The sequence below is a fragment of the Corynebacterium uropygiale genome, assembly GCF_021568315.1.
GTDB lineage: Bacteria > Actinomycetota > Actinomycetes > Mycobacteriales > Mycobacteriaceae > Corynebacterium > Corynebacterium uropygiale.
The window spans coordinates 57,088-112,789 of record NZ_JAKGSI010000006.1; the positions used below are offsets into that span (position 1 = coordinate 57,088).

The 55,702-nt window shown below is 68.3% G+C and carries 53 protein-coding genes (2 of these 53 running past the window's edge); 17 read left to right on the forward strand and 36 right to left on the reverse strand.

All coding sequences use genetic code 11. The features are described 5' to 3' along the window. The 4 genes from L1O03_RS10725 to L1O03_RS10740 form a co-directional block, all read right to left on the reverse strand. A protein-coding gene (locus tag L1O03_RS10725; RefSeq protein ID WP_268914286.1) for a sigma-70 family RNA polymerase sigma factor crosses the window boundary here: on the reverse strand, nt 1–212 show its 5' end (the start). It extends 367 nt beyond the left edge of the window; 212 of the gene's 579 nt are visible here — the first part of the coding sequence; the start codon lies at nt 210–212; its stop codon lies beyond the left edge, outside the window. Nucleotides 213–335: 123 nt separating this feature from the next. After that, nucleotides 336–3,923, reverse strand: a complete 3,588-nt coding sequence (locus tag L1O03_RS10730; protein ID WP_268914287.1) for a murein biosynthesis integral membrane protein MurJ — start codon at nt 3,921–3,923, stop codon at nt 336–338. Beyond that, a complete protein-coding gene (locus L1O03_RS10735) occupies nt 3,901–6,621 on the reverse strand; it encodes a hypothetical protein (RefSeq protein WP_236119928.1) in 2,721 nt (906 codons plus the stop codon). Before L1O03_RS10735 ends, L1O03_RS10730 begins: the two co-directional genes overlap by 23 nt. Then, nucleotides 6,618–7,496 carry an NUDIX hydrolase gene (locus tag L1O03_RS10740; protein ID WP_236119930.1) on the reverse strand — a complete coding sequence of 293 codons (879 nt, stop codon included), beginning with the start codon at nt 7,494–7,496 and terminating at the stop codon, nt 6,618–6,620. The genes L1O03_RS10735 and L1O03_RS10740 overlap by 4 nt, the downstream gene beginning before the upstream one ends. A gap of 131 nt (nt 7,497–7,627) precedes the next feature. Here L1O03_RS10740 and L1O03_RS10745 point away from each other — a divergent pair, with 131 nt between their 5' ends. The 5 genes from L1O03_RS10745 to L1O03_RS10765 all read left to right on the forward strand — a co-directional run bounded on the left by L1O03_RS10745 (nt 7,628) and on the right by L1O03_RS10765 (nt 11,085). Continuing rightward, nucleotides 7,628–9,073, forward strand: a complete 1,446-nt coding sequence (locus L1O03_RS10745; protein WP_236120024.1) for a CCA tRNA nucleotidyltransferase — start codon at nt 7,628–7,630, stop codon at nt 9,071–9,073. Next, nucleotides 9,066–9,671 (forward strand): YqgE/AlgH family protein, encoded by a 606-nt coding sequence (locus L1O03_RS10750; protein ID WP_236119932.1) that lies wholly within the window; start codon nt 9,066–9,068, stop codon nt 9,669–9,671. Before L1O03_RS10745 ends, L1O03_RS10750 begins: the two co-directional genes overlap by 8 nt. Before the next feature lie 9 nt (nt 9,672–9,680). Continuing rightward, nucleotides 9,681–10,394 carry an AzlC family ABC transporter permease gene (locus L1O03_RS10755; protein ID WP_236119934.1) on the forward strand — a complete coding sequence of 238 codons (714 nt, stop codon included), beginning with the start codon at nt 9,681–9,683 and terminating at the stop codon, nt 10,392–10,394. Continuing rightward, on the forward strand, nt 10,391–10,738 hold the full coding sequence (locus L1O03_RS10760; protein ID WP_236119936.1) for a branched-chain amino acid transporter permease: 348 nt from the start codon (nt 10,391–10,393) through the stop codon (nt 10,736–10,738). The genes L1O03_RS10755 and L1O03_RS10760 overlap by 4 nt, the downstream gene beginning before the upstream one ends. A 62-nt stretch (nt 10,739–10,800) precedes the next feature. Beyond that, nucleotides 10,801–11,085 carry a mycoredoxin gene (locus tag L1O03_RS10765; RefSeq protein ID WP_236119937.1) on the forward strand — a complete coding sequence of 95 codons (285 nt, stop codon included), beginning with the start codon at nt 10,801–10,803 and terminating at the stop codon, nt 11,083–11,085. On the opposite strand, the gene L1O03_RS10770 is transcribed toward L1O03_RS10765, so the two are convergent. From L1O03_RS10770 to L1O03_RS10815, 10 genes are all read right to left on the reverse strand, one after another. Continuing rightward, nucleotides 11,082–11,393, reverse strand: coding sequence for a hypothetical protein (locus tag L1O03_RS10770; protein ID WP_236119938.1), 312 nt, complete (start codon nt 11,391–11,393; stop codon nt 11,082–11,084). The genes L1O03_RS10765 and L1O03_RS10770 overlap by 4 nt on opposite strands. Nucleotides 11,394–11,451: 58 nt before the next feature. Beyond that, entirely contained in the window at nt 11,452–12,420 is a 969-nt protein-coding gene (locus L1O03_RS10775; RefSeq protein WP_236119939.1) for a bile acid:sodium symporter family protein, read from the reverse strand. 10 nt (nt 12,421–12,430) lie between these two features. Then, nucleotides 12,431–12,811: a Rieske (2Fe-2S) protein gene (locus tag L1O03_RS10780; RefSeq protein ID WP_236119946.1), complete on the reverse strand. Its 381-nt coding sequence runs from the start codon at nt 12,809–12,811 to the stop codon at nt 12,431–12,433. 55 nt (nt 12,812–12,866) lie between these two features. Continuing rightward, entirely contained in the window at nt 12,867–13,709 is an 843-nt protein-coding gene (trpA, locus tag L1O03_RS10785) for a tryptophan synthase subunit alpha (protein WP_236119947.1), read from the reverse strand. After that, nucleotides 13,709–15,031, reverse strand: a complete 1,323-nt coding sequence (gene trpB, locus L1O03_RS10790; protein ID WP_236119948.1) for a tryptophan synthase subunit beta — start codon at nt 15,029–15,031, stop codon at nt 13,709–13,711. Before trpB ends, trpA begins: the two co-directional genes overlap by 1 nt. Beyond that, a complete protein-coding gene (trpCF, locus tag L1O03_RS10795; RefSeq protein WP_236119951.1) occupies nt 15,028–16,491 on the reverse strand; it encodes a bifunctional indole-3-glycerol-phosphate synthase TrpC/phosphoribosylanthranilate isomerase TrpF in 1,464 nt (487 codons plus the stop codon). Before trpCF ends, trpB begins: the two co-directional genes overlap by 4 nt. Further along, complete coding sequence (gene trpD, locus L1O03_RS10800; RefSeq protein WP_236119953.1) at nt 16,481–17,509, reverse strand: anthranilate phosphoribosyltransferase; 1,029 nt, start codon at nt 17,507–17,509, stop codon at nt 16,481–16,483. Before trpD ends, trpCF begins: the two co-directional genes overlap by 11 nt. Before the next feature lie 9 nt (nt 17,510–17,518). Then, complete coding sequence (locus L1O03_RS10805; RefSeq protein WP_236119962.1) at nt 17,519–18,196, reverse strand: glutamine amidotransferase-related protein; 678 nt, start codon at nt 18,194–18,196, stop codon at nt 17,519–17,521. Continuing rightward, entirely contained in the window at nt 18,193–19,839 is a 1,647-nt protein-coding gene (locus L1O03_RS10810; protein WP_236119964.1) for an anthranilate synthase component 1, read from the reverse strand. The genes L1O03_RS10805 and L1O03_RS10810 overlap by 4 nt, the downstream gene beginning before the upstream one ends. Nucleotides 19,840–20,161: 322 nt before the next feature. Continuing rightward, nucleotides 20,162–20,641 carry an SdpI family protein gene (locus L1O03_RS10815; protein ID WP_236119968.1) on the reverse strand — a complete coding sequence of 160 codons (480 nt, stop codon included), beginning with the start codon at nt 20,639–20,641 and terminating at the stop codon, nt 20,162–20,164. Nucleotides 20,642–20,750: 109 nt separating this feature from the next. On the opposite strand from L1O03_RS10815, the gene L1O03_RS10820 reads away from it, so the two are divergent. Continuing rightward, nucleotides 20,751–21,962, forward strand: coding sequence for a dicarboxylate/amino acid:cation symporter (locus L1O03_RS10820; RefSeq protein ID WP_236119969.1), 1,212 nt, complete (start codon nt 20,751–20,753; stop codon nt 21,960–21,962). Nucleotides 21,963–22,069: 107 nt separating this feature from the next. Beyond that, a complete protein-coding gene (gene leuS, locus L1O03_RS10825; RefSeq protein ID WP_236119975.1) occupies nt 22,070–24,949 on the forward strand; it encodes a leucine--tRNA ligase in 2,880 nt (959 codons plus the stop codon). 63 nt (nt 24,950–25,012) lie between these two features. On the opposite strand, the gene L1O03_RS10830 is transcribed toward leuS, so the two are convergent. The 5 genes from L1O03_RS10830 to L1O03_RS10850 all read right to left on the reverse strand — a co-directional run bounded on the left by L1O03_RS10830 (nt 25,013) and on the right by L1O03_RS10850 (nt 29,620). Further along, the gene (locus tag L1O03_RS10830; RefSeq protein WP_236119976.1) at nt 25,013–26,017 is read right to left on the reverse strand and encodes a thioredoxin domain-containing protein; all 1,005 of its coding nucleotides are present in this window, start codon (nt 26,015–26,017) and stop codon (nt 25,013–25,015) included. Between the two features lie 18 nt (nt 26,018–26,035). Further along, entirely contained in the window at nt 26,036–26,260 is a 225-nt protein-coding gene (locus tag L1O03_RS10835; RefSeq protein ID WP_236119977.1) for a hypothetical protein, read from the reverse strand. A 50-nt stretch (nt 26,261–26,310) separates the two neighbouring features. After that, nucleotides 26,311–27,003, reverse strand: a complete 693-nt coding sequence (bioD, locus tag L1O03_RS10840) for a dethiobiotin synthase (RefSeq protein WP_236119982.1) — start codon at nt 27,001–27,003, stop codon at nt 26,311–26,313. Continuing rightward, nucleotides 27,000–28,289 (reverse strand): adenosylmethionine--8-amino-7-oxononanoate transaminase, encoded by a 1,290-nt coding sequence (locus L1O03_RS10845; protein ID WP_236120025.1) that lies wholly within the window; start codon nt 28,287–28,289, stop codon nt 27,000–27,002. Before L1O03_RS10845 ends, bioD begins: the two co-directional genes overlap by 4 nt. Nucleotides 28,290–28,372: 83 nt before the next feature. Next, nucleotides 28,373–29,620, reverse strand: coding sequence for an alpha-hydroxy acid oxidase (locus L1O03_RS10850; protein WP_338026156.1), 1,248 nt, complete (start codon nt 29,618–29,620; stop codon nt 28,373–28,375). A gap of 173 nt (nt 29,621–29,793) precedes the next feature. Here L1O03_RS10850 and L1O03_RS10855 point away from each other — a divergent pair, with 173 nt between their 5' ends. After that, a complete protein-coding gene (locus L1O03_RS10855; RefSeq protein WP_236119983.1) occupies nt 29,794–31,350 on the forward strand; it encodes a gluconokinase in 1,557 nt (518 codons plus the stop codon). On the opposite strand, the gene L1O03_RS10860 is transcribed toward L1O03_RS10855, so the two are convergent. Then, nucleotides 31,251–33,119: a bifunctional ADP-dependent NAD(P)H-hydrate dehydratase/NAD(P)H-hydrate epimerase gene (locus tag L1O03_RS10860; protein WP_236119984.1), complete on the reverse strand. Its 1,869-nt coding sequence runs from the start codon at nt 33,117–33,119 to the stop codon at nt 31,251–31,253. The genes L1O03_RS10855 and L1O03_RS10860 overlap by 100 nt on opposite strands. Nucleotides 33,120–33,180: 61 nt before the next feature. Between L1O03_RS10860 and L1O03_RS10865 the strand changes: the two genes are divergently transcribed. Together L1O03_RS10865 and L1O03_RS10870 are read left to right on the forward strand one after the other, a co-directional pair. Then, nucleotides 33,181–33,705, forward strand: a complete 525-nt coding sequence (locus tag L1O03_RS10865) for a VanZ family protein (protein WP_236119985.1) — start codon at nt 33,181–33,183, stop codon at nt 33,703–33,705. 130 nt (nt 33,706–33,835) lie between these two features. After that, nucleotides 33,836–34,378: a VanZ family protein gene (locus L1O03_RS10870; RefSeq protein WP_236119986.1), complete on the forward strand. Its 543-nt coding sequence runs from the start codon at nt 33,836–33,838 to the stop codon at nt 34,376–34,378. A 33-nt stretch (nt 34,379–34,411) separates the two neighbouring features. Here the strand turns inward: L1O03_RS10870 and paaZ are convergent, their stop codons facing one another. After that, nucleotides 34,412–36,490 (reverse strand): phenylacetic acid degradation bifunctional protein PaaZ, encoded by a 2,079-nt coding sequence (gene paaZ / locus L1O03_RS10875; protein WP_236119987.1) that lies wholly within the window; start codon nt 36,488–36,490, stop codon nt 34,412–34,414. A gap of 121 nt (nt 36,491–36,611) precedes the next feature. Between paaZ and L1O03_RS10880 the strand changes: the two genes are divergently transcribed. Continuing rightward, entirely contained in the window at nt 36,612–37,016 is a 405-nt protein-coding gene (locus L1O03_RS10880; protein ID WP_236119988.1) for a PaaI family thioesterase, read from the forward strand. A 71-nt stretch (nt 37,017–37,087) separates the two neighbouring features. Here the strand turns inward: L1O03_RS10880 and L1O03_RS10885 are convergent, their stop codons facing one another. Genes L1O03_RS10885 through paaA form a run of 9 tightly spaced genes read right to left on the reverse strand, consistent with a single transcriptional unit; the run spans nt 37,088 to nt 44,676 of the window. Further along, on the reverse strand, nt 37,088–37,975 hold the full coding sequence (locus L1O03_RS10885) for a 3-hydroxyacyl-CoA dehydrogenase family protein (protein WP_236119989.1): 888 nt from the start codon (nt 37,973–37,975) through the stop codon (nt 37,088–37,090). Further along, entirely contained in the window at nt 37,972–38,739 is a 768-nt protein-coding gene (locus L1O03_RS10890; protein ID WP_236119990.1) for an enoyl-CoA hydratase/isomerase family protein, read from the reverse strand. The genes L1O03_RS10885 and L1O03_RS10890 overlap by 4 nt, the downstream gene beginning before the upstream one ends. A 60-nt stretch (nt 38,740–38,799) precedes the next feature. After that, nucleotides 38,800–39,996, reverse strand: coding sequence for a thiolase family protein (locus tag L1O03_RS10895; protein ID WP_236119991.1), 1,197 nt, complete (start codon nt 39,994–39,996; stop codon nt 38,800–38,802). A gap of 3 nt (nt 39,997–39,999) precedes the next feature. Beyond that, a complete protein-coding gene (locus tag L1O03_RS10900; protein WP_236119992.1) occupies nt 40,000–40,794 on the reverse strand; it encodes an enoyl-CoA hydratase/isomerase family protein in 795 nt (264 codons plus the stop codon). A gap of 49 nt (nt 40,795–40,843) precedes the next feature. Then, nucleotides 40,844–42,004 carry a 1,2-phenylacetyl-CoA epoxidase subunit PaaE gene (paaE, locus tag L1O03_RS10905; RefSeq protein ID WP_236119993.1) on the reverse strand — a complete coding sequence of 387 codons (1,161 nt, stop codon included), beginning with the start codon at nt 42,002–42,004 and terminating at the stop codon, nt 40,844–40,846. A 9-nt stretch (nt 42,005–42,013) separates the two neighbouring features. Continuing rightward, nucleotides 42,014–42,526: a 1,2-phenylacetyl-CoA epoxidase subunit PaaD gene (gene paaD / locus L1O03_RS10910; RefSeq protein WP_236119994.1), complete on the reverse strand. Its 513-nt coding sequence runs from the start codon at nt 42,524–42,526 to the stop codon at nt 42,014–42,016. Between the two features lie 5 nt (nt 42,527–42,531). After that, nucleotides 42,532–43,365 carry a 1,2-phenylacetyl-CoA epoxidase subunit PaaC gene (paaC, locus tag L1O03_RS10915; RefSeq protein WP_236119995.1) on the reverse strand — a complete coding sequence of 278 codons (834 nt, stop codon included), beginning with the start codon at nt 43,363–43,365 and terminating at the stop codon, nt 42,532–42,534. Next, nucleotides 43,362–43,661 (reverse strand): 1,2-phenylacetyl-CoA epoxidase subunit PaaB, encoded by a 300-nt coding sequence (gene paaB, locus L1O03_RS10920; protein ID WP_236119996.1) that lies wholly within the window; start codon nt 43,659–43,661, stop codon nt 43,362–43,364. The genes paaC and paaB overlap by 4 nt, the downstream gene beginning before the upstream one ends. Further along, entirely contained in the window at nt 43,654–44,676 is a 1,023-nt protein-coding gene (paaA, locus tag L1O03_RS10925) for a 1,2-phenylacetyl-CoA epoxidase subunit PaaA (RefSeq protein ID WP_236119997.1), read from the reverse strand. The genes paaB and paaA overlap by 8 nt, the downstream gene beginning before the upstream one ends. 98 nt (nt 44,677–44,774) lie before the next feature. Between paaA and L1O03_RS10930 the strand changes: the two genes are divergently transcribed. The 3 genes from L1O03_RS10930 (at nt 44,775) to L1O03_RS10940 (ending at nt 48,132) form a co-directional block, all read left to right on the forward strand. Further along, nucleotides 44,775–45,401 (forward strand): TetR/AcrR family transcriptional regulator, encoded by a 627-nt coding sequence (locus L1O03_RS10930; protein ID WP_236119998.1) that lies wholly within the window; start codon nt 44,775–44,777, stop codon nt 45,399–45,401. 92 nt (nt 45,402–45,493) lie between these two features. Then, the gene (locus L1O03_RS10935; protein WP_236119999.1) at nt 45,494–46,807 is read left to right on the forward strand and encodes an AMP-binding protein; all 1,314 of its coding nucleotides are present in this window, start codon (nt 45,494–45,496) and stop codon (nt 46,805–46,807) included. A 38-nt stretch (nt 46,808–46,845) separates the two neighbouring features. Then, the gene (locus L1O03_RS10940; protein WP_236120000.1) at nt 46,846–48,132 is read left to right on the forward strand and encodes an MFS transporter; all 1,287 of its coding nucleotides are present in this window, start codon (nt 46,846–46,848) and stop codon (nt 48,130–48,132) included. Here the strand turns inward: L1O03_RS10940 and L1O03_RS10945 are convergent. Further along, on the reverse strand, nt 48,129–48,944 hold the full coding sequence (locus L1O03_RS10945) for an Fpg/Nei family DNA glycosylase (protein ID WP_236120001.1): 816 nt from the start codon (nt 48,942–48,944) through the stop codon (nt 48,129–48,131). The two genes, L1O03_RS10940 and L1O03_RS10945, sit on opposite strands and share 4 nt — an antisense overlap. Nucleotides 48,945–49,015: 71 nt before the next feature. On the opposite strand from L1O03_RS10945, the gene L1O03_RS10950 reads away from it, so the two are divergent. Further along, the gene (locus L1O03_RS10950) at nt 49,016–49,339 is read left to right on the forward strand and encodes an antibiotic biosynthesis monooxygenase family protein (RefSeq protein ID WP_236120002.1); all 324 of its coding nucleotides are present in this window, start codon (nt 49,016–49,018) and stop codon (nt 49,337–49,339) included. An 81-nt stretch (nt 49,340–49,420) separates the two neighbouring features. Next, nucleotides 49,421–50,914 (forward strand): DUF1846 domain-containing protein, encoded by a 1,494-nt coding sequence (locus L1O03_RS10955; RefSeq protein ID WP_236120003.1) that lies wholly within the window; start codon nt 49,421–49,423, stop codon nt 50,912–50,914. 38 nt (nt 50,915–50,952) lie between these two features. Here L1O03_RS10955 and L1O03_RS10960 read toward each other — a convergent pair whose 3' ends face one another. From L1O03_RS10960 to L1O03_RS10980, 5 genes are all read right to left on the reverse strand, one after another. Beyond that, nucleotides 50,953–51,423, reverse strand: coding sequence for a hypothetical protein (locus L1O03_RS10960; RefSeq protein WP_236120004.1), 471 nt, complete (start codon nt 51,421–51,423; stop codon nt 50,953–50,955). A gap of 48 nt (nt 51,424–51,471) precedes the next feature. Beyond that, complete coding sequence (locus L1O03_RS10965; RefSeq protein WP_236120005.1) at nt 51,472–52,143, reverse strand: SDR family oxidoreductase; 672 nt, start codon at nt 52,141–52,143, stop codon at nt 51,472–51,474. Between the two features lie 132 nt (nt 52,144–52,275). Further along, nucleotides 52,276–53,226, reverse strand: a complete 951-nt coding sequence (locus L1O03_RS10970; RefSeq protein ID WP_420830335.1) for a universal stress protein — start codon at nt 53,224–53,226, stop codon at nt 52,276–52,278. 136 nt (nt 53,227–53,362) lie between these two features. Then, complete coding sequence (locus tag L1O03_RS10975) at nt 53,363–53,830, reverse strand: MarR family winged helix-turn-helix transcriptional regulator (RefSeq protein ID WP_236120007.1); 468 nt, start codon at nt 53,828–53,830, stop codon at nt 53,363–53,365. A gap of 352 nt (nt 53,831–54,182) precedes the next feature. Next, nucleotides 54,183–55,277, reverse strand: a complete 1,095-nt coding sequence (locus L1O03_RS10980) for an inositol-3-phosphate synthase (RefSeq protein WP_236120008.1) — start codon at nt 55,275–55,277, stop codon at nt 54,183–54,185. Between the two features lie 254 nt (nt 55,278–55,531). Here L1O03_RS10980 and L1O03_RS10985 point away from each other — a divergent pair, with 254 nt between their 5' ends. After that, a protein-coding gene (locus L1O03_RS10985; RefSeq protein ID WP_236120009.1) for a DUF5318 family protein crosses the window boundary here: on the forward strand, nt 55,532–55,702 show its 5' portion. The gene runs 192 nt beyond the window's last position; 171 of the gene's 363 nt are visible here — the first part of the coding sequence; it begins with the start codon at nt 55,532–55,534; its stop codon lies off the right edge, out of view.

The window sequence follows — 55,702 nt, forward strand, 5'->3', positions numbered from 1 at the left end:
TCAAAGCGGAAGGTGTGGAGGTGGCGGCTCGCCTTGAAGAGGGCGTCCTGGAGGATGTCGTGGGCGTCGTGCTCGTTGCGGGCGTAGCGCCGGGCCACGACGAGAAGCTTGGCACTGTGTCGCGACACAATGGTATTGAATGCGGACTTGTCCCCCTTAAGATATGCGCGGACGAGAGCGAAATCTTCATGGTGCGCGTGTGAATTGCTCATGTGTACCCCCGATGGAAGTGCGTGTATTTATTTAAGCGCGAACATTAAACGCACTTTCCGGGGGTGTATGCCCAATGTGTTGGGCATATCGGGGGTCCGGGACCATGAGCTTTGCTTATAGCTTTAAAGCGGATTATCTGTCGAGGTGGCTGCCAAATCGGGGACCGTGGCGCCCGTAATGGTTACATCTTTGACATGGATGTGATTCGGGGGCACCTGCTCCCCCTGGGCGGCCGCCGTGCCGGTTGTCGGGCTGAACCACAGCAGGATCGCCTGGCTCGACGTCTTCTGCGGCACCGAAATGCTGAGCGGAGCATCTTTGAGCGTCGCGCGCTTGAGGGGTCGTGCGGCCGAACGATCGTGGAGCTGATCGAGCGCCACGTCGCGCGGCACGGAGTAGACGGTCACCCGCGTCTGCTCCCCCACCGCGTCGAGGTAAATGCTGCTGAGATTCACCGTGTGCGGGAGCGTGAGGAGGATGCCAAAGCCCTGCTCCTCGCCCTCGCCGCGCATGTCGGGGGATTCCCACTCGGTAGCGGAATTGCCGTCGATAATTGCGGGGATGGGGGCGCCCTCCGGGGCGTCGGCCGGGGCACTGCCTGCGTCGGGGGCGTCGGGGGCCGTGGGGGTGGCGCTGCCCTGCTCGCCGTCGTGTGTGCGCGGCCACCACAGCCGGGCGGAGGTCGGGTATTGCGTGCTCACCGCCCCTTCCTGCTGGGTGGAGTGGAAGCTATCCACGCTGATGGGAGACTCGTCGCGGTTGCCGACGAGGAGGCTGGCGAACCATGCGGACATCGCCGCCACGATGATGACGAGCAAGAGCACGAGCATGCCCATGAGCGTGAGCGTGTGCCCGCGGTAGGACTTGGAGCCGAATCCGGGCTGCGCTGTGGGCTGCGGGATCTTCTCCTCGCCCTCAAGCACGATGCCCGGGGTGGCCTCGACGTCCGGCTCGTCCTCGGCGTCCTGGCCCGTGAGGCCCACCTGGCGGAGGTGCTCGGCGAGCTGCGCCATGGACACCTGCTCGCCCTCGGAGGAGTCGACCTCACCCTTGAGCTGGGCGGTCGCGGCACGCGCCTCGTCGCGGACCGCGAGGACGTCCGTGGCCTCGGACTCGTCGGAGACGAGGGCGCTGAGCGTCGAGGCGATGGCGGAGAAGTCGTCCTCATAGGTGGCCCCACCGAGGACCGCCGGGAAAGCGAGGACGGCCACGCCCTCCGTGCTGATACGGATGCGCGAGCGGTTATCGAGGCCGAGCGGGGTCTTGACCTGGTGGGCGGCCGCGGCGGCGTCGGCGACCTCGGCGGTCGCGAAGGCTGCCGCGTGGGGGTCCGCTCCCCCGCTGTCCGCGACGTCGCGCAGCGGGCGCCCCGGCACCCAGTCCGCGACGACAAGGCAACCGGAGCGATAGGCCCGGACCTCGATGTTCGGGGCGATCCCCGGGTGCTCGAGGGCGGCGAGCTTCCTGGTGCGGCGCACGACCTCGCTCGCCGCGCCCGCGGCCGCCGCCGGGGAGGCGGGAGCAAGCGGGGCGGATCCGGAGGTGTCGACGAAGACCAGGGCCACAGTCCGGCCCGTTGCCAGCTCCTTCGCCTGCCAGAAGCGCGCCCCGGGGACGGAGCCGTGATCGGCGAGGAGGCGGAAGCGGCCGTCGGCCACCGGCGCACCCGGGACGAGGCGCGGGCCGCGGACCACGCCCGCCGACATGGGCGGGGGCACCGGGGAGGCGTTGAAGGCATCGATGCCCTGCATCTGGGCGGAGAGCTCCTGCTGGGTGGGCTCGGCGATGGCGATCTGCTCGTCGGTGTTCGGGCGGACGAAGCGGCGCAGGCCCGGGATCCGGCCCATCGCGAGGCCCACATTCTGGACCTCGGGGAGGCCGGAGAAGGACAGCGCGACGCCCGTCACGACGAGGAAGAGGATCCCCATGATGCCGAGGTGGAGGAAGGCGCCCACCTTGCCCATCGCGTCGAGGACGCCGCCCAGCAGGTGGGAGACGATGACGTTGAAAATCCACGAGGCGAGGATGCCAGCCAGCGAGGCGCCGACCGCCCACGCCGTCGTGTGGAGGATCGTGCGGGACTGCAGGTGCCCGAGCTTGCGACGGAGCAAGAACACGCCGATGAGCGCGCCAGCCACGAAGCCAAAACCATTGGCCGCGCCGAGGAGGACGACGACCCGTTCCTGGGAGGAGGCCACGAGCGGCGCCAGATAGCTGAGCACCACTTTGGCGACCGTGATGCCGGCGATGATGAACGTCGGCGTCCAGGCCTCCTCGCGGGCGTAGAAGACGCGGAGGTGCAGGAGCACGAGCGAATACGGGATGAGCGTGAACGCGGAGAAGCTGAGGGTCCAGCCGAGGAGGTCCGCATCATGGGTGGTGAAATCCCGGAAGGCAAAGAGCGTCTGCGCGATATCCAGACCGAAGAACGTGAAGAAAATGACGACCGGGATGAGCGCGATAAACGTGAGCTTTGTCGCCAGCGTGAGATCCCGGACCACCGCCTGATCATCGCCCTCCGCGGCATAACGAGAAAGCCGCGGCATAATCGCGGTGAGAAGGGTGACGCCAATAATGCCATAGGGCACCTGGAGGAGCAGCCAATGCTGGGAATAAATGAAGGGCGCAGAGGCGTCCGAACCGGAGGCGACTCGGGTGCTAATGGCGTAGCCGAATTGGGAAATGCCAACATAAACAATAATGGCCAGTCCCATACCGGCGAATTGTTTGAGCCTGGCGTCAATACCCCACAGGGGGCGCAGATTCACCCGAGCGCGCCGCAGCGGCGGGAGCATGATGAGGAACTGCACGACGACGCCGAGCGTCGTGCCCAAACCCAAGAGCAGGACGTGCGGGTCAAAGAGGCCGCTCGGGGCGGAGGGGTCCAACTCCCCGGGGAGGAATTGGTACACGAGGAGCACCGCAATGCTCACGATATTGTTAGCCACCGGGGCCCAGGCCCCCGGCCGGAAATAGCCCTTCGTGTTAAGAACCGCCATGAAGAGCGAGAACATTCCGTAGAAGAGTACCTGCGGCAGCAGCCAGATGGCGAAGGACGTGGATTGGATAACGTTGACTTCGCCGTCGGCACGCAAATACATGCGCACGAGAATGGGGGCCGCTATCACGACGCACAATGTGACGACCACAAGGATGGTCATGGAGAGCGTAAAGAGGCGGCGAATAAATTCTGCGCCGCGGTCCTCGTCTTCTTTTTCTGCGCGGACCAGAACGGGCACAACGAGGGAGGTCAGAACGGCGCCCAGAACAATCTCGGTAATGAGATTAGGGAGAGTATTTGCCGTGTTAAAAGCGGAGGCGACGGCGGAGCCTAAGCTCGTGCCGATAAGAACATTCCGCAAAAAGCCCGTGATACGGGAGAGGAGGGTGGGAATCGCCATGGATCCCGTCGAGCGGACGACGTCGGTGTCGCTGGGTTTATCGTCGACGGCGGTGTCCGTCGCGGTGGCGGCGGGCTGGGCCTTGAGCTCCTTCACCGGGATGGCCTCGGCGGTACGGGTGGCGCCGGGCGCCCGGTCGAGACGAGACTTGTCCTCCTGCGGGGGGAACTCCGGGGAGGCCGAGCGGGAGGCGGGACGCGGTTCGGGAACCGGCGCCGGCGGCGAGGGCGGAACGATACGCGACCTCAGACCAGCCCGCGGGGCCGAAGAACTGCGATGAGCCGGATCAGTGGGATTCACGGGAACCATTCTGTCTGCTTCGAGGAGGACGAGGACGAGGCTGCGCCGCCCGCGAGGAAGGATGATGCTCCCGCGCCCGCTGGCGGTGACGACCCACCCTAAACACCAGAATCAGCGAGAGGCCAATCACGGCGATGAGAGTGAGCCCAGACGTGCTGAACATGCCCGCGCGGTCTTGGACCGTGAGGTCCACCGGCGTGGAGATGGCCGCGCCATCCAGGGTGGATAGCCACAGCTGCACGTGCGTCTGATCGTGCTCCCGGGGGATCTCCGGGGTTAACTGCACGGTAATGGACCCCGATGCCGGAATGCGGACCTTCTCCGGCGTGTGGATTGTGATGTCTTCCGCTGCGGTGTACTGGACCACGGCGTCCACGGGGAGAGGCAGGCGATTCTCGGCCACCACCATGAGCGGCGAGGAGTCCGAGGTGCGAGTGTAGACCCCACCCGGCGGGATAAGGCTGACGGCACGCCCTAAGGCGAGGAGCCGCTCCCGATTCTGGCGGAGGTGATCCGTGGTGAGATCGACGGAGGCCTGGTACGTGCTGAGCGATTGGCGTCCCGAGGCGCCCAGGCTGCGAAGAAGCTCCTGGCGCAGGGGGTTGCTGAAGGTGTAGCGCGTCAGGGCGATGGTGGGGTCATTGGTGAGAAGCCGGGTGAGGTCATCGGTGAAGGCGGCTTCGCGTCGGGCCTGGAGGACCTCGGTGTCACTCATGATAGCCGGGTCCTCGTAGGGAGAGCCCGTCTCCGCGATGCCGGGGAAGCCCTCCGCGGAGGCCGGGGCTGCGGCGAGGGCGTGGGCCTGCTCCTCGTTGGGGTGGAGGTAGAGGCGAAGGCCCATCGGCCGGGCGTTCTCGCGCTCGAAGAGGGAGCTCGCCGAGGTGAGGAGCTGCTCCGCCGTGTTGGCGCCCAGCTCCGAGGGCGGCATGACGAGGAGCGGCTGCGTGGGTCCCGGTTGGGCCGCGAGCTCCTGGGCGGAGAGCTGAAGGGCGCTCGCGGCGGTCGCGTCACGGGCAGCGGCGGAATCGAGGGAGGCGTCAAAGCGCGCATCCGGGTTGGCATAGCCGAGGGTGCGCGGGTGCGGTCCCGTGGATGCGAGCGTCGCGGCGAGGGAGGCCTGGTAGGACACGGCGCGAATCCCCGGCGCGAGCTGCGTAAATCGCTCCTGGCTCTCGGGGCTCCACACGGTGTTGTTGGCGACGAGGACCGAGACGGGATTCTCCGCCGGGGGCACGGGCGGCTGGGCGGTGGAGTTGGGCGGAGTCTGATCCTCGTTGAGGGTGGTCTCCGCGTCCGGAGACGTGCCCGCGGGGGTGGACTGGGACGTCTGCTCGAAGTCCTCCTCGATGCCGGTGGTGCTCGACGCCCAGCCCAGCGCCCGCACCGTGGGCGGGGAAACATAGCCCGACTCGGGGATGACGACATTCTCCACCGGCGTGACGCCGAGCGTGCGCTCCAGGACCTGGGGGCCTCGCTCGAGTGCCTCCCGGGCGAGCCACGAATTGTTCGTGGCGGCGACGGCGTCGAGGTCCGTCGTGGACCACGGGAGGCTCACGACGCACGTCTCGGCGGCGAGTTCCTTGAGGTCCTCCAACCAGGCGCGGGCGGATTCGGCGCCGCGGCCGGGTGTGGCGGAGGTATCCGAGGAGGTGGAGCCCCAACTATCGCGAAGGCGCTGGCCCGAGGCCTGGACCTGGGGGCGGTTCTCCCCCACCTCATAGCCTTCGCTCATGCGGCTGACGGCGTCGATGAGGGCCGGATCAAGCGCCAGGCAGGCGGAGGTGCGGAGCGAGGAGGCCGCGGGGTGGGCGTCGTCGCCACCGGAGTCGGCGAGGAGGTGCTGCCGGTAGGTCTGGAGGAGATCGTGGAGGCGGCCGCCCTGGGAGAGCTCCTCGGCGAGGCGCTCGGAGGAGAGGAGCAGCGGGGCGCGGCCGGGGGCTTCGCCGGTTTCGCCGGGGACGATGTCGACGGGGCTACTCAGGGGGAGGATGAGGCTGAGGTCGGGGGCGTGGTGCTCGGCGGTGTTCTCGGGGTCGTCTGGATCGGTGGGTTCGTATGCGGAGGAGGTCTCCCCGTGGACGGTGAGGAGGAAGCGCTGGCTCGTGAGCTGGGTGGCGCCGCTGCCGGGGGTGGAGCCCTCGACGCCGAGGAAGATGGGATAGATGCCGGGCTCGCCGATGGGGAGGGCCTGGGGATCTTCGGGATCGGTGGGGATATCCACCCAGGCCTCGTGGGTGCCGCCGGGTGCGAGCTCGGCGTCGAGGGACAGGCGCGTGCTGCCCTCGGCATAGGCGGCCCCGTTGAGAGAGAGGATTTGGCGCGTGTGGGCGAGGGCATCCTGCTCCTCGGCTCGGCGCGCGAGGAGGGTGAGGTGATCGACCGGCTGGTCGCCGTCGTTGCGAAGTTTCACGTGAAACCTCATCGGCGCGCCGGGGGCGTCGAGGCTGCTGGGCAGCTCGAGAATGTCCATGTGAACGGCCGATTGGCGGTCATCGGAGCGGAGCGCCGGGTTGTCCCACTGCGCGCGCACCGCCGGGTCCTCGGGGTTTGTGGGAACGGGGATCCCCTGGGCCGCGGCGGCGGGAAGAGCAAAGGGCGAGAGGCTGCCGGCGAGCGGCCCCAGCGGCACGAGGGCAGCGCACGTCCCCAGCACACTCGCCCCCACGAGGGCGCAACTCCTCCGGACGCGGATGCTCATCGAGCTCATCGAGGCGTCACCCTTCCCGCGGCCTTCTCTGCGCGGGCGAGCTCGGGCAGGCGGTTGAGCGCCGTGCGGGCGAGCTTCCGCTCATCCGCGTACGCGAGGTGCTCGATGAGCTGGCTCACCGGGATCCACGCGACCTCCGTGACCTCCGGGTCCTCGTCGTTGAGGACGCCGTCGACGAAGCGCAGGAGGTGGTGGTGCACCGTCTTGTGGATTCGCACCCCCTCGGACACGAACCAATAATCAATGACGCCCAGCTCAGCGATCACTTCCCCGCTGATGCCGGTCTCCTCCCAGACCTCGCGCTCCGCGGTGGTCCACGTGGATTCGTCTGCCTCGACGTGGCCCTTAGGCATGGACCACAAGAGACGCCGACGACGGTCCAAGCGTCCGATCAGCGCGACGTAGAGCCTCGACATGTCCACGTTCCCGCGCTCGGAGACGGCCTCAGCGAGCCCCGAAATCACGAGGCCTCCCGCGGAGGTCTCGTGGCGCGTCGGCATGGAGCTGCTCACCGGGGCCCGGCGCGCCGGGGACGTGCGCCGTTGCGCGGCTGTGCCTGTGTTCCGCGGGCGGCCGCCGCGGGAGCGCTGACGCGAGGAGGAGCGCTTGGATCCGTTCCTCGAGTTCTTCCCGGTCTTGCCGCTGTTGCCGTTCTTGGTGTTTTTGCTGTTCTTGCCGCTCGCATGGGGCTTGTTCTGGCCGCCGCGGCCGCCCTGAGAATCGCCGCCGGTGCTCGTGTTCTTCGCGGTGTTGTGCGCGGTGTTCTTCGCAGCGTGGCTGGAGCGCCGCCGCCGCGAGCGCCGTCGACGACGACGCGCCGGGCGCGCATCAGCGCCCGACGCATCGCTGGCGTTCGCGCGGGGGTTCTCGGTCATTCCTTATATGGTAACCGCTTGGGTCGGGTGAACCACGATCGACGCGGCCAAGGTCGAGCCGAAAGCGCCAAGGTAAACTCAGCCGCGTGACATCCGAGGACGAGAACACCGAGAACACTGAGACGAACACCATGGAGAGCATTGCCCTGCTCGCACGGGGTCAGAGAGCTGTCGAGGAACTCGTACCAGTGATCGGTCCCCTCGTGGCGGACTTCGCCGAGGCAGGCGAGCGCCTCTATCTGGTGGGCGGATCGGTGCGCGATGCGCTGCTGGGCCGCCTCGGGAATGACCTCGACTTCACCACCTCTGCGCGACCGGAGACGATCCAGCGCATCCTGGAGAAGCACAGCCCCGCGGTGTGGGACACGGGCATCGAGTTCGGTACCGTGTCCGCGGAGTACCGCGGGCAGCAGATCGAGATCACGACATTTCGCTCCGACAGCTATGACGGGCAGTCCCGCAACCCAGAGGTGCGCTTCGGCGACACCCTGGAGGGCGACCTCATTCGTCGCGACTTCCGCGTCAATGCCATGGCCGTCGAGCTTCTCTGGGAAAACGACGAGGTCATGTTCATCTTCCACGACCCGCTCCAGGGCTTAGCGGATGCCGAGGAGCGAGTCCTCGACACCCCGGACAGCCCGGAGATTTCTTTCCACGACGACCCCCTGCGGATGCTCCGCGCCGCGCGCTTCGTGAGCCAGCTGGGCTTCCGCCTCGCCCCGCGCGTCATGGCAGCGATGAAGGACATGGCCGCCGAGATCGACCGCATCTCCGCGGAGCGTATCCGCGCTGAGCTCGACAAGCTCATGCTCGGGGCCGCCCCGTGGACGGGCATCAACGTGCTCGTCGCGACTGGCTTGGCGCAGCGCATCTACCCGGAGATCTCCGCGATGAAGCTCGCGCAGGACGAGCACCGCCAGCACAAGGACGTCTATGCCCACTCCCTCCAGGTGCTGCGCCAGGCCATGGATCAGGAGGAGGAACCGGACCTCGTGCTCCGCTGGGCGGCGCTCCTCCACGATTGCGGGAAGCCGGATACCCGCGCCTTCGGCGAGAACGGGCAGGTCACCTTCCACCACCACGAGGTGGTGGGCGCCAAGCTCGTGCGTCGGCGCATGCGGAAGCTCAAGTACTCCAAGCAGATGATCGCGGACGTCAGCCAGCTCATCTACCTGCACATGCGCTTCCACGGCTTCGGCGACGGCCAGTGGACCGACTCGGCGGTGCGGCGCTATGTTGCCGACGCCGGGGAGCTCCTCCCCCGGCTGCACAAGCTCGTCCGGGCGGACTGTACGACCCGGAACAAGCGCAAGGCCCAGCGGCTGCAGCGCACCTATGATCGCTTGGAAGAGCGCATCGCGGAGATTGCCGCCAAGGAGGATCTCGCGCGGGTGCGCCCCGATCTTGACGGCAATGAGATTATGGAGATCCTCGGGTTGCCGCCTGGGCCGGCCGTCGGCCAGGCGTGGGCCTACCTCAAGGAGCTTCGCCTTGAGCGGGGGCCGCTCGACCGGGAGGACGCCATCGCCGAGCTCCGGCGCTGGTGGGAGGAGAAAGAAGGAGACGCGCGTGTTTGAGGTTTTTGGTGATCGGCTCTTTAACGGCCTGGAGCGGATGAGCCCGGCGGCGGGAATGCTGCTGGTGGCCGCTCCGGGGATGCCCTCGCCGGACTTCGCGCGCAGCGTGATCCTCATCGTTGAACACGACTTCCAGGGCACCTTTGGCGTGGCCCTCACCGAGCGCAGCGATACCGCCGTCCACTCCGTCATGCCCGAGTGGGTGGACCTCATCGCGAAGCCGCAGGCGGTGTACGTCGGCGGGCCGGTGGACCCCCAGGCGGTGGTGGGCCTCGCGGTGACGCGCCCGGAGGTGGACATTGCCGAGCACCCGGAGCTCAACCGGCTGGCCAACCGCCTCGTTCACGTTGACCTCAACTCCACCCCGGCGAGCATGGCCGAGCTCCTCCAGGGGATGCGCCTCTTCGCGGGCTATTGCTCGTGGGCGCCGGGGCAGCTCAACGCGGAGATTGAGCGCGGCGATTGGTTTGTCACGCCCGCCCTGCCCTCCGACGTGACGGCGGCAGGCTCCGTGGATCTCTGGGGGGATGTCATGCGTCGGCAATCCCAACCTCTCCCGCTCTTTGCGACGTTCCCGGCCAGTATCGTCGAGAGCTGAGGAGAGCGTGTGTCACGTGAAACATATGACGATATTCGCCGGGCGATCCGGGAGACGTGGTCGGTAGGCCTCGGGCTCATCCCCCTGGGGCTCGCTTTTGGGCTGGTCATGACGCAGGCGGGCTTCGCCTGGTGGTGGACGCCCATCTTCTCCACGGTGATCTATGCAGGCAGCATGGAGTTCCTGGCGGTGAACCTCGTCGGCAGCGGGGTGGGGCCAATCTCCGCGGCGATCACGGGATTCCTCGTGAACTTCCGGCACATCTTCTACGGGCTGAGCTTCCCGCGCGAGCGCATCGGCTCCCGCGTGGGGCGGGTGTACTCCACGTACGCCCTCACCGATGAGTCCTATGCCATCGCCAGCGTCCGCGCGCACGCCGGCACGAGCGGGGCCTGGGTCCTCACCGTGCAGATCCTGTGTCAGCTCCTGTGGCTCGGCTCCGGGATCGTGGGGGCGCTCGCCGGCGTCGCCCTCCCCGACAGCCTCCAGGGCATGGACTTCGCGCTCACCGCGCTGTTCGTCGTGCTCGCATGGGAGGCGTTGGAGAAGAATAAGGACCTCTCCCTCCCCCTCATCGCGGCGGGGCTGGGGATCCTTGGGGCGATCCTCGTGCCGCAGCAGATGCTCATCGCGGCGCTGGGGGTGTATGCCCTGCACATCGTGGCGCGCTCGGCGAACCCCCGCCTTGACGCCGCGCTCGAGATCCGAAGGGGGCGCCCATGAGCCACTATGGTCTCCCCGAGAGCGTCAGCCTCAGCGACGTCTGGCTCGTGCTCATCCCCGTGGGCATCGTCACCGTCCTCATCCGCCAGGCCCCCTTCTCCTTCCTCTCCCTGCTCAAGGGCAGCCCCCTCGTCGAGTTCTTCGGCGCCATGATGCCCGTGGGCGTCATGGTCATCCTCGTGATGTACACCCTCCACGGGCAGCTCGACGCCCCCGGCGGCCTCCTCGCCTCCGGCATCGCGGTGGCCATCACCCTGCTCCTTCACTGGTGGCGACGGGATTCTGGGCTGAGCATCGTCGGCGGCACAGCGAGTTACATGCTGCTGGTGAACTGGGTGTTCTAAGACCCGTGCGCGCGGGGATGGGCGTCGGGAATAAACCCGCTGCGCGCGGCGTTGAGGGCAACATGACTAGCACGCCTCAGACGACCGAACCCGTGACGATTTACGCCACCACCTGGTGCCCCTACTGCGCCAAGCTCATCCAGTCGCTCAAGGAGATGAACATTCCCTTCGACGGCTGGGATGTGGAAAAGCACGAGGACCTCTCCGCGTTCGTGGAGTCCGTGAACGACGGCAACCGCATCGTTCCCACTGTCCTCTACTCCGACGGCACCACCGCCACCAACCCGGACCCCAAGGATGTCGCCGCGAAGTACCGCGAGCTCACCGGCGTGAGCGAGGGGAACTAGAACTCGCCCAGGCGGGCACGGGCCTCCAGCCACAGCGCCTCGAAGTCCGCGGCGCTGAGGGGCGAGGCCTCAATATCGGGGAAATCCGCATACGTGTCCGGGTGCGGCACGACCGCCTGCGGGGCCTGGCCGAGCCCCCGCGAGCCCTTCTCATGACCGGCCCCCCGGATGACGCCCTCGGCATCCGTCTCGATGATCCGCTTCATGCGGCAAGTGTGGGCGTCGAGCGGCTCCAGCTCGGCGATATGCGTGACGCTCCCCGCGCCGGGGATGCTGAGATCAATGCGAATATAAAGAGGTTCAGCCACGGGGCACAGTCTAGTGACTCCCCCGCGGCTCCCCCACCCCCGATGGCACGACGAACCCCTACTCCCCCGCCGCGTCCGCCGCGCGGCTATAGCGGGCCGCCAACCACGAACACATCATGAGCTGCACCTGGTGGAAGATCATGAGGGGCAGGATGAGCAGCCCGAGCGTCGAGCCCCCAAAGATAACCGAGGCCATCGGCAGGCCCGTGGCCAGGGATTTCTTGGTGCCACAGAACTCAATGGCGATGACATCCGCGCGGGGGAAGCCGAGGCGCTCCGGGACGGCCTTCGTGAGGTAGAGCATGAACGCGACGATAAGGACGGACAGGAGCACCAGGAAGCACACCTGCCAGACGGAAATATCCGACCAGATGCCCGCCACAATGCCCGAGGAAAAGGCCGAGTAGACAACCATGGCGATCGAGCCGCGGTCCACGGTCTTCGTCGCCTTATTGGCCGCGACATCCTTCACCCAGCGGCGCAGCAGCTGCCCCAGCACGAAGGGCAAAAGCAGCTGCAGCGCAATGTCCAGGAAGACGGAACCGTCAATCTGCACGCCGCTTCCCGTCGACATGAGCAGCATGACCAGCAGCGGGGTGAGAAAGACACCCGCGAGATTCGACGCCGAGGCCGAGACAATCGCGCCGGCGACGTTCCCCCGCGCGATCGACGTGAACGCCACGGAGGACTGGACCGTCGAGGGCACAAGCGTGAGGAAGAGGATCCCCATCGAGAGGTCGTGGCCCACCACGTGCTCGAGTGGGCGCAGGAGGATGCCCAGCAAGGGGAAGAACGCGAAGGTGAAGAGCAGGATCGTGAGATGGAGCTTCCAATTCTTCAGACCCGCCAGTGCCTCCTGCGTGGACAGGCGCGCCCCATAGAGGAAGAAGAGGAGCGCGATGGCGAGCGTCGTCGCCACCCCGAACACGTCCGCAAACGTGCCCCGAGCAGGCGCAATGATGGCGATCACCACAGCCGCCACGATGAGAACAATGAGCGGGTCCAGAGATCGGAGACGTGACACCATACCGCGCAGTCTACTGGCCGACGCTCAGCGTCCCCGCATTCTCCTCCAGGTGCGCGGCCGTGAGCGGCTGGCCCGAGGGGCCCGTGAGCACCGAGCCATCTGCGATGCTGAACACCGATCCGTGCGCCGGGCACACCACCGTGTCCCCGTCGACGGCGTTGATCGTGCTGCCCTGGTGCGGGCAGACGGTGGAATATGCGCGATACTCGCCCGCGGTGGGCTGAGCCACGATGAACTTCCCGACGATCACCGCGCTGCCCACCGGCACATCGGTGGCCGCAACCTCGGCCGTGGAGTCACCGCAGGCGGCGAGGAGCGCACCGGCGAACGTCGTTCCCACGCCGGCGAGGAAGAGCCGGCGCGAACACTGAAAGGGGGCGTGATGAGTCATGCCCCCAGGCTAGGCGCCCGCGGTGGCTGGCGCCGAGCCGGCCCCGGGCCGGCACCTAGCCGGCCAGCGTGGCGGCCTTCATCGCGGAGACGTAGTCGGTGATTTCCGCCTGGAGTGCCGCCATGTCGGTGACGTGGGAGGGCTCGGGGTGCTGGCCCTCGACGTGCTTCTCGATGATCCGGGTGATCGCAGAGCCGGTGATCGCCCCGGCCGCGCCGGCCTCGAGGGCATCGCGTACGTGCTGCGGCTCGGAGATGCCGAAGCCCAAGAGGATCGGCGCGCCGTGGAAGCGCTGGACGTTGGCCACGACGTCGGCGAGCCCGGTGGTGGAGGACTCGCGCTCCGTGCCCGTGACGCCATCCCGGGAGATCGCATAAATGTATCCGCGGGAGAGGGCGGCCACGCCGCTCAGCGTCTCCTCGCTGGCCTGCGCCGGTGCGATGAAGATCGGCTCGATGCCGGCGCGCTCGGCGGCCTCGGCGAAGGGGCGGGCTTCCCGGACGGGGATGTCCGGCAGAAGGATGGAATCAGCACCGGCCTCCGCGAACTCTCGGTAGAAGGCGTCGATCCCCCGGGTGAAGGCCACATTGCCATAAATGAGCATGCCGATGGGCAGCTCGGGGAACTCCGCGCGCAGGGTGCGGATCTGCTCGAGCGAGTCCGCCACCTGGGCGCCGTGATCGAGGGCGCGCAGGTGAGAGCGCTGGATGGTGGGGCCGTCGGCCACGGGATCGGAGAAGGGGACGCCGAGCTCGAGGGCGTCGGCGCCAGCGCGGACGGCGGCGCGGATGATGTCGAGGGCCTCGGCCGGTGAGGGGTCGCCCAACATGAAGAAGGGGACGAAGGCCCCCTCCTTGGCCTCGCGGAGTCGGGCGAAGAGAGTGGCATAGCGGGACATTAGTTCTCCTCCTTGAGACGCAGCTCGGGGTGGGCCTCCAGGGTGCGGCGCACGTGATCGATGTCCTTATCCCCGCGACCCGACAGGGAGACGAGGATGGTGAGGGGTGTGCGCTCCTCCTCGGCCGTGCGGGCGCGCTGGAGCGCATAGGCCAGCGCGTGGCTGGATTCCAGCGCCGGGATGATGCCCTCCTTGAGGGAGAGCAGCTGGAAGGCACGGAGTGCCTCGGCGTCGGGGATCGCGACGTACGTCGCCCGGCCGCTCTTGTGCAGCTGCGCGTGCTGCGGGCCGACGCCGGGGTAGTCGAGCCCGGCGGAGATGGAGTACGACTCCTCCACCTGGCCGTCGGCGGTGCGCATGAGGTAGCTGCGGGCGCCGTGGAGGATGCCGACGGAGCCGTTGGTGATCGTGGCACCGTGCTTCCCCGTCTCGAAGCTCTCTCCCCCGGGCTCCGCGCCGACGAGCTCAACGGACTCATCGTCGATGAAGTCCGCGAACATGCCGATCGCATTGGATCCGCCACCCACGCAGGCGACGACGACATCCGGCAGGGCGCCAATGCGCTCGAGCATCTGGCGTCGGGCCTCTCGGGAGATGACCCGGTGGAATTCGCGGACGATCGTCGGGAAAGGATGCGGGCCGGCGGCGGTGCCGAGGAGGTAGTGGGACTCGTGGAAGGTGGCTGTCCAGTCGCGGAGGGCCTCATTGACGGCGTCCTTGAGAGTGCCGGCCCCGGACTTCACGGAGACGACCTTGGCTCCCATGAGTTCCATGCGGTAGACGTTGGGCTGCTGGCGGGCCACGTCCTCGGCGCCCATGTAGATGACGCACTCGAGGCCGAGGAGGGCACACGCGAGGGCGGTGGCCGTGCCGTGCTGCCCGGCGCCGGTTTCCGCGATGATGCGCGTCTTGCCCATGCGCTTCGCGAGGAGCGCCTGCCCGATCACCTGATTCGTCTTGTGCGCCCCGCCGTGGACGAGGTCCTCGCGCTTGAGGAAGATCCGGGCGTATCCGTGGCCCTCGCCGTCGAGCGGGAGGTTCTGGCACTCCGTGATGGGGGTCGGGCGGCCGAGGTAATCCCGCAGGTAGCGGGCAAATTCCGCGCGGAACTCGGGATCATGGGTGGCGTCGACGAAAGCCTTCTCCAGCTGGTCGAGCGCGGGGATGAGGGACTCGGGCACGTACTGCCCGCCGAACTCGCCGAAGTAGGCCGGCAGGAGGGTCGGGCCCTCGTCGAGGAGGGGGCCAGCCGGGAGGACCGACTGCTCATCGATTTCGGCCTGCGCGGCGTGCTGATCGTGGATGGTGTTCTCTTCGCTCATGGTGTGTCCTCGTGCGTGTCGCGGGAGAAATCGCGGATGGTGCGGAAGATTGACGTTAACAAAGCGGCATCCTTGTGCCGAGCCCATCGCCCGGCCCCGGCGGGGTATTCCACGCCAGAGTTGAGGTCGACGCCCAGCAGGCCGGCGTCGAGCGCCTCCCGGATATTGTCCGGGCCGATGCCCCCGGCGAGGAGGGCAGTGGACGTGACGGACTCCGGGATGCGGGACCACGGGAAGGCCTGGCCGGTTCCGCCCTCGCCGGAGTCGAGGACGAGGCGGCTGATCTCGGGGTGGCGTGCGAGGGCCTCGGCGGTGGCGGGGCCTTGCTCGGAGCTCATGGAGATGGCGCGCCAGATCTCGATATCCGGGCCGACCTCCGCGCGGACGCGGCGGATGAAGGCCTCTTCCTCTTCCAGGCTTCCCTGCAGCGGGGCGTGCAGCTGCACGGCGCTGATCCCGGGGAGGAGGAGCTCCGACCAGTTCTCGGTGCGCCGGGAGACGGCGACGTAGCGAAGTCCGGGCTCGGCGCGCATGATCTCCGCGGCTGTTTCACGTGAAACATTGCGGGGCGAGGCGGCTTCGAAGATGAGTCCGCCGTAGACAGCGCCGGCGGCCTTCGCGGCCTGGGCCGCCGAGCCGCTGCGCAGGCCGCAGACCTTGTTCGGCCCGTAGACGAGCTCGCGCGCGGCGAGGTCGATGTCCGGCTGGCTCGTCAGCTGCGAGCCGACGAGGAAGGCGTGCGAGTGTCCCCCGAGCGCCTGCACGGTCGCGTGATCGCGGATGCCCGATTCCGAGACCAGCACCGCGTCCTCCGGAATGAGCGGCGCCAGGCGGGCCGAGCGCCCGAGGTCGATGCTGAGGTCGTGGAGGTTGCGGTGGTTGACCCCGAAGATCCGCGCCCCGAGGGATGTTCCACGTGAAACCTCCTCCTCGTCGATGACCTCCGTGAGGACGTCGAGGCCGAGACGCTCGGCCTCGGCGGAGAGCGCCCGGTACTCGTCATCGTCGAGCACGGAGAGCATGAGGAGAATGGCGTCCGCGCCGAAGTAGCGGGCCGCGTGAATCTGCACGGGGTCAATGATGAAGTCCTTGCAGAGCACCGGCAGGTGCGTCGTCGAGGCCACGGCGGCGAGGTGGTTATAGTCCCCGCCGAAGCGCTCCGGCTCGCAAAGAACGGAAATGCCCGAGGCATAGCGGGAGTAAATCGAGGCGATCTCGGCGGGGTGATAGTCCTCGCGGATGAGCCCCAGCGAGGGCGAGGAGGACTTGCACTCCATGATGAAGCGGTTCGCGGCGCGCTGAGCGCCGGCCACTCCCCCGCCGAGGCTCGTGTAGAGGGAGCGCGTGGAGCGCGGCAGCCGCGCCGGGTCGACGTGAGCGATGCGCTCACGGATCTCCGGTAGGTGCGTGCGGCGGGCGCTCACGATGCCCTCGAGCACGGTGGGGATGTCATTCTGCATAGTTCGCCTCTTCGTGGGTTTTCAGCCAGCGCTCGACAGTGCCATCGGCCATGAGCTCCTGGGCCCGGGCGGTGCCTTCCGCGAAGGTATCCACCAGGGAGTTGAGGTAGAACATCGCACCGGCGGACACGGCGATGGCATCCCGGTGCGCCTGGGGGCCCGTGCCGTTGAAGGCCGCGTAGAGGTGCTGCGCGTTCTCCTCGGCATCTCCACCGCGCAGCTCCGCGAGATCATGGCGCTCCACCCCGAGGTCCTCCGGGGACACCGTGTACTCCTTAATCTCCCCGTCCGGGAGCAGCTCCCAGATCTGGGAATCGCCCCAGACCGCGAGCTCATCCGTGCCCGCCCCATGAACGACGAGCGCCCGGCCCCGCCCCAGCTCGCGGAAGACCTCCGCGATCATGCGCCCCGTCCGCGGCTGCGCGACGCCCATGATCTGGAACTCCGGGCGCGCCGGGGACAGCACCGGGCCGAGAGTGTTGAAGATCGTCGGAACCTTCAGTGCCCGACGCACCGGCTGGACGTGCGCCACCGCGGGGTTGTACGCGGGCGCGAAGAGGAAGGTGAAGTTGGAGGCCTCGAACTGGCGGACCGCGCGGTCCGGGTCGAGGTCGAGCGGGATGTTCATCGCCTCGAGGACGTCCGCGGAGCCCGACTGGGAGGACACCGACCGGTTCCCCACCTTGACGAGCTTGCATCCCCCCGCCGCGGCGACGAGCGAGGCCGCCGTCGTGATGTTGATGAGATTGGCGTGATCGCCGCCGGTCCCCGCCGTATCGAGGAGCCCCTTCCCCGTGATCGGGAACGGGCGCCCGGCGGCGAGGAAGGCCTTCGCCGCGCCCGCGAGATCCGCGAAGGTTTCCCCGCGCGTGCGGATGGTGCAGAGAAGGGCGGCGATGTGGATATCGTCGTATTCGCCCACGGTGAGCGGGGTAAAGACCTCGATGGCCTCCTCGACCGTGGGATTCGGGTTGTCCAGATAGGCGACAAGTCGCTCAACAGTGCTCGGCTTGGTCATGATGCGTCCTTAGTGGGTGGCTGAGTGGGTGGTCAACAAGTACTCGATGCTGCGCTGAAGGATGAGCGGCCCCGCCGGGCTCAGCACGCTCTCCGGGTGGAATTGCAGGCCCATCGCTCGCCCCGGCCCCTCGGCGACGGTGGTCTCCGCGGCCATCGTGATGGGGCCGCGCGGAGTCTCGATGCTCGCAAGATTCCGCAGGCCCTCAGGCGTCGACGTGCACCCCAGCGAGTGATAGCGCGCCACGGGCACAAGAGACCCATCGCGTTCGGGGTGCTCGGGATCGCGATCGACCGTGAGCCCCGCGAAGACCGGGTGCCGCGCGCCCGCCTCGGTGAGAGTCATGTTCTCGGAGTGGCCATGCACAGCGCCGCACGGCCCGACGCTCCCACCGAAGTGCTCGATGAGCGCCTGGAAACCGAGGCAAATCCCCAGCACCGGGACGCCCCGGCCCCCGTGCCCCGGCGCCTCCAGGGCCGCACGGAGGATATCCATGAGCCGCCCCGCCTCCGAGGGGTGGCCGGGCCCGGGCGAGAGGCACACGAGATCCGGCTCCGCCGTGAGGACCTGCTCTGGCTCCACGGTGTTCCGGAAAACGGTGCAGGCGTTTCCCGTCGTCGCGAAGGCGTCGACGAGGTTGTACACAAAGCTGTCGCGGTTGTCGATCAGGATGATGGAGTTGCTCATCGGATAACCTCCAGCGGTCGGTGGGCGGCGAGGGCCAGGGAATTAAGCACGGTGTAGGCCTTGTGGAGGGTCTCATCGGCCTCGGACTGGGGGCGGGAATCCCGGACCACGCCGGCGCCCGCCTGCACGATGGCCTGCCCATCCTGCACAAAGGCGGAACGAATGACAATGCAGGTGTCCATGTCCCCCGTGCCGCGGAGGTAGCCGATCGCCCCGCCATAGGACCCGCGGCGTTCCTTCTCCACCCCGCGGATGAGCTCGGTGGCCCGAAGCTTCGGCGCGCCCGTCAGCGTGCCCATGTTCATGCAGGCACGGTAGGCGTCGAGGGCATCGCAGTCCTCCGCGAGCGTTGCGACGACCCGCGAGACAAGGTGCATCACCCGGGAGTAACGGTCCACGTGCAACAGGTCGACGACCTTCCGCGTGGCCGGCACCGCCACACGCGCGAGGTCATTGCGCGCGAGGTCCACGAGCATGACGTGCTCGGCGAGCTCCTTCGCATCCGTGCGCATGTCCAGCTCGGCGCGGATGTCCAGCTCGTGATTGACCGAACCATCCGGGTTGAGGCCGCGCGGGCGCGTCCCGGCAACGGGATAAATCTGAATCTCCCGGTTCGCGGCCGTGTACTTCACGTTCGACTCCGGCGAAGCACCGAAGAGCTCATAGGGGCGCTCCCCCTCCGGGGTGCACGTGCCGCGAACATAGAACATGTAGGGGCTGGGGTTCGTGGCGCGCAGCTGGCGGTAGGCGGCGAAGGCGTCCGGGCACGGAGAGAGGAAGGCGCGCGCCGGGACGACCTGGTAAATCTCCCCCTGCTCGATGTCATTTTGCAGGTCGCGGACGATGCTGCAGAACTCCTCGTCCGAGATCGTTGCCCGCACCTGGAGGGGCTCAGCCTCCGGATCGGTGGCCTGCGCCGGCGCACCCGTGGGGGCGGCCTCCTCCGGGGAGTCCGCGATCGAGCGGGCTAGCTCCTCCAGCTCCGCCTCGAGGCGCGCGCGATCCTCAGGCTGGCAGAGGGCGCTGAGCTCCGCGCGGTGCTCCTCATGGTTGATCTCCAGCAGAATCTCCGCCGCGATGAACTGATAATCCGGGTACGTGTTGGCGGAGGCCCCCACCTCCGGGAGCTCCTCAAACGTCCCGAGGTAGTCATAAGCCCAGCCGCCCGCGAGGAACGGCAGCGCCCCCGCCGCCCCCTGCGCACCGGGGTCCTCCCGAACCCCGGAGTCCCGCTGCAGGCGGCGCAGCGGCTCCATCGTGCTCACGGCTTTGAGGCGGTCTCGCTCATCGATGGCCTCGGAGGCCGGGAAGCGGTAGACGGAGTGGCCCTCGACGCTCAACTCCGGGACGCGGTACTCCCCGATCTGGGAGTCGAGGCGGCGCAGCATCGCCTGGCCCGTCGGGGTGAGAACGTGCGCGCTGACTTCGTCGTTTTCGCAGGTCACGCGCAGGGCGGCGCGGAGCACCATGACGGAGGTAATGCCGGAATGGGTGGTGACATCCGCGCTCTCAAGGAGGACGGAATCCGTGGCCCGGGTGCCGCCGAGGTGGGCGAAGAGCGCGGAGGCATCTTCGCGATACGCAACCTCCCGGCGGAGGACATCAAACTCCGGGCGCGGCGCGGAGTGTGCGGGTGGGGTCATCGTGGAGAGAGCCTTTCATCGAGTTCGCGGTCGGAGGGGTATGAAAAAAGGGCCCGCTGGTGCTTCGTGATGAAGCCGCGGACCCTTCTGCCGAAGTATGGGGAGACGCAACAGCTGGTGGCCCGCTACACAGCGTGCCACCACCAGAACCGGAGCTGATCGCTCAGCGGGGAGACGTCCTTCATAGTTGTGAAACTAGTGGCGGTGGAGGGGATTCGCAACCAGCCCCGCCGCGTGGGGGTAGCCCGCGGCCGGCCCCTCCCCCGCCAGAGGTTCGACGACGCCCACCCGGTGCGCACCCCCTCGGCGCGGTACGCTCCGCCTAGTCCTGGGAGCGGGCGGCGCGGCGGAGGGCGTCGAGGTCCACCTGCGGTTGGGGCGTCGTCGGCTGCGAAGAACCTGTCCCACTCTGCGCGCCGTCCTGTGCGGAACCGCCGCTGGAGCAGCAGGAGGAGTTGTCCTGCGCCTCGGCGTCGAGCAGCGCGGCCGTGCGCGCCCCGGCGCTCGCGCCCGCGCCCAGCGCGTAGAGGGCGATGAACACGGCGGCCAGCGGGATGAGCCACAGCCAGCCGAAGGCGACGTAGGCGACGATGGCGCCGAAGAGAAGCGCGATGCCGCCGAAGATCCACACCGGGCCCGCGACGGCGTGGGCGCCCGCCCACACCTCGGGGGATGTGCGGACCTCGGGGACGCGGAGCCCGATGACATTGTTCCCCGGGAGGCGCCGCCGCCACGCGAGAACACCGACAACGAGAAGCACCACCGCGAGGATTAACAGTATGGTGCCCACAACACTATTCATGTGTTCCACCCTATCCGGGGAGAGGTGATGCCTGTTCACCGGGGTGACGTGCGGTAATGTTCATCACACAAGCAATAATTCTGGCCTCAGCGCAGAGAGAGACATACTCATGGAACTGAAAAAACTCAGCTCCTCGCTATTGTTCCGCGTGGTTGTAGCGATCATCGCCGGCATAGTGTGCAGCTTCTTCTTCCCCGTGTGGTTGGCGCGGATCTTCGCCACCTTCAACGGGCTCTTCGGGAACTTCCTGAGCTTCTTTGTTCCCGTCCTCATTTTCGCCCTCATCACCCCGGCCATCGCGGGCCTCGGACGGGGCGCCGGCAAGTGGCTGGGAATCACGACGGGGGTGGCCTACGTCTCCACGATCGTGTCCGGCATCATCGCGTATCTGCTCTCCCTGGCCGTGTATCCGATCCTCCTGGGCGGCGATCGGCTGTCCTCCGCTGTGGACGTCGAGGAGGGCGCTCTGCAGCCCTACTTCACGGTGGAGATGGCCCCGCCGCTGGAGGTCATGTCCGCGCTGCTCCTTGCGTTTGCCGTGGGCCTGTCGATGACGGTCGTGAAGTCTGACACCCTCTACGAGGGGGCCAAGGACCTCCAGCGCGTGGTGATGAAGGTGATCGAGAACTTCATCATCCCCCTCCTCCCGGTGTTCATTTTCGGTATGTTCCTGGGACTGGGCATGAACGGGAACCTGACCTACACGCTCATCACGTTCGGTAAGGTCCTCATCCTCGCGACGGTCATGACGATCCTCTACGTCATCGTCCAGTACCTGCTGGCCGGCGGCATCGCCGGGGTGAACCCGCTGCGCGCGCTGAAGACCATGCTTCCCGCCTACGCGACGGCGCTGGGCACCTCCTCCTCCGCGGCGACGATCCCTGTCACCTACTCCTGCGCCCGGAAGAACGGGGTGGAGCATAACGTCGCCGGCTTCGTCGTGCCGTTGTGCGCGACCATCCACCTCGCAGGCTCGATGATGAAGATCGGCCTCTTCGCCTTCTCCATCATGTACATGACGGAGACTCCGGTCTCCCCTGGCCTCGCGGTGGGCTTCATCATGATGCTCGGCATCACGATGATCGCCGCCCCCGGCGTCCCCGGCGGCGCGATCATGGCCGCGGTGGGCCTCCTCCAGAGCATGTTGGGTTTCGACGGCGACCAGGTCGCCCTCATGATCGCGGCGTACATCGCCATCGATTCCTTCGGGACGGCCGCGAACGTCACGGGCGATGGTGCTATCGCTCTCATTATTAATCGCTTCGCGAAGGACTCCATGCCGGAGAGCCAGGCCGCCGAGGAGGCTGGGCTCGTGGACTAGCGCCGGCCGGCGTCGAGAAAAGTGAAGGCCCCTCCCGCTCGTCCTGGGAGGGGCCTTCGTCGAGCTTGTCGCGTCCGCCGCCACCTGGGCTACTACACTAATGACACATGACTACGCCGAGCGAAGCGACCTCAGACAACGGGTTCCGCTACACCCCGGAACTGGCAAACGACATCGAGAAGAAGTGGCAGGCCTGGTGGCAGGAGAACGGCACGTTCCACGCGCCGAACCCTGTGGGATCCTTAGCGCCTCAGAGCGGCGAGCAGCTGCCGAAGGATAAGCTTTTCGTTCAGGACATGTTCCCCTATCCCTCGGGGGCGGGCGTCCACGTGGGGCACCCGCTGGGCTACATCGCGACGGATGTCTACGCCCGCTATAACCGGATGCTCGGGAAGAACGTCCTCCACACGCTCGGCTTTGACGCGTTTGGCCTGCCCGCTGAGCAGTACGCCATCCAGACGGGCACCCACCCGCGTACGACGACGATGGCGAATATCGCGAACATGAAGCGGCAGATCGGGCTGCTCGGCCTCGGTCACGATGAGCGCCGCTCCGTCGCGACGACCGACCCCGAGTTCTACACCTGGACGCAGTGGATCTTCCTGCAGATCTCCAACTCCTGGTTCGACGAGGAGCAGCAGAAGGCCCGGCCCATCGATGAGCTCCTCCCGCTGCTCGAAAGCGGCGAGCGCTCGGTGCCGGCCGACATCGCCGAGGAGGACGGGCGCAGCTTCCAGGACATGGATAGTGTCGCCCGGGCTCGCGTCGTCGACGCCTATCGCCTGGTGTACCGCTCGAACTCCCTGGTCAACTGGTGCCCGGGGCTCGGCACGGTGCTGGCGAATGAGGAGGTCACGGCGGAGGGCCGCTCGGAGCGGGGGAACTTCCCGGTCTTCCGCAAGAACCTCTCGCAGTGGATGATGCGCATCACCGCCTACGCGGACCGCCTGCTTGATGACCTCGAGCTGCTCGACTGGCCGGAGAAGGTGAAGTCGATGCAGCGGAATTGGATCGGGCGTTCCCGCGGCGCGGAGGTGGACTTCAGCGCGCAGAGGCACACGATCACCGTGTTCACCACGCGGCCGGACACCCTCTTCGGTGCGACGTACATGGTCCTGGCGCCTGAGCACGAGCTGGTCGATGAGCTCGTCGCCGGCGGCACGCAGTCCTATGAGGGCGTGGACCCGCGGTGGACGTTCGGGAAGTCGACGCCGGCGGAGGCCGTCCAGGCGTACCGGGAGTCGATTGCCGCGAAGTCCGACCTGGAGCGCCAGGAGAATAAGGAGAAGACGGGCGTCTTCCTCGGTGCCTACGGCATCAACCCGGTGAATGGCGAGGAAGTGCCGATCTTCATCGCCGACTATGTCCTCACCGGTTACGGCACGGGCGCCATCATGGCCGTCCCCGCGCACGACACCCGCGACTACGAGTTCGCCACCGTCTTCGGCCTGCCGATCATCGAGGTGGTGGCCGGCGGCTGCGTCGAGAAGGAGGCCTACACCGAGTCCGGCACCGCCGTGAACTCCGCCAACGAGAAGGGCCTGGACCTCAACGGCCTGGACAAGGCGGCGGCCATCGCCCGCGCCATCGAATGGCTGGAGGAGAACGGCAGCGGCCGGGAGAAGATCCAGTACAAGCTGCGCGATTGGCTCTTCGCCCGCCAGCGCTACTGGGGCGAGCCCTTCCCCATCGTCTACGACGAGGACGGCGTGGCCCACGCGCTGCCCGAGTCCATGCTGCCCGTCGAGCTGCCCGAGGTGGAGGACTACAACCCCGTCGCCTTCGACCCCGAGGACGCCACGAGCTCCCCGCAGCCCCCGCTCGCGAAGGTCCGCGACTGGGTGGAGGTGGAGCTGGACCTCGGCGACGGCCCGCGCACGTACACCCGGGACACCAACGTCATGCCCCAGTGGGCGGGTTCCTCCTGGTACCAGCTCCGCTACATTGACCCGCAGAACAGCGACATCTTCTGCGACCTGGAGAACGAGCGCTATTGGACCGGCCCGCAGCCGGAGGAGCACGGCCCCCAGGACCCGGGCGGCGTGGACCTCTACGTCGGCGGCGTCGAGCACGCGGTGCTTCACCTGCTCTACTCCCGCTTCTGGCACAAGGTGCTCTATGACCTCGGCTATGTGAGCTCCAAGGAGCCCTACCGCCGCCTGTACAACCAGGGCTACATCCAGGCCTATGCCTACACGGATGCCCGCGGCGTGTACGTCCCGGCCGCGGAGATTGAGGAGCGCGATGGCCGCTTCTGGTGGAAGGACGAGGAGGTCTTCCAGGAGTACGGGAAGATGGGCAAGTCGCTGAAGAACTCCGTCTCCCCCGACGACATCTGCGCCCAGTACGGCGCCGACACCCTCCGCGTCTACGAGATGTCCATGGGCCCGCTCGACACGTCCCGCCCCTGGGCGACGAAGGACGTCGTCGGCTCCCAGCGCTTCCTCCAGCGCCTGTGGCGCCTCATTATCGACGAAAATTCCGGCGCACTGCTTACCCAGGACCTCCCCCTCACTGAGGAGGACCAACGGCAGCTGCACCGCACCGTCGCGGGCGTGCGCGATGACTACGCCAATCTCCGCATGAACACGGTGGTGGCCAAGCTCATCGCCTACGTCAACTATCTGACGAAGACCTACCCGGAGACGATCCCGCTGGATGCCGTGAGCCCGCTGGTCATCATGGTCGCGCCGGTGGCCCCGCACATCGCGGAGGAACTGTGGTCCCGCCTGGGCCACGAGGACACGCTCACCTACGAATCCTTCCCCACCTTCGATGAGAAGTGGCTCCACGACGATGAAGTCGAGCTTCCCGTCCAGATCAACGGCAAGGTCCGCGCCCGCATCATGGTCGCTGCCGACGCCTCCCAGGAGGACATCGTCGAGAAGGCCCTCGCGGAGGACCGGGTTGCCGGCTTCGTCGAGGGGAAGACGATCGTGAAGAAGATCGTTGTGCCGGGGCGGATGGTGAACCTCGTCGTGAAGTAAGCCGGCGCGGGGCCACTCGGTTTCTGGCCCGGCCTCGCGCTTTCCCCGCGAGCTCCCCAGCAGCTAGAAGACGGCGTTAGCGATAGCGCGCCGGGCTGCGGGGAGCTCGTCGCTGTTCGGGGGAAGCAAGGTGAGGAGCTGGAGGAGCCGCGCGCGGACCTCGGGGTGCTGCGTGAGCGGGATGAGACGGCGGACGGCGGCCTCTGGTTGATCGAGGATGATGTGGGCGTCGGCGGCGTCGAGGGCGGCCTGCGGGTTCGTGGGCTCCGCATCGGCGAGGCGAATGGGGTCGGCGCTCGGGGGTCGCTGCTGCGCGCGTTCGAGGACGGACACGGCGGCGATGGCGCGCTCGACGACGGGACGGTCGCTGGGGGATGCCGTGTCCTGCAGGGCGGCGTAGATGCTGAGGGCCTCGGAGTAATCGCCGGTGGCGACGGCCTCGGCCGCCGCGCGGAGCTCGGTTTCGGGCAGCTCGGACGGGGCGTGGCTGGCGGGCTGGGAGCCGGCTGTGGCGATCTCCGGGCGCTCGCCGGGGGCGTGGCTGGCGGGCTCGGTCTCGAATCGCGCCTCGGGCGGGAGCCCGGGGAGGCGGGCGCTCGCGTGGGTGAGGGCGGTGTCGATCCAGGCCTCGAGCTCCTCGGTGTGTGCGATCCCCGTGTGGCCGATCGCCGTCCCGTCCGCCACGGCATAGAGCCGCGGGAGGGACTCGGGGTGGAATTGATCGATGACCTCGGGGTCGGAATCGGCGTTGACCCAGGCGAAGACCCACTGTCCGGCGGCGGCCGTCGCGGCGGCGGAGAGAGCTTTGCGCGTGCGGGCGACCCCGGGGTCGAGGGGGCCGCCCAGGAGAACGAGGACGGGAATCTGCCGCGAGCGCGCAATGATGTCACGTTCCACGTGAAACACGGACACGGTGATGGCGGGGCGCACGGTCAGTGGGGCCTGGACCTCCGGCTCGGACGCGCTCCCTCCCTTCCGCAGCGAGGCAGGAACGTCCTCCCCCATGACCTCGAGGTCGCGCGCAAGGTCAGGGCTACAGGAATCATGCGGTGGGTGGTGCTGCAGCATGGGCACCACCCTACGCGCCTAGGACTCGTGCAGGCGCTTGAGCCGATTACGCCGCCGATTACGCAGGATGGTCCCCAGGGAGAGCGCCAACATGACGATCCCGACAATAACCCCCGCCGCCCCGAGCAGCGCCGCCCACAGTGGTCGGCCATCGACCATGGTGGGCAACCCGCCAAACGTCACCAAGAGAATGAGCCCCGCGATGATGCGGACGCTGTAATTGCTGCTGTTCGTGTCCTCCATGCTTTGGATCTTAGCCGCACCGCGCCGCGGCATCCCGGACGGCGAGCCCCTCAGCCCCGGAACCAACTGGGAGCCTGGGCCTGGAACTCCTCTGGGCTGAGAGCCCCCACCCCGGCGGGAATCACCGCGCCGAGCGGAACCCCCGTGACGTCCGGGAGGTCCTCGAGGTTGAGCCTCTCCGCCAGCTCCGGTTCCGACGGGTAGCTCCCGATGATAAGCTCCGCGCACTCGAGCCCCCTGCGGCGGAGGGCCTCGACGCTCAGCTCCGTGGAGTTCAACGTGCCGAGGGCGGCCGTCGTGACGAGGACGCACTCCGGGGCGAGCCCCTGCTCCTGCAAGCATATGCCCAGGTCAGCGAGGGTCCACGGGGAGTTCTTCTCCACGCCGAGGCGCACGAGCAGCCCACCGGCGCCCTCGATGAGGAGGTGATCGCAGCGCTCGGCTGCGGCGGAGACGGCGTCGAGGACCGTGCCGAGGGCGAGCGGGTCCATGCCTGCGCGCCGGGCGGAGATGTCCGGCGCGAGGGGCTCCGGGAAGCGCGCGCATTCGATGAGCTGGGCGGCGTCGAGCCCCGTGAGCCGGGTGATGGTGGCGAGGTCCCCGGATCCCTCCGGCTCCCCGGTCTGGGCGGGCTTCATGACGCAGACCGTGCGGCCCTCCGAGCGGGAGCGGAGGGCGAGCGCCGCGGTGGCGATGGTCTTGCCGACGTCGGTATTTGTGCCGCTGATGAGTGTGATCGTCATGATTGGGCCTCCACGATGGCGCTCATGGCGGAGCAGATCGTGGTGATCTCCTCCTCTGAGCTGGGGAACATGGGCATTGTATAAACAAGTTTGCCGAAGGGGCGGAGCCAGACGCCGGCATCGACGCAGGCGCGGGTGGCGCGTGGCATATCGACGGGGCAGCGCATCTCGACGACGCCGATGGCCCCGAGGACTCGGACGTCGGCCACCCGCTCGTCGGCACGGAGGGGGGCGAGGCCCGCGCGGAGCTGCGCCTCGATGCGGGGAATCTGGCGCCGCCACTCGCCGCGCCGGATGATCCCCATCGCCGCATGACCCACCGCGCAGGCCAGCGGATTGCCCATGAACGTGGGCCCGTGCATGATCCCGCCGTGGGCCTCGGACACCGTGCGGGCGATCTCCGTGCTGGTGAGAGTGGCGGCGAGCGTACAGAATCCGCCGGTGAGGGCCTTGCCGACGCAGAGGATGTCGGGGGTTGCGGCGGCCGCGTCGGCTCCGGTGGTGAAGAGGACGCCGGTGCGGCCGAAGCCCGTCGCGATCTCATCGGCGATGAACAGTCGGCCGTGGCGGCGGCAGATGTCGCGGATGCCGCGGACGGTGGCCTCGTCGTGGAAGCGCATGCCGCCGGCGCCTTGGACGACGGGTTCGATGATGAACGCGGCGACCTCGTCGGTGAGGAGGCTCTCGACCTCCCGGAGGTACGCGGCAATCTGCTCCTCCCCTGCCCCGCGATCGGGCGGGCGTGGGGCGAAGACCTGCGGGGTAAGCGCGCCGGCCCAGAGGGAGTGCATGCCGCCCTCGGGGTCGCAGACGCTCATGGGCCAGTGCGTGTCCCCGTGGTAGCCGCCCCGCCAGGTCATGATGCGCGTGCGCTCCGGGTGCCCGGTGGCGCGGGCGTATTGGAGCGCGAGCTTGATGGCCACTTCGACGGAGATGGACCCCGAGTCGGAGAAGAACACGCAGTCGAGCGGGTCGGGGGTGAGCTCGACGAGATCCTGGGCGAGAGCCACCGCCGGCTCGTGCGTGAGGCCCCCGAACATGACGTGGCTCATCGTGCGGGCCTGCCGGGTAGCGGCATCCACCAGTTCCGGGTGGGAGTGGCCGTGGGCGACGGCCCACCATGAACTCATCCCGTCGATGAGCTCTCTCCCGTCGCGGAGCCGCAGCCGGGTGCCCTTGGCGGAGGCGACGGGGAGCGAGGGGACGCGGCTCGGCAGGGGGCCGTAAGGGTGCCAGACGTGGCGGGCATCGAGTCGAAGGAGCTCCTCAGTGTTCACGTCTTTCAGCTTAAAGCCCCCTGCTGAACGGCGTTCAAACAGGGGGCTGACGTGGGGAAAGCGGCCGGCGTGGCCGCACCGGAAAGTGCGGACTAGCTGCGGGCGCTGTCCTTCGTCTCCTCCCGGGGATCCCACGGGGTGCGGACGTGCTCGCGGGAGAGCTCATCGATCCCGGAGACGCCGAGGAGGTGGAGGCTGGTGCTCAGCTCATTCGCGATGAGCTCGATGGCGCGGTCCACGCCCTGGCGGCCGCCGGCCATGAGGCCGTAGAGGTAGGCGCGACCGATGAGGCAGAAGTCAGCGCCGAGGGCCAGCGCAACCGCGACGTCGTTGCCGGAGCGGATGCCGGAGTCATAGATGATGTCGACGTCCGGCCCGAGCTCCGCGCGGATGGCCGGGAGCGCCTGGAGGGGCAGCGGCGCGCGATCGAGCTGACGGCCACCGTGAGAGGAGACGACGATGCCGTCCGCGCCGGCGTCGATCACCATGCGCGCATCCTGCGGGGTGAGGATGCCCTTGACCAGCAGCGGCCCGTCCCAGTTCTCGCGGATCCACGCGAGGTCCTTCATGTTGATCGTGGGATCAAACATGGAGTCGATGAGCTCGGGGAGGTTGTGGGTGGTGTTGGAGAGGGAGGCGAAGGTCAGCGGGTCCGTAGTGAGGAAGTTGAACCACCACTCGGGGCGCCAGGCGGCGTCGACCACCGTGGAGAGCGTGAGCTTCGGCGGGATGGTCATGCCGTTGCGGACGTCGCGGAGGCGCTGCCCGGCCACGGGGGTGTCGACGGTGACGATGAGCGCGTCGAAGCCGTTGGAGCGGGCGCGGCGCAGGAGGTCCCGGGAGGCCTCGCGGTCGCGCCACAGGTAGAGCTGGAACCAGCGGCGACCCGTCCCGGAGGCCGCGGCAACCTCCTCCACGCTGCGCGTGCCCATGGTGGAGAGAGCGAAGGGGATGCCGTGGGCTGCGGCGGAGGCGGCGCCGGCATCCTCGCCCTCGGAGTGCATGAAGCGGGTGAAGCCCGTCGGCGCGATGCCGAAGGGCAGCGCGGAGGGCCCGCCAGCGATGGTGGTGGCGAGCTTGACGTCCTGGTGACCCTGGAGGACGCGCGGGATGAGTTCGCAGTTAAGGAAGGCCTCGCGGGTGCGGTCGGCGGTGCGCTCGTCGACGGCGGCCCCGTCGACATAATCGAAGGCCGGCTTCGGGGTCCGGCGCTTGCCGATAGCCCGGAGGTCCGAGATGCTCGCGGTCTTCGAGAGCCGCGCGGCCCGGCGATCGAGCGAGGGCTTCGAGAATTGCATGAGAGGCAGGAGCTCAGAGATCTGCGGTAATTGCCGTTTCACGTGAAACTTCCTTCGCGATGGACAAGACTGTGTGGGCTCATGATAGCCCTGCTATTACTTCGGGCCACCCTCGGCGTCCGGGGCGGTACGGGCGCGCCGTTATCGTGGAAGGCATGAAGGCTTGCGATCCCGGCTCCCCAGACGCCCGCCCAGCGCGTCGGAAAATTCCCACGATGTCGGTTCCGTGCCGACGCTCTCAGGCGCCCTATGTGCTAGCCCTCGACATCGGATCCACGGCCTCGCGGGGCGGGCTCTATGACGCCCTGGGGCGCCCCGTCAAGGGCTCTAAGCAGCGCATTCCCCACCACTTCGACACCAACGCGCACGGCCGCAGCACGATCGACGCGGACGCCGTCGTGGATGAGTGCCGCCGCATCATCGACGGGGTACTCGAGTGCATTCGCGAGCACGATCTTGCCCCGCAGCTCGTCGGGGTGGCGATGGACACCTTCGCCTCGTCCTTCCTCCTCGTCCGCCGGGGGGAGGCGCTTACCCCCTGCGCCACCTATGCCGATGCCCGCTGCGCCGCCGACGTGCACGCCCTGCGCGGCACTATCGACGAGGAGGCCTATCACGTCCGCACCGGGGTGCGCCTCCACACCTCCTATCACCCGGCGCGCCTGCGCTGGGCGGCGCGCACGATGCCGGAGGAGTTCGCCGCCGCAGATGCCGTCATGACCCTCGGCGAGTACGTGTACGCGAAGCTCGCCGGAGTCCGCGGGATCTCCACCTCGATGGCCGCCTGGTCGGGCATCCTTCATGCGCACACTGGCGAGCTGGACACGGCCATCCTCGACGTCCTGGGCGTCAGCCCTGAGCTCTTCGCCCCGATCTGCGACCCCTCGGAGCCCCTTCTCCCAACGAAGCTCCCCGCGGAATGGTCGGAGCTCGAGGGCCTCCCATGGCTCCCCGCCATTCCCGACGGCTGGCCCTCCACCGTCGGCCCGGGCGCAAGTGACGAGGACACGGTGGCCGTGGCCGCAGCGACGTCTGGCGCCGTGCGCGTCCTCCTCCCCCACGTCCCCGAGCGCATCCCCGGCGGCCTGTGGTGCTACCGCGTCTCCCGTGAGCAGTGCATCGTGGGCGGGGCGCTCAACGACGTCGGACGCGCGGTCTCCTGGCTGCGCTCCACCATCCGGGAGATCCCGGAGGAGGAGATCGCGGCGGCGCTCCTTGCACCCCCGCGCCCGGCCACCCCGCACGTTCTGCCGTTCCTCTCCGGGGAGCGCTCCACGGGATGGGCCGCCGACGCCCAGGCAGCCATCACCGGGGTGACCGAGGCCTGCGGCCCCGCGGACCTCTGGCGAGGGATGGTCGAGGGCATTGTGCTCTCCTACCGCCGGGTGTGGGAGGAGCTTCGCGCCGCGGGCGCCCGGCCGCGGCGGATCATCGCCTCGGGGCGGGTGACCTCCGAGATGCCGGCGTGGCTCCAGCCGCTCGCCAGCGCGCTGGGCTGCGAGGTGACCCCGCTGGAGATGAAGCGAGCCACCCTGCGAGGCACCGCTCTCATCGCGCTCGACGCCCTGGGCCACTGCGCGACTCCGGCCACACCGCCGTGGGCTGAGGCCATCGCCCCGCGCACGGAGGAGCAGGAGTATTGGGACCGCGCTGCCGAGGAATTCCAGCGCTCCTATGACGCGCTCGTGGCACCAGCTTCCACAGCCTCCCAGCCGGCCGCGCCATCCGCGTCCCCCGCGGCCTCTTCACCCGGCGCCCCGGAGCCGCGATAAGCCCAGGCCAGGGGGATCGCCTCGGCGATCTGCCCGGCGCTCACCGGCGCCGCACTGCCCAGGCCACCGCCAGCCCTCTCGGCGGCGAGGGCCGAGGCCCGGGCGTGGAGCAGGACCCCGCTGAGGACGGCGTCGAGAACACCCTCCCGCGGGGCGCGGGCGATGAGCGCGCCCAGCACTCCGGCGAGGACATCTCCGGATCCCGGGGTCGCCGCCCACGAGCTGCCGCTGTCGATGGCGTAGGTGCGCTCGCCGTCTGAGACGAGCGTCATCCTTCCCTTGAGGAGGACGATCGCGCCGGTCCAGCGAGCCAGGGCTTCGACGGCAGCGCGCGGGTCCTCGGCGGGATCGGGGCAGGAGGACCCAGAGGGGTCGTCCTCCGCATACGCCCTGCTCAGACGCCGGAACTCCCCGGCATGGGGTGTGAGGACGACGGGCTGGCCGCCCGCCCCCGATGCTGTTTCACGTGAAACATCCGCCCCGGTGCGGGCCCGCAGGGCGCGGCGGAGGGACGCATGCTCGGCGAGGAGCGTGAGACCATCGGCGTCGATGAGTAGCGGGCAGGCCTCGCTGCCCGGCTGCCCCGCTCCGCTCAGAAGCGCGCCGAGCTCCTGCGCGGCCGTCTCATCCGTCCCGCGGCCGGGGCCGCACACCCAGGCTTGGACGCGGCCAGCGTCGTCGATGCCCGCCGAGGCCACGATCTCCGGGTGCGCCGCGAGGACCGCCTCGCGGGGGCCGCCGGCATAGCGGACCATCGAGCTCGTCGCCCGCACGGCTCCCGAGGTGCAGAGCACTGCTGCGCCGGGGTAGGTCGTCGAACCCGCCGCGATGCCCACCACCCCGCCGCTGTACTTGTCCGCCCCGGCGGAAGGCTCTTGGCTCGGGAAGCCGCGGAGCACCGGAAGGTGGCGAAGCGTGGCGCCGCGTGCGCTGCGAAGCTCGGCGTCCGTGAGGGTGTCTGAGCCCGCCCAGGCGCGGGTGAGCAGCATGGAGGGGGTGGCCTCGCGGAGGTGATCCCCGATGCTCGCCCCGGCCTCCTCGCCCCCGACCGACTCCGGCAGCCGCGGATCCGCGAGGATGACCTCTCCGCACTCAGGGCACAGGGCGTGGGCGCGTCGGAGGCCCCCAAACGTGATGGTGACGTCGGCGCGCAGGTGCAGGCCGCCCGCATTCCCCGAGTCCGCCTCGATCCCGGAGGGGACGTCCACGGCGAGCACCGTGGCCCCGGAGCCCTCGACGACGTCCACCAGCCGCCGCGCTTCCTCGCGCAGCCCTCCGCGCGCCCCGATGCCGAGCAGCCCATCAATCACCAGGCCCCACTCCCCTGCCTCGCCCAGGTCTTCGGCCGGGCGCTCGATCCCCCCGGCCGCGAGGAAGGCCTCGCACGCGCGGGGATGGGTCTTCTCCGGGTAGAGCAGGACGGCCTCGACGCCCACCCCGGCGCTGAGGAGCTCTGCCCCGGCATAGAGCGCGTCGCCCCCGTTACCCCCGGGCCCCACGAGGAGCAGCGCGCGCCCAGCCCGCCGCGCGCGCCCAGCCCGCCGCGTCGTTCGGAGCAGCAGATAGGCGAGCTCCGCGACGTGGTGCGCGGCCGAGCGCATGAGCTGATCTGGGTAGCGCTCGGCATGGAGGAGGGGCTCCTCTGCCGCGCGAATGTCCGCCACGCTGAAGGCCGGGGCACACGGCACACACGACACGACAGACGTGCATGGCATTCCGTGTCGGGTGGGGCTCAGGGCGCTGGGGATGACGCTGGGGGCGATACTCATGCCCCCATTGTGCATGCGGGAGGCCATTCGCCCCTCCGGCCTCAGCTAGAGTGAGGAAACTATGCACCGCACGCACTCGAGGGGCACGGGCGTTGTGTTGATCGCCTATGTCGCAATGGTCCTCGCTCTCACGGTTCTCAAGACGACGTATCGGATCGGCTACTTGTGGCGTCCGGAGAATCAGCACAACCGCAGCCTGGAACTCATCCCCTTTGAGCAGCTGTGGGCGAGTTCCACGTGGTTCGGCCCGATCTTCGATTGCCTGGGCAACTTCCTCATGTTCATCCCGCTGGGGATTCTGCTCGCCAGGATGACGTCGTGGCCTCTTGGGAGGATTGTGCTCACGGGGGCGGCGTTCAGCCTGGGGATCGAGCTGACGCAGTTCATTTTCGCGGTGGGCCGGACGGATACGGATGACCTCATCCTCAACACGCTGGGAACGTGGATGGGCGCGTGGTGGCTGCGCCGTCGCGCCGGGGAGCGCGCCGCCTGCGTGAGTGTGTGGGTGATTGGACTCGCGGTCGCCTCCTTTGCCCTCATGGTGCTTCTCACCCCGGTGTTCTACCCCGCTCACCTCATGCCCTGACCGAGGACCGCGAGCGTTCCCGCCCCGCATCCTCCCCGCGCCCGGCTCCCGCCCCGCTCCCTCCCCGCTCAGACCCCATCTCACCGCCGAGGGGAAGATTCATCGCTTTGATTCCTCTATGGTGAGGTGCATGTCCCTGAAATTAAGACGACCTTTAAGCAGGGCATTACTTCTTGCTTATGGGGCGGTGATCCTCGCTCTCACGATCCTCAAGACGAAGTTCCGGATCGGCTACTTGTGGCACCCGGCCTATCAGCATGCCCGGAGCCTGGAGCTCTGGCCCTTCGAGCAGCTGTGGACCAGCCCGACGTGGTTCCGGCCGCTCTTCGACATGTGCGGAAACTTCCTCCTCTTCATCCCCGTGGGATTCCTGCTGGCGAGGGGCTTATCGTGGCGCATCAGGGGCATTGTCGCCACGGGTGCGCTCATCAGCTGCGGCATCGAGACCAGCCAGTACCTCTTCGCGCTCGGGCACACCTCCGTCGATGACCTCCTCTTCAACACCCTCGGCACCGGGGCGGGCGCGTGGTGGATGCGCTATCGCTCCCGGCCGCACACCCAAAAGATCATGGTGGGGGCTATCGGGGCGTCGGTGCTGGTCTTTGTGCTGCTCGTCGTGCTCACACCCGTCTACTACCCGGCCTCCGAGCTCCCGAGCCACGTCGTCCAATAATGGCCACTCATCGACGACGCCCCGCCCCGCACCTCACGCGCCGCGGGGTGCCTCCCCGCCCTCCTTGGCGACGAGCGTGAGCACGTCATACTCGGCCACCACCTCGTCGCGCTGGTTGTAGAGCACCGTGTCCCAGGCGACCTCGCCATAATCTTCGGTGACCCGCGGGGTGATGCGCTTGGCGGTGAGCTCCACCCGGATGGCGTCGTCATAGGTCACGGGGGTGAGGAAGCGCAGGTTGTCCAGGCCATAGTTCGCGAGCACCGGTCCCGGCTCCGGGTCGACGAACAACCCCGCCGCCCAGGACACCAGGAGGTAGCCGTGGGCCACGCGCCGGGGGAAGAAGGGGTTTGCCTGCGCGGCCTCTTCGTTGGTGTGGGCGTAGAAGGTGTCCCCGGTGCTTTCCGCGAAGTGCTCGATGTCCTCCAGCCGCACGGTGCGCAGCTCGGAGGCGAACTGGTCCCCAATCCGCAGCTCCGCGAGCGAACGGCGGAAGGGGTGCACGCCTGCGCCAGAGTCCACGTCGGCGCGCGTGACCCGGCGGACGGCCGCCCCACGGTGCCACTGGCCGGTGAGGGCGGTGAGGTGGTCGGGGCTGCCCTGAATGGCGGTGCGCTGCATGTAGTGGAGGATGCCCCGCACGCCGCCGAGCTCCTCTCCCCCGCCGGCGCGCCCCGGCCCGCCGTGGATGAGGTGCGGCAGCGGGGAGCCATGCCCGGTGCTGCTTCGGGCATCGTCGCGGTCGAGAAGGTGCAGGCGCCCGTGGTGCGCCGCGATGCCCGTCGCCACCTCGCGGACCTCCTCGAGGTCGTGGGAGCAGAGGGTCGCGACGAGCGAGCCCCCACCCCGCGCCGCGAGGGCGATAGCCTCCGCCCGCTCGCGATAGCCCAGCACGGAGACCACCGGGCCGAAGGCCTCCACCTCGTGGACGGCCGCGGCCTCACGCGCCTCCCCGCGGAAACTGAGGATCGTGGGCGCCACGTAGGCTTCGCCCAGCTCCTTCCCCGCCTCTGCTCCGCCGAGCTCGACGCGCCCCCCGGCGTCAACGAGCTGGGTGATCGCAGCCCGCACATCGGCGGCCTGAGCTGCGGAGACGAGCGGACCCATCGTGGTGTCCGGGTCGCGCGGGTCGCCGAGCTGGATGGAGCCCGCCAGGCGTTCCGCGAGCGCCGAGACGACGTCGTCGATCACCGCCTCGGGCACGATCGCGCGGCGGATGGCCGTGCACTTCTGCCCGGCTTTGGCGCGCATCTCCGTGGCGAGCGCCCGGATGTAGGCGTCGAACTCGGGCTCCCCGGGGCCAATCCCCTCCCCGAGGAGGGCGGCGTTGAGGGAGTCGGCCTCCGCGCTGAAGCGGACGCCCGGGGCGACGCTGCCGCGCAGCAGCTCGGCGGTGCGCGCTGAGCCGGTGAAGGCGACGTGATCGCGATAGTCAAGGCAGCTGAGGAGCTCCCCGGCGGAGCCGCTGAGCAGCTGGAGCGCGCCGGGCGGAAGCAGCCCCGAGTCCACCATGAGCTCGACGCACCGAGCGGTGACGAAGCCCGTCGGCGTCGCCGGCTTCACGATGCTCGGCACCCCCGCAATGAACGCCGGCGCGAATTTCTCGAGGAATCCCCACACGGGGAAGTTGAAGGCGTTGATCTGGACGGCCACCCCGGGAAGCGAGGTGTAGATGTGCTCACCGAGGAAGGAGCCGTCGCGCGAGAGCCGCTCCGTGGCGCCGTCGATGAGGACGGTGGCGTTGGGCATCTCGCGCCGGGCCTTGGAGGACATCGTGAAGAGGGTGCCGATCCCGCCGTCAACGTCGATGAGGTGGTCCGCGGCCGTGGCCCCCGTGCACGCGGAGGCCTCGTAGAGAGGACCTTTGTGTTCCTGCAGGTAGAGGGCCAGTTTTTTGATGATGAGCGCGCGATCATGGAAGCTCAGCCGCGCGAGCTCCTCCTGGCCGCGGCGGCGGGCATAATCGACGGCGGCTGCGACGTCGAGCCCCTCGGTACTGCTGCGGGCGATGATCTCCCCGGTGGCGGGGTCGGTGACCTCGGTGGTGTGGGAAGGGTCCGTGGGGGTGACCCACGCGTCGAGGAGATAACTCGGGGTGATGGGGGCTGGCATGGGGGTGTTCCTCTCGTCCGGTTCGATGGGAGGCGACCGTCCGTTCGGTCAGTATGTGCTTGTAGTGTAACCTACACCACTACATGCTGCGCACTGGCAGCCCCGGCGCGAAGGAGCCCCCATGAGCGAGCCCACCACCCAGCCCTGGCGCATTGAGCTGGGAGAACTCGACCGGAAGATGGGGGTGCAGGTGATCACGGAGAGCGCGGAGGAGGTCGTGGCAAGCATGCCCGTCGACGGCAACCGCCAGTCCCTTGGCCTCCTCCACGGCGGGGCGATGGTCGCGCTCGCCGAGGCCGTGGGCAGTTGGGCGGCCGTCATCCATGCCTCCACGATGGGGAAGGTGGCCGTCGGCGTCGATATCAACGCCACGCACCACGCCTCGGGACGGCGCGGCCTCGTCACGGCGCGCGCCCGGGCCCTGCACCTGGGGCGGCGGATGTGCTCCCACGAGGTCATCATCACCGACGAGGAGGGCCGCCGCCTTTGCACGGCCCGGATCAGCAACGCGATCGTCGAGGGGTAGGGGCGGGCCCCTTGCCTCAGGCGGCCGCTAGCCTCAGGCGGCCCCCAGCCCCCGGCCCCGGCCCCGAGGCCTCACTCCTCCTCGTAGCGGTAGAAGCCCGCGCCGGCTTTGCGCCCCACCTCCCCGCGGGCCACCTTGTCCACGAGGATCTGCGGCGGGGCAAAGCGTTCGCCCAGCGTGGAGTGCAGGTATCGGGCGATGCCGAGCCGCACGTCGAGCCCCACGATGTCGGTGAGCGCGAGCGGCCCTACCGGGAATTTGTAGCCCAGGACCATGGCGGCGTCGATGTCCTCGGGGCTCGCGACGCCCTCCTCCACCATGCGCATGGCTTCGAGGGCGATCGCCACACCCAGCCGCGAGGAGGCGAATCCCGGCGAGTCCTTCACCACCACCGGCGTCTTTCCTAGCCCGGCCACCCAGCCGCGCGCACGCTCGAGGAGTTCCGGCGGCGTGCGCTCCGCCACGATGATCTCCACCAGCGTGGAGGCCGGGACGGGGTTGAAGAAGTGCAGGCCAATGACCTTCTCCGGGTGCTCGAGCGCCCCCGCGAGCTCCGTCACGGAGAGGGAGGAGGTGTTCGTTGCCAGGGCGGCGCCCGGCGCGGTCTGCGCGATCCGGCGGAAGGTCTCGGCTTTGAGCTCGGGGTCCTCGGGCACCGCCTCCACGACGAGCTCGCACCCCTCAAGCGCCTCGTACTCCGCGCCGCAGCGCAGCCTCCCGAGGATCTCCTCCCGTTCCCCGCTGGCCCCGCGCGCGAGCGAGGCATCCACCGAGCGCGCGATCCTCCCGCGGGCCGCCTCCGCCGCCTCCGGCGAGACGTCCACGACGCTCACCCGGGCACCCGCCATGAGGAAGGCGTGCGCGATGCCGCCGCCCATCCGCCCTCCGCCGACGACGCCCACCGCCGCGGGCACCTCCGGGCTGTGCGCGGCGCTCGGCGAGTTGTTTATACGAGTCATGAGTGTTTCCTTTCGAGGAAGGCGTCCATGCGCCGGAATTTCTCGGGTGATTCGAAGCAGATGGCTTGGGCGAGGGCGTCGACGGCCGGGTGTGCGCTCTCCGGCATGGCGAGGAGCTCCTTGCTCAGCCGCACGGCGAGCGGATCATTCTTCCCGATGCGCCGGGCGAGTTCCGCCGCGGCGTCGAGCAGGTTCTCGCTGGTCGTGACCTCGGTGAGCAGGCCGTGGCGCAGGGCTTCGGCGGCGCTGAGCCGTCGGCCGGCCATCAGTATCTCGTTCGCCACCCCCTCCCCCACGAGCGTCGTGAGCCGCCAGAGCGCCCCGGCCCCGGCGATGATTCCCAGCCCGGTCTCCGGCTGCCCGAAGGTGGCGCCCTCGGTGGCGATGCGGAAGTCCGCCGCCAGCGCGAGCTCCAGCCCGCCGCCCAGCGCATAGCCATCGATGGCGGCGATGACGGGCATGGGCAGCCGCTTGATCCGGTGGAAGAGGGTGGAGTTCACGCCGCGGAGGGCGTCGGCGGTCCGCCGCTCGCGGAGCTGACGGATGTCAGCCCCCGAGGCGAAGATCCCCTTCCCGTTCACCGTGCAGCCGGTGATGACGAGGATCGCGGGCTCGCGCTCGAGATACTCGCAGAGCTGGTGAAACTCGCGGACCATGGTCTCATCAATGGCGTTGCGCACCTCCGGCCGATGCAGCCGGGCCAGCACGTAGCCCTCCTCCTGGCTGATGCGGAGGGCCTCGCCGGATGGGGGTAAAGCGGTCATGGTGCTCCTTTTCTCAGTATGTGCTTCCTGCTGTCTTGGGGGCTCGACGCCCGCCCGGCGCTACTCGATCCTCTCCAGCGCCAGCGCCGAGCCCTGGCCGACGCCCACGCACATCGTCGCGATGCCGCGCCGTCCGCCCTCGTGCTCGAGGCGGCTGAGCAGGGTGAGGGCGATGCGGCTGCCGGAGGACCCCAGCGGGTGACCGAGCGCGATGGCCCCTCCCCAGGCGTTGGTGATCTCGGGATCGAGGTGGAGTTCCCGCAGGCAGGCGAGCGATTGGGTGGCGAAGGCCTCGTTGAGTTCGATGGCATCGGCCTCCTCCGGGCCCCATCCCGTCCGGCAGGCGAGGGCGCGCACCGCCCCGATGGGCCCAAGCCCCATGACGGCGGGTTCGAGCCCGACGTTCGTGGAGCCCACAATCCGGGCGCGGGGTGTGAGGCCCAGCCGCTCGGCGGCGCGCTCGGAGGTGATGAGCAGCGCGGAGGCGCCGTCGTTGAGTGAGGAGGAATTCCCCGCCGTGACGACCTCCCCGCCGCGCACCACCGGTGCAAGGCGGCTCAGTTTTTCCAGGCTGGTGTCGGGGCGGGGGCCTTCGTCGTCGCTCACGAGCACTGTCCCGGCGCGCGTGGGCACCTCGACGGGGAGGATCTCGCGGCCAAAGAGCCCGGCCTGGCGGGCGGCGAGCGCGCGCTCGTGGGAGCGGAGCGCGAAGAGGTCGGCGTCCTCGCGGGAGATGGCGCAGCGGCGGGCGACTTCCTCGGCGGTCTCGGGCATGGAGAGGGTGAGCTCCGGCTGGGCCTGGAAGACAGGGTTGGTGAAGCGCCAGCCGATCGAGGTGTCCGCGATCTCCCCGGGCCGCGCCCACGGGCTCCCGGGCTTGGCGAGCACCCACGGCGCCCGGCTCATGGACTCGACACCCCCGGCCACGATGACCTCGGCATCCCCGGCGAGGATCATGGCCCTGGCCAGCGCAATCGCGCTCATCCCGGAGGCGCAGAGCCGGTTGATCGTGAGCCCGGGGACGCTGTCCGGGAAGCCGGCGAGCAGCCACGCCATCCGCGCGACGTTCCGGTTCTCCTCGCCCGCGCCATTCGCGTTGCCGAGGATGACCTCATCCACCTCCTCCGGGTCAATCCCGGCCGCCTCCACGACACCCCGCACAACGTGCGCCGCGAGATCATCGGGCCGCACGCCTGCGAGCGCCCCACCATAGCGTCCCACGGGCGTGCGCAGCCCGCCGACAATCACAGCATTCATGAGCTACTTCCCTTCAAAAATCGGCGGGCGTTTCTCCTGGAAGGCGGCAAAACCCTCCCGATAATCCGCGGTGTTGCACAGCTCGCCCTGCACCGCGTTCTCCTGGGCGATGGTCTCCCACAGCCCCAGCCGCTCATCGCGCACCTCCCGCACGAGCCCCCGGGCGGCCCGCGCGGCGAGCGGCGCCCCCTGCGCCACGCGGCGGGCGTTCTCCCGCGTCACCTCAAGAAGGCTCGACGACGGCAGCGCCCGCGCAAACATCCCGGCGGCCACCGCCTCGGAGCCGCTGAGGAAGTCGCCGGTGAGGATGAGGTCCATCGCGCGCTGGGCTCCCAGGCGCGTGACGAAGAGGTGGTGCCCGCCTGAGTCCAGGGCCGCGCCCAGCCGCGCGAAGGGCGAACCAAAGCGCGCGTCCTCTGCCACATAGGCCACGTCGCAGGCGAGCACGAGCCCCAGCCCCACGCCCAGGCAGACGCCGTGCACGGCGGCGAAGGTGGGCACCGGGACGTCGCTGAGCTCCCTGAGCAGCGGGGTGATGAGCTCGCCGAGGTAATGCTCGGCGTCGTCGGTGGCGGGGTCCACCCCCGAGATGTCGCGCCCCGAGCAGAAGCCCCTCCCCTCCCCGCGGAGAACGAGCGCCCCGATGCGCCGGGCCTCGGCGTCGTCGGTGGCCTGCCGGACGGCGCGGCGCAGCTCCGCGACGTCTGCCTCGGCGAGGGCGTTGAGGGTGGCGGGCTGGTCCAGGGCGATCTCCGCGATGGCGGGCTCCTCGGCGGTGATCGTGTAGTGGATACTCACGGTATGTCCTTCCTCGGGATAACTCGGGGTTCCTCGGGCGTGTCGGCGGCTAGGCGTCGTAGTCGACGGCCACATCCCCGCAGGTGGGGCGCGTTTGGCAGGTCAGGACGTAGCCGGCGGCCACCTCCTCCGGCTCGAGCGCATAGTTCTCGGCCATCTCGACGGTGCCGCGGAGCACCTTCGCGCGGCAGGTTCCGCACACCCCGCCGGCGCAGGCAAAGGGCACGTCATCCCGGGCGCGGAGGGCTGCCTGGAGGATCGTTTCGTGGGCGCTCTCCGGGGAGAGCACCTGGCCGCTCAGGCCGTCGAGAGTAAAGCCGATGCTGATGTTCTCCCCCTCGGGGTCCACCTCGACGGGGGCCCGGCGCGCACCGGGGTCCTCGGCGTCGCTCGGGCGGCCGGTGCTGAAGAGCTCGTAGCGGATGGCCTCGGCGGGCACCCCGCGGGCGGCGAGCGTGTCGCGGCACAGCTGCACGAGGTCGAAGGGCCCGCAGAGGAACCACTCGTCGACGCTCTCCGGGCGCACCACCCGGTCGAGGAAGAGGGCCAGTCGCTCCTCATCGATCCGCCCGGAGAAGAGCGGGTTGATGCGCTCCTCCCTGCTCAGCACGTGGTGGACGGCGAAGCGCGCCGGGTAGGCGTCCTTGAGATCCCCGATGTCCTCGGCGAACATGACGTCGTTGCCCCCGCGGTTGGCGTAGATGAGCTCGACGCTCGCCCGGGGGGAGTCGCGGAGGAAGGTGCGGGCGATTGCCATGATGGGCGTGATGCCCGAACCGGCCGCGATGGCCACGATCCGCGGCGCCGGGGTGCGCTGTTCGGCCTCGTCGAGGAGGGCCTCCGGGTCGTTGAGAGCGGTGGTGTGCGTGCGGGAGGTGAAGGCACCCTGCGGGTTCATCACCTCGATGACGTCTCCCACCTGCACGGAGGAGTGCGCCCACGTGGAGAACACCCCGCCCCGGTTTTTCTTGATCGCGATCCGCAGCGTGCCCGCGCGGGGGATGTCGCAGAGAGAGTAGGAGCGGCGCACGCTGCGCCCGTCGATGGTGGCGCGCACGGCCACGTATTGGCCGGGGATGTAGTTGTAGTCCTCCACGAGCTCCTCGGGCACGTCGAAGGTGATCTCCAGGGCGTCCTCGGTGAGCGGGCGGATGGCGCTCACGCGGAGGGGCTGGAAGGCTGCTTTTCGGGTGGTGGCTGGGGCGGCCATACGTCCTCCTTAGTGCTCCTTGAAATAGTCAAAGGGTTCTAAACAGTCCCGGCACGTATAGAGCGCCTTGCAGGATGTTGATCCGAAGTCGGTGAGCAATCGGGTGTTCGTCGAGCCACAGCGCGGGCAGGGCACGGGAGGCCGAAAGCTGATACTGAGCGGCACGGGCCCGGAGGGGCGCCGCGAGCGCACCGGCGGGGCAATCCCATACGCGCGCAGCGCCTCCCGCCCGGCCTCGGTGATCCACTCCGTGCTCCACGCGGGGCTGAGGGAGAACTCCACCCGCGGATCCCCCATCCCGAGGGCTCCGACGGCCTCCTTGACGTCCGCCGCGATGGTGCCCATCGCCGGGCAGCCGGAGTACGTGGGCGTGATGATGACCACCGGGGTGCCGTCGTCCTCCTGCCGCACCTCTCGGAGAATCCCCAGGTCAGCGATGGATAGCACGGGGATCTCGGGGTCGGGGACGCGGGCGGCCGCCTCCCAGATGCGGGCGAGGCGCGGGTCGTGTGGTGCGCTCATGGGGATCACCACTGCGCGCCCGGGTGCTGGCGGGCGAAGGACTGCATCTCCGCGAGGATGTACCCGCGCTGCTCGCTGAAGCATCCGGTGCGATGGCCGCTGCGGGCCGGCGGACACGCGGGTTCCTGCAGCTCAGCGGCCTCGAGGACCGTGCGCACGCGGCGCAGCGTCTCCTCGCGGAGGCTGCTCGGCAGGACGGCGATGCCGCGGCGGGCGAGCTCCTCGTGTTCGGGGAGGTCCTCGAAGAGTTCCTCCAGGTAGGGCCACATGTGCTCGAGCCCGAGGCGCATCCTCCGGGCCGATTCCTCCGTCCCCAGCCCGAGCCGCAGCACCCACTGATTCGCGTGGTCGACGTGATACTCCACCTCTTTGAGCGCCTTGGCGGCGATGGCCGCGAGCGTCTCGTCGGCGGAGGAGAGAAGTCCCTGGTAGAGCCCCAGGGCGTAGTGGCTGAAGAGGAGCTGGCGCGCGATCGTGTGCGCGAAGTCCCCGTTCTCCTGCTCGACGAGCCGGCAGGAGCGGAACTCCTCCTCACTGCGGAAGTAGGCGAGGTCATCCTCGCTCTTCCCCCACGCCGTGCCGGCATAGGTGAGGAAGAAGCGCGCGTGGCCGAGCGTGTCGAGCGCGATGTTCGCCAGCGCGATGTCCTCCTCCATCTCCGGCGCCCGAGAGATCCACCAGCCCAGGCGCTGGGCGAGGATGAGGGCGTCATCGCCGAGGGTGAGCGCATAGCGCGCGACATCCTCCGGCGCCGTCGCCCCCGACGCACCAATGTCCTCCGCCGTGATGGCGCTGCCTTGGCTGTGCGTCGTCGCGCTGTCCGTGCTGGCGAAGCTCACAGGTGCTTCACCCCCTCGCTTGTCGTGTAGTAGGTGGCATGCCGGAAGCTCTTGCCCTGCGCGGACTCGAAGAAGCCGCCCTTCGAGTCCGGGTCCGAGGCGGTAATCGCCTCCGCCGGCACCACCCAGACGGAGCTGCCCTCGTTGCGGCGGGTGTAGAGGTCGCGGGCGTTGCGCAGCGCCATGGTGGCGTCGGGGGCGTGAAGCGAGCCGGCGTGGACGTGGGAGAGGCCGCGATTCGTGCGGATGAAGACCTCCCACAGGGGCCAGGGGGCGGGCTGCGTCGTCTCAGACATGGGCAGGGCTCCTTTCTGACTCGGTGTGGAGGGATCCGGGGTGGGTATCGACGGCCATCTCGGCGCAGCGCTGCGCGTAGGCGGCGGCAGCCTCCCGCACCCACGCCCCGTCCTCGTGGGCCTGGCGTCGCCTGGCCATCCGCTGTTCGTTGCAGGGGCCGTGGCCGCGGATGACGGAGCGGAACTCGTCCCAATCGAGCTCGCCGAAGTCATAGTGGCCGCGCTCCTCGTTCCAGCGAAGGTCTGGGTCCTCGAAGCTGAGGCCGAGCGCCTCCGCCTGGGGGACGATCATGTCGACGAAGCGTTGGCGCAGCTCATCGTTGGAAAAGCGCTTGATGTTCCAGGCCATGGATTGCTGGGAGTGGGAGGATTCGGCGTCGGGCGGGCCGAACATTTGGAGGGCCGGCCCGTAGAAGCGGTTGATGGCCTCCTGCGCCATCTGCTTCTGCTCGGGCGTGCCGTGGGAGAGCTCGTAGAGGATCTCCCACCCTTGGCGCTGGTGGAAGGATTCCTCCTTACAGATGCGGACCATCGCCCGGGCGTAGGGGCCGTAGGAGGCGCGGCAGAGCGGCACCTGATTGCAGATGGCCGCGCCGTCGACGAGCCAGCCGATCGCACCGATGTCCGCCCAGGTCCTGGCGGGATAGTTGAAGATCGAGGAGTACTTCGCGCGCCCATCGAGGAGCTGCTGGACGAGCTCCTCGCGGCTCGTGCCGAGGGTCTCCGCCGCCGAGTACAGGTAGAGCCCGTGGCCGGCTTCGTCCTGGACCTTGGCCATGAGGATGGCCTTGCGCTTGAGGCTCGGCGCGCGGCTGATCCAGTTGGCCTCAGGCTGCATGCCGATGATCTCGGAGTGGGCGTGCTGGGAGATCTGGCGCGTGAGGGTGCGGCGATAGGCCTCGGGCATCCAATCGCGGGGCTCGATGCGGGAGTCCTCCGCGATGACGCGATCGAAGGCGGCCTGGCCGTCCTCCGCGCTGATGGGGCTGGGGTTGAGGGAAGGGTGATGAGACATGTCAGGGCTCCTCAGATAACCGACTGGTCGGTCAGTTTATTGTGTGACCTACGGCACGTCAAGTGCGCGGCTGCGGCGCTCTGGTATTAGCTGGAGGTATGGCAGAGGACACGCAGAGGAGATCGTCGAACCGCGGAAGGCCCGGCTATGGCCGCGAGGACGTCATCCGCACCGCCGTCGAGGCCTTCAACGACGTGGGCTACGAGGCCATGAGCATGAACGCCCTCGCCGGCCGCCTCGGACTCACGAAATCTGCCATCTACCACCACATTTCCTCCAAGGAGCAGATCCTCAAAGAGGCCACCGACCGCGCCCTCGACACCCTCGACGCCGTCGTCCGCTCCTGCGAGCACAGCGGGGGCACCGCCGAGGACCGCCTCCGCGCCCTCCTCCGCGGAACGACCCTCGCCCTCTGCCACGAGGCCCCCTATGTCACCCTCCTCCTGCGGCTGCGCGGAAACTCCCCGGTGGAGCTCGCCGCTCTTGATCGACGACGGCAGTTCACCGGCTACCTCATCGAGCTCGTGGAGGAGGCGCAGGAGGAGGGCGCGGTGCGGCCTGACCTGGATGCGCACAGCGTCGCCCGCCTCCTCTTTGGCATGGTCAACTCCCTCACCGAGTGGTACAACCCCGATGGCCGCCTCAGCCCGGGGGAGTTGGCGCAGGTCACCGAGGAGTTGGCCTTCCAGGGGGTGGAGGCGCGGGGAACGCGGCCGGAAAAGTAGTGGCGCGGCTCACGTTCGGACTGTAGTGTGTTCCACAACTGACCGAAAGGTCGGTGAGGAGCCGTTGACGCATCGATCAAAGGAGCACACCCATGCAGGCCAAGTTCGACGTGGTATCCACCGAATATGGGCCCGACACAGGCATCGAATTCGCCTCGCGCGATGAGATCACCGCCCTGCAGACCCGCCGTGCCAAGAATTCTCTCCGCCACGCCTACTACAACGTCCCGCACTACCAGCGGGTATTCAAGGAACACGGCGTCCACCCCGATGACTTCCACGAGCTCTCCGACCTCGCGCACTTCCCTTTCACCGACAAGAATGACCTCCGCGCGGAGTACCCCTTCGGCATGTTCGCCGTCGGGGATCAACGCATCGCGCGCATCCACGCCTCCTCCGGGACGACGGGGCTGCCGACGGTCGTCGGCTACACCCGCAACGACATCGAAGTGTGGTCCGACCTCATGGCCCGCTCCCTGCGCGCCGGCGGCGTGCGCCCCGGGGACAAAGTGCAGGTGACCTTCGGCTATGGCCTGTTCACCGGCGGCCTCGGCGCGCATTACGGGGTGGAGAAGCTCGGGGCCACCGCCATCCCCACCTCCGGCGGCATGACCGAGAGACAGATCCAGATCCTCCGCGACTTCAAGCCCGACGTCATCATGGGCACCCCCTCCTACATGCTCAATCTCCTCGACCGCATGCGGAAGGAGGGCCTCGACCCGCGGGAGAGCTCCCTGCGCGTGGGGATCTTCGGCTCTGAGCCCTGGACGGAGGGCATGCGCCACGAGCTCGAGGCCGGGTTCGGCATCGATGCCACGGACATCTACGGGCTCTCGGAGATCATGGGGCCGGGCGTGGCCCAGGAATGCGTCGAGACCAAAGACGGCCTGACGATGTGGGAGGACCACTTCTACCCGGAGATCGTCGACCGCGAGACCGGGAAGCCCCTTCCCGACGGCGAATACGGGGAGCTTGTCATCACGACGCTCACCAAGGAGGCCTTCCCCGTGGTGCGCTATCGCACCCATGACCTCACGCGGCTGCTGCCCGGGACGGCCCGCTCGATGCGCCGGCTCGAGCGGATCAGCGCGCGCAACGACGACATGATCATCCTCCGTGGGGTCAACTGCTTCCCCAGCCAATTCGAGGAGATCATCGTCGAAGACACCCGGCTTCGCCCGCGCTACCAGTGCGTTCTCGATCGCGTGGGCCGCATGGACCGGCTCACCCTCCGGGTGGAGGCGGCCCCGGGCTGCCTCGAGCACCAGCGCGCCGAGGCCGAGCAGCGGCTGCGGCGCCAGATCAAGAACCGTATCGGCCTCACCGTGGAGGTGAGTATCGAGGACGACGTCGACCTCGGTGATGGAAAGGCCAAGCGACTCGTCGACCACCGACCCAAGGGCTAAACCCACGAGGGTCAATGAGAGGTGAAGGAGAACCTCCCATGAGTATTACCCGTGAACACAAGAAGGTCCTGGCCGGCTCCATGGTGGGCACGACCATCGAGTGGTTCGATTTCTTCATTTACGCGCAGGCGGCCGCCATCATCTTCGCCGCCCAATACTTCGATCCCGTGCGGAACACCATGCCCGCGATGGCCCAGATTGTCTCCTGGGCGTCGATCGGCATCAGCTTCCTCTTCCGCCCCCTCGGCGCCGTTCTTGCTGGTCACCTGGGTGATCGCTATGGCCGAAAGATCGTGCTCGTGTGCACGCTGCTCGGCATGGGCGGGGCGACGATGTGCATGGGCCTCCTCCCGAACTATCACAGCATCGGCATGGCGGCCCCGATTCTTCTCGTGATCCTCCGGATCCTCCAGGGGCTCTCCGCCGGCGGCGAGTGGGGCGGTGCGGCCATGCTGGCCGTCGAGCACGCCCCGCGTGAACGCCGCGGCTACTTCGGCTCCTACCCGCAGGTGGGCGTGCCGGCCGGCATGATGCTCGCGACGATCTTCATGCTCATCCTCACCGCCGTGCTGAGCCCCGAGCAATTCGACGCCTGGGGCTGGCGCATCCCCTTCGTCTCCTCCCTCGTGCTCATCGTCATTGGGATGTGGATCCGCTCGCTCGTGGAGGAGTCCCCGGTCTTCGCGCAGATGCAGCAGATGCAGCGCGAATCCACCGCCCCGCTCAGCGAGCTCATGCAGAGCTCGAAGAAGCTCGTCGTGGTCGCGGCGCTCATCTTCGCGGGGACGAACGCCGCCGGCTACATGGCCATCGCGTTCTTCGCCTCCTATGGCACGAAGGTGCTGGGCATGGATCGCAGCGTGGTCCTCTTCCTCACCCTGCTCTGCGCGGTGGCGTGGGCGGTGGGCACCATCGGGGGCGGGTGGCTGTGCGACGTCCTCGGCCGCGTGAAGACCTTCGCCTGGGGCTACGCCGCCCTGGCCGTCTGGGCCGTGCCGATGTGGCTCCTCATCGACCGCGCCTCCTTCCTCCCTTTCCTCCTCGCGGTGATTGTGCTGGGCCTGCTCCTCGGCGTGACCTATGGCCCGCAGCCGGCCCTCTACGCAGAGATGTTCCCCGCCTCCATCCGATTGAGCGGCGTGTCCATCGGCTATGCGCTCGGTTCCATCATTGGCGGCGCCTTCGCACCCATGATCGCCCAGCTGCTCCTGGACCGCACGGGGACCTCGATCTCTATCGGGATCTATATTGCGGTCATCTCGGTCATCTCCCTCCTGGGAGTGATCCAGGTGAGCCCGGGGGTGGAAAAGCAGTCCCTCCACTAGGGGCAGTGCTGGCAGCGCGGGCACCAGAAGAGATTCCGCCCGTTGAGCACGCGCGTGCGAATGGGTTCCCCGCACACCCAGCATGGCTGCCCCGCGCGCCGGTACACGTACACCTCCCCGCCGTGGTCGTCGACGCGCGGAGGGCGGTGCATAGCCTCCGGCGTGTGCTCGGGGCGGACCGTATCGATGCGCCCGGCCCTCACACCCTCGGCCATGAGGCCCACCAGGTCCTCCCAGATGGCCAGGAACTCCTCGTGGCTGAGCTCGGAGCAGGGGCGCTCGGGGCTGATGCCCAGCCGGAAGAGGGTCTCCGCCCGGTAGATGTTCCCCACCCCGGCGAAGTAACCCTGCTCCATGAGTACGGCCGCAATGCTGCGCCGGGAGCGGTGGACGCGGGGCCAGAGCCTCTCGGGGTCCGCATCCGCGCGGAGGGGATCCTCCCCCAGCTTCGCGAGCGCCGCGTCCTGCTCCTCCTCTGTGATGAGCCGGCACCACTGGGGTCCGTGGAGATCGGCGGCCCAGTCCTCCGTGGCGATCCTCAGGCGCACGGCGCCCACCGGCTCCGTCCATGGTTTCACGTGAAACTTCCCGATGAGGCCGAGGTGGATGAAGACAATGTGGCGGGGGTCCTCCAGGTCAAAGTGGAGGAAGAGCTGCTTGCCCGCGGCCTCGGCGCACGCCAGCTGGTGGCCGTCGAGAAGCGCCGCCTCCCGGGCAAAGCGCCCCTGCGGGCTGCTCACCATGAGCGTCTGGCCGAGGAAGCGATCCTCGAGCGTGCGAGCGAGACGGTGGATGACGTGGCCTTCGGGCATGGGCACTAGTCTAAGCCCCGCGATTGGGCGCTCAGCCGCCCGGCGGGGCGCGGGGCGCGTAGCCTGGGGCCATGAGCATCGTGAAGATTAATGCCCTCACTGTCCCCGAAGGGTCCCGTGAGCTCCTCGAGGAGCGCTTTGCGGCCCGCCAGCACGCCGTCGATCACGCCCCCGGCTTCGAGGGCTTCGAGCTGCTTCGCCCGGTGAAGGGCGAGGACCGCTACTTTGTCCTCACGCACTGGAAGGATGAGGAGAGCTTCGCCGCGTGGCGTGATGGTGATGCGCACGCGACCCACGCTCGCCCCCACAAGGACGGCGGAACCTCACCGGCCGCCACGGGTGCCGAGCTCCTCGAGTTCGAGGTCGTCCTTTCCTCTCGCCCCGAGGGGAAGTAGCTCCGCAGCTCACCAGCCCCGCCCGGCGGCAGGTGATTCCTCCCGCCGGGCCGGAGAACACCTCTGAGTATGATGTTCTCTATGCCGCATGCCATTGGGTTTGACCACGACCGATACATCGAGCTTCAGTCCCACCACATCAACCAGCGGCGACGAAGCATCGGCGGCAAGCTCTACCTCGAGATGGGCGGCAAGCTCTTCGACGATATGCACGCCTCGCGCGTCCTCCCGGGTTTCACTCCGGACAACAAGATCGCCATGCTCGAGGAGATCCGCGATGAGCTCGAGATCATCGTCTGCATCAACGCAAAGGACCTCGAGCGCCACAAAGTCCGCGCTGACCTCGGCATTCCCTATGAGGAGGACGCGCTGCGCCTCATCGACGCCTTCCGCGAGCGCGGCTTCCTCGTCAACAACGTCGTCCTCACCCAGCTGAGCGATGACAACCACATCGCCCTCACCTTCATCGAGCGCCTCGAGCGCCTGGGGCTCACCGTGTCCCGGCACCGCGTGATCCCGGGCTACCCGTCGAACACGGAGCTCATCGTCTCGGAGGAGGGCTTCGGCCGCAACGAGTTCGTCCGCACGAGCCGCGACCTCGTCGTCGTCACCGCGCCGGGCCCGGGCTCCGGCAAGCTCGCGACCTGCCTCTCGCAGATCTACCACGAGTACCGCCACGGCACCCCGGCAGGCTACGCCAAGTTCGAGACCTTCCCCATCTGGAACCTCCCGCTCGAGCACCCCGTCAACCTCGCCTACGAGGCCGCCACCGTGGACCTCGACGACATCAATGTCATCGACCCCTTCCACCTCCAGGCCTATGGCGAGCAGGTGACCAGCTACAACCGCGACGTCGAGGTCTTCCCCCTCCTCCGCGACATGCTGGAGATGCTCGCCGGCGCCTCCCCCTATCGCTCCCCCACGGACATGGGCGTCAACATGGCCGGCTATTGCATCAGCGATGACGCCGCCTGCTGCGAGGCCGCCCGCCAGGAGATCATCCGCCGCTACTACAAGGCGCTCGTGGAGGAGCGCCGCGCCCAGAGCGATGACGTCCGCTCCCACCGCGCGGCCGTCGTCATGCGCAAGGCAGGGGTCTCGACGACCGACCGCGCCGTCGTGGGCCCGGCCCTCGAGCTCGCGGAGCGCACCGGCGGCCCCGCCTCCGCCATCCAGTTGGCGGATGGCACGATCATCACCGGCAAGACCTCTCCCCTGCTGGGCTGCTCCGCGGCGATGCTCCTCAACGCGCTGAAGTACCTCGCGGGCATCGACCCGGACCTGGACCTCCTCGCCCCGGAGGCCATCGAGCCCATCCAGACTCTCAAGGCCCAGCACCTGGGCTCCCGGAATCCCCGGCTCCACACTGATGAGGTCCTCATTGCCCTCTCGGTCTCTGCCGCAAGCTCCCCCGAGGCCCGCGAGGCCCTCAATTACCTCGTGGAGCTGCGCGGATGCGATGTGCACACGACGACAATCCTCGGCCCGGTCGATGAGTCGATCTTCCGGAACCTCGGCGTCCTCGTCACCTCGGAGCCCGAGTACCAGCGCAAGCAGCTCTACCGGAAGCGTTAAGGGCGGTGGCTCGGGCGGCCCGGCCCGCGGCCCCGCCCCTACGTCAGCGCGTGCCCGAGGATCGCGAAGGGCAGCACGAGGGTCATCCACAGCATGCCGAGGGGCACAAGGAACCAGAAGGCACCCATCCACGGCCGCCAGCGGCTATAGGCTTTGAGCTTGTGGACCATCATGACGGCACAGCCCACCATGATGATGAAGGCGCCGATGCTCGTGAGGATGGGCCACCAGATGCGGAAACCATCGGTGCAGAGCCAGGTGTGTGGCCCGGGATCACAGAGCGGCCCGCCGAGCAGCCTGCTGGCGAGGAGCGCCGCCCCGGCGAGAATGAGCAGCAGCAGCGGAGCGAGGATCGCATAGCCGATGGCCTGCTTCGTCGATCGCTGATTCTCCTGCAGCTGCCACAGCGGATCCTTCATCGCGGCGAGGTCGTCCCAGTCATGAGGCTCGGGGCGCGGCAGATTGGAGAAGTCCGCATCGCTGTGCAGATCGTTTTCCGGGTGCTCCATATCCCTCAGCCTAATTGAGCCACTCCGCTCGCCTCATCCCCCGCGTGCTCAGTGGGCCCGCGGCCGCAGCGTGACATCCGTGAGGTGCGTGTCCTCCCCGGTCTCGAGGATGTGGAGGACCGTCCGAGCCACAGACTCCGGCTCCAGGTAGGCCTCCGGCGTCCACTCCTCCCCCAGGGTCTCGACGATCTCCCGCTGCATGGGCGTCGCAATGCGCCCCGGATACACGGAATGCACCCAGAGCTCGGGCTCTTCGGCGCGGAGTCCGTCGGCCCACGCCTTATTCGCGTGCTTGCTGGCGGAATAGCAGACCCACTGGGCTTTGGTGTGCTGCCCAGCCCCGGAGTTGATGCTCACGACGTGCCCCCTGGCTGCCCGCAGGGCGGGGATCAGCGCGGTGGTGAGGAGCGCCGGCGCGGTGACGTTGAGCGCGAGCGTGCGCTGCCACTGCTCTTCGGTGGTCTCGGTGAGGGGGCCGATCGGGCACACGCCGGCGCAGTGAATGAGCGCGTCGAGGCGCTCGATCCTCGGCAGGGTGCGCAGTGAGGCCTCGCCGTCGAGAAGATCGGCCTGCCACCAGTGCGCCTCCCGCACGTCCTCCCCCGCGGCGGGTTGGCTCCGGTAATGGGCGTAGACCTCCCAGCCGGCGTCGAGCAGTGCGCGCACGATGGCGAGGCCCACCCCGCCGGATGCTCCGGTCACGAGTGCAACGGGTGCCATGATTCCTCCCTTGATAGTCCACGTGTGTGAGATCAACGCGGCGCGGAATCGTGGGTGGTTTCACGTGAAACCGGCCGCTCCCCAGCACTATACGGCCTCGCGGTGCTCCCCCTTCCGCTGCTGCTCCACCGCCTAGGTCGGGAAGACGAGCACGGGCACCGGCGAGTGCGGCAGGAAGGAGGAGGCCGTCGACCCGAGGAAGACCCGCTGCAGGGCGCCGACGGGATGCGACCCCAGACAGAGGAGATCGCCCTTCTTCCACTTGAGGGAGTCGACGGCACCTCCCCACCCCGCCCCAGAGGCGAAGTCGGTCTCGACGTGGAGATCGGGGAAGTCCTTGAGGACGCTGTCCCGCGCGCGGTCAAGCATGGCGAGGGAGTGCTCCCGCCACTCGACGGAGAGCTCGCGCCCGAGGGGCAGCTGCTCATGAAGCTCGCTGTCCGCCAGCCCCTCGGTGGAGAAGGCGAGAATCCGCAGGGGCAGCTCCCAGCACTGGGCGTAGGTGGCCGCATAGTGGAGGGCGGATTGGTCATCGTCGTGGCTGTCCGCACTGAGGTAGGCGAAGTTGAGCCGGGTGACCCCGCGCTTGGAGAGCTTGGGGCGCCGGGGTGCGAGCCCGAGAGCCGTCGGCGAGGAGTGCAGGAGGGCGTCGGTGGTCGAGCCGGCGAGGAATCGTCCCTTGGGCGCGGACGCGGAGGAGCCGAGGATGAGGGCGTCGGCCTCAAATTCTTTGGCAGCTTCGGCGAGCAGCACCGTCTCCGAGGGGCCCTCGAGGAGCAGCGAGTAGTTCTCATCCCACTGGTTCTTCTCGATCCCCGCCGCCCCCAGGGCCTTCTTCACCTGCCGCGCGCACTCCTGGGACTGCTTCTTCAGCCACTTGGTGTACTTCCCGCCGAGTCGGCTGATGGTGCTCGACGGCCAGGGCCGCCGCACGGTGGAGACGACGCGGAGGCGGATAGCGAAACTCCGCCCGAGCCAGGCGGCGCATTCGATGGCTTCATCGTCGTCGGAGTCAGGGCGCCATGCGACGAGGATGCGCAGGGGGCGCTGGCTGCTGGGCGGGGCGGAGTGGTTTTTCGGCATCATTCCAGGGGGTCTGTGGGAAACCTACAGTCCTATTATCCCTAGTGCCGTGTGCGGGCCGGTACTGAGTGCTTCCTAGTATTTTCCTTCTCGGAGAGGAAAGACGCAGCGTCCGGCCGTCTGACTGGTCGGTGGACTACTTGTCGTCCTTCTCCTTGTTCTCTTTGTCGGCGCCAAAGCGATCAGCCAGGGCCTGAATGACGGAGGCGAAAGCGTCGGCCTGCTCGAGCTCCTCCTCGTTGAGGTTGGAGAGGAGGTCGGCAAAGTAGGAGTCGCGCTCCTTGCCCACGCGCTCGAGCTCGTCCCGCCCCAGCGGGGTGAGGTCGACGCGCACCCCACGGCGGTCATCGATGTCCCGCACGCGCTGCACCATGCCGCGAACCTCGAGCTGGTGCAGGGCGTTGGAGGCGGTAGGCATGCGAATGCCCTCTTCGCGGGCAATCTGGCTGATGCGTGCGGCACCTTCGTCGCGCAGGCGCGTCATGATGGACAGCTGCGGGCCGGTGAGCTCAGAGGCTTCGGCCACGCGGAAGTACATGACATAGAGTTTCGTCAGGGCGGGGCGCACCCGCCTCGCAATATCCTCAGGGGTCGCAGAAGTCATAACCACACAATAGTTCATCAGGCAGACAAAAATGCCATCCCGATTGCGGTCTCCGGCCCTCACGAAGTCGGCATATCAGAGTCCGCTTATATCTTGCGTTAAGGCTCTAGGGTATGCATTATTCCTGCGGCCCTATGACCTGGGGAAATTGCATGCCAAATGCTTGGAAAAATCTTAACGGTGAACGTTTTCTCTCCGCGTAATTTGTAGATGTGATATTGGACTCTTTTCCCGCGAGACGCGTAACGCCCCGGGAGGAAGTCGGGATATTTCATCGTTATCCCTCCCCCTCCCGGGGCGTTCGACGGGCATGCGGGCCGGCCATCACGCAGCCCGCATCACCCCGCGGGTCTTAGAGCTCCCCGCGGATGAAGGCCTCGAGGCGGGCACGCGCCTCATCGTCCGGAAGCTGCTCCGGCGGGGACTTCATGAGGTAGGAGCTGGCCGGCATGATGGGGCCGCCCAGACCCCGGTCGCGCGCAATCTTCGCGGCGCGGAGGGCGTCGATAATGATGCCGGCGGAGTTCGGGGAGTCCCACACCTCGAGCTTGTACTCCAGGTTGAGCGGCACCTCGCCGAAGGCCTTGCCCTCGAGGCGGACGTAGGCCCACTTGCGGTCGTCCAGCCAGGCCACGTAGTCCGAGGGGCCGATGTGGACGTTGCGGTCCTCCACCTTCCCCGCGAGCGGGCCGTCGGTGAGGTTCGACGTCACAGCCTGGGTCTTGGAGATCTTCTTGGACTCCAGCCGGTTGCGGTCGAGCATGTTCATGAAGTCCATGTTGCCGCCCACGTTGAGCTGCATGGTCCGCTCGAGGCGCACGCCGCGCTCCTCGAAGAGGCGAGCCATGACGCGGTGGGTGATGGTGGCGCCCACCTGGGACTTGATGTCATCGCCGACGATCGGCACGCCCGCCTGGCGGAACTTCTCAGCCCACTCCGGGTCGGAGGCGATGAACACGGGCAGCGCGTTGACGAAGGCACAGCCGGCGTCGATCGCGCACTGGGCGTAGAACTTGTCCGCCTGCTCCGAACCGACGGGCAGGTACGAGATCAGCACGTCCACCTCGGCATCCTTGAGGGCCTGGACGACGTCGACCGGCTCCTCCTCGGACTCGGTGATGGCCTGCTTGTAGTGGATGCCCAGGCCGTCGTACGTCGGGCCGCGCTGCACGATCACGCCGGTGTCCGGGACATCGGTGATCGTGATGGTGCAATTCTGGGAGGAGCGAGTGGCCTCGGCGAGGTCCTTGCCCACCTTGTCAGCGTCGACATCAAAAGCCGCGACGAACTCGACGTCCTTGACGTGGTAATCGCCGAACTGGACGTGCATGAGGCCGGGGACCTTCTCCTCGGCGGGGGTGTTCTTGTAGAACTCGACGCCCTGGATCAGCGATGTTGCGCAATTCCCGACGCCGGCAATCGCGACGCGGATGGACGAATTGCTCATAAAAGTGAACTCCTCACTACTTCTCCGTGTGATATCAGCGTGAAGTGCTGGGTGACCGGAGGAGGGGCTCCCCCAGGCACGACATTCCCACGGTACGGAGGAAAGAGGAGCGGGCCGGGGCCCGCCGCGTACAGGATCGTTCAAGATGAGAGGTTGATCGATTAAGCCCGCCGCCCCCTCCTCCGGCCAGGGCCCGGCCGCGCTCCGAGCAGGCGCGCTCCGTTCATGTCCGGGTCAGTCTCTACACTGTCACTGTGGTCGCGTATCGCAACGAGATTAATCACCAGTGGGAACGGCAGCACGTCCTTCAGCAGTGGCGTGCCGGCCTCCTGCGCCGTGAAGAGATCTGCGATGCTGACTTCATCCTCGTCACCGCATCGACCTTCCACGGTGGCCCCGCCGGCTACCCGTGCCCCATTTGCGGT

Excerpts from the sequence above, each read along its gene's own strand:
- L1O03_RS10730 (WP_268914287.1), bottom strand. The coding sequence starts at position 3,923 with ATGGTTCCCGTGAATCCCACTGATCCGGCTCATCGCAGTTCTTCGGCC.
- L1O03_RS10735 (WP_236119928.1), bottom strand. The coding sequence starts at position 6,621 with ATGAGCTCGATGAGCATCCGCGTCCGGAGGAGTTGCGCCCTCGTGGGG.
- L1O03_RS10740 (WP_236119930.1), bottom strand. The coding sequence starts at position 7,496 with ATGACCGAGAACCCCCGCGCGAACGCCAGCGATGCGTCGGGCGCTGAT.
- L1O03_RS10745 (WP_236120024.1), top strand. The coding sequence starts at position 7,628 with ATGGAGAGCATTGCCCTGCTCGCACGGGGTCAGAGAGCTGTCGAGGAA.
- L1O03_RS10760 (WP_236119936.1), top strand. The coding sequence starts at position 10,391 with ATGAGCCACTATGGTCTCCCCGAGAGCGTCAGCCTCAGCGACGTCTGG.
- L1O03_RS10765 (WP_236119937.1), top strand. The coding sequence starts at position 10,801 with ATGACTAGCACGCCTCAGACGACCGAACCCGTGACGATTTACGCCACC.
- L1O03_RS10775 (WP_236119939.1), bottom strand. The coding sequence starts at position 12,420 with ATGGTGTCACGTCTCCGATCTCTGGACCCGCTCATTGTTCTCATCGTG.
- L1O03_RS10780 (WP_236119946.1), bottom strand. The coding sequence starts at position 12,811 with ATGACTCATCACGCCCCCTTTCAGTGTTCGCGCCGGCTCTTCCTCGCC.
- trpA (WP_236119947.1), bottom strand. The coding sequence starts at position 13,709 with ATGTCCCGCTATGCCACTCTCTTCGCCCGACTCCGCGAGGCCAAGGAG.
- trpB (WP_236119948.1), bottom strand. The coding sequence starts at position 15,031 with ATGAGCGAAGAGAACACCATCCACGATCAGCACGCCGCGCAGGCCGAA.
- trpCF (WP_236119951.1), bottom strand. The coding sequence starts at position 16,491 with ATGCAGAATGACATCCCCACCGTGCTCGAGGGCATCGTGAGCGCCCGC.
- trpD (WP_236119953.1), bottom strand. The coding sequence starts at position 17,509 with ATGACCAAGCCGAGCACTGTTGAGCGACTTGTCGCCTATCTGGACAAC.
- L1O03_RS10805 (WP_236119962.1), bottom strand. The coding sequence starts at position 18,196 with ATGAGCAACTCCATCATCCTGATCGACAACCGCGACAGCTTTGTGTAC.
- L1O03_RS10810 (WP_236119964.1), bottom strand. The coding sequence starts at position 19,839 with ATGACCCCACCCGCACACTCCGCGCCGCGCCCGGAGTTTGATGTCCTC.
- L1O03_RS10815 (WP_236119968.1), bottom strand. The coding sequence starts at position 20,641 with ATGAATAGTGTTGTGGGCACCATACTGTTAATCCTCGCGGTGGTGCTT.
- L1O03_RS10820 (WP_236119969.1), top strand. The coding sequence starts at position 20,751 with ATGGAACTGAAAAAACTCAGCTCCTCGCTATTGTTCCGCGTGGTTGTA.
- leuS (WP_236119975.1), top strand. The coding sequence starts at position 22,070 with ATGACTACGCCGAGCGAAGCGACCTCAGACAACGGGTTCCGCTACACC.
- L1O03_RS10830 (WP_236119976.1), bottom strand. The coding sequence starts at position 26,017 with ATGCTGCAGCACCACCCACCGCATGATTCCTGTAGCCCTGACCTTGCG.
- L1O03_RS10835 (WP_236119977.1), bottom strand. The coding sequence starts at position 26,260 with ATGGAGGACACGAACAGCAGCAATTACAGCGTCCGCATCATCGCGGGG.
- bioD (WP_236119982.1), bottom strand. The coding sequence starts at position 27,003 with ATGACGATCACACTCATCAGCGGCACAAATACCGACGTCGGCAAGACC.
- L1O03_RS10855 (WP_236119983.1), top strand. The coding sequence starts at position 29,794 with ATGTCGGTTCCGTGCCGACGCTCTCAGGCGCCCTATGTGCTAGCCCTC.
- L1O03_RS10860 (WP_236119984.1), bottom strand. The coding sequence starts at position 33,119 with ATGAGTATCGCCCCCAGCGTCATCCCCAGCGCCCTGAGCCCCACCCGA.
- L1O03_RS10865 (WP_236119985.1), top strand. The coding sequence starts at position 33,181 with ATGCACCGCACGCACTCGAGGGGCACGGGCGTTGTGTTGATCGCCTAT.
- L1O03_RS10870 (WP_236119986.1), top strand. The coding sequence starts at position 33,836 with ATGTCCCTGAAATTAAGACGACCTTTAAGCAGGGCATTACTTCTTGCT.
- paaZ (WP_236119987.1), bottom strand. The coding sequence starts at position 36,490 with ATGCCAGCCCCCATCACCCCGAGTTATCTCCTCGACGCGTGGGTCACC.
- L1O03_RS10880 (WP_236119988.1), top strand. The coding sequence starts at position 36,612 with ATGAGCGAGCCCACCACCCAGCCCTGGCGCATTGAGCTGGGAGAACTC.
- L1O03_RS10885 (WP_236119989.1), bottom strand. The coding sequence starts at position 37,975 with ATGACTCGTATAAACAACTCGCCGAGCGCCGCGCACAGCCCGGAGGTG.
- L1O03_RS10890 (WP_236119990.1), bottom strand. The coding sequence starts at position 38,739 with ATGACCGCTTTACCCCCATCCGGCGAGGCCCTCCGCATCAGCCAGGAG.
- L1O03_RS10895 (WP_236119991.1), bottom strand. The coding sequence starts at position 39,996 with ATGAATGCTGTGATTGTCGGCGGGCTGCGCACGCCCGTGGGACGCTAT.
- paaE (WP_236119993.1), bottom strand. The coding sequence starts at position 42,004 with ATGGCCGCCCCAGCCACCACCCGAAAAGCAGCCTTCCAGCCCCTCCGC.
- paaD (WP_236119994.1), bottom strand. The coding sequence starts at position 42,526 with ATGAGCGCACCACACGACCCGCGCCTCGCCCGCATCTGGGAGGCGGCC.
- paaB (WP_236119996.1), bottom strand. The coding sequence starts at position 43,661 with ATGTCTGAGACGACGCAGCCCGCCCCCTGGCCCCTGTGGGAGGTCTTC.
- paaA (WP_236119997.1), bottom strand. The coding sequence starts at position 44,676 with ATGTCTCATCACCCTTCCCTCAACCCCAGCCCCATCAGCGCGGAGGAC.
- L1O03_RS10930 (WP_236119998.1), top strand. The coding sequence starts at position 44,775 with ATGGCAGAGGACACGCAGAGGAGATCGTCGAACCGCGGAAGGCCCGGC.
- L1O03_RS10935 (WP_236119999.1), top strand. The coding sequence starts at position 45,494 with ATGCAGGCCAAGTTCGACGTGGTATCCACCGAATATGGGCCCGACACA.
- L1O03_RS10940 (WP_236120000.1), top strand. The coding sequence starts at position 46,846 with ATGAGTATTACCCGTGAACACAAGAAGGTCCTGGCCGGCTCCATGGTG.
- L1O03_RS10945 (WP_236120001.1), bottom strand. The coding sequence starts at position 48,944 with ATGCCCGAAGGCCACGTCATCCACCGTCTCGCTCGCACGCTCGAGGAT.
- L1O03_RS10950 (WP_236120002.1), top strand. The coding sequence starts at position 49,016 with ATGAGCATCGTGAAGATTAATGCCCTCACTGTCCCCGAAGGGTCCCGT.
- L1O03_RS10955 (WP_236120003.1), top strand. The coding sequence starts at position 49,421 with ATGCCGCATGCCATTGGGTTTGACCACGACCGATACATCGAGCTTCAG.
- L1O03_RS10960 (WP_236120004.1), bottom strand. The coding sequence starts at position 51,423 with ATGGAGCACCCGGAAAACGATCTGCACAGCGATGCGGACTTCTCCAAT.
- L1O03_RS10965 (WP_236120005.1), bottom strand. The coding sequence starts at position 52,143 with ATGGCACCCGTTGCACTCGTGACCGGAGCATCCGGCGGGGTGGGCCTC.
- L1O03_RS10970 (WP_420830335.1), bottom strand. The coding sequence starts at position 53,226 with ATGCCGAAAAACCACTCCGCCCCGCCCAGCAGCCAGCGCCCCCTGCGC.
- L1O03_RS10975 (WP_236120007.1), bottom strand. The coding sequence starts at position 53,830 with ATGACTTCTGCGACCCCTGAGGATATTGCGAGGCGGGTGCGCCCCGCC.
- L1O03_RS10980 (WP_236120008.1), bottom strand. The coding sequence starts at position 55,277 with ATGAGCAATTCGTCCATCCGCGTCGCGATTGCCGGCGTCGGGAATTGC.